The 57,211-nt window shown below is 33.4% G+C and carries 64 protein-coding genes and 6 pseudogenes (2 of these 70 running past the window's edge); 54 read left to right on the top strand and 16 right to left on the bottom strand.

Going from position 1 to position 57,211, the window contains the following annotated elements; all coding sequences use genetic code 11:
• The 5 genes from NSQ89_RS08195 to NSQ89_RS08215 form a co-directional block, all read left to right on the top strand.
• On the top strand, positions 1-148 hold the 3' end of the coding sequence (locus tag NSQ89_RS08195; RefSeq protein ID WP_095328386.1) for a hypothetical protein. The gene continues 155 nt to the left of window position 1, outside the view; only the last 148 of its 303 coding nucleotides appear in the window; its start codon lies beyond the left edge, outside the window; it ends in the stop codon at positions 146-148.
• A gap of 110 nt (positions 149-258) precedes the next feature.
• On the top strand, positions 259-726 hold the full coding sequence (locus tag NSQ89_RS08200; RefSeq protein WP_341132457.1) for a hypothetical protein: 468 nt from the start codon (positions 259-261) through the stop codon (positions 724-726).
• 114 nt (positions 727-840) lie between these two features.
• On the top strand, positions 841-1,014 hold the full coding sequence (locus tag NSQ89_RS08205) for a Fe3+ hydroxamate ABC transporter substrate-binding protein (RefSeq protein ID WP_123257571.1): 174 nt from the start codon (positions 841-843) through the stop codon (positions 1,012-1,014).
• Positions 1,015-1,107: 93 nt separating this feature from the next.
• Positions 1,108-1,578: a GNAT family N-acetyltransferase gene (locus tag NSQ89_RS08210; RefSeq protein WP_123257572.1), complete on the top strand. Its 471-nt coding sequence runs from the start codon at positions 1,108-1,110 to the stop codon at positions 1,576-1,578.
• Positions 1,579-1,681: 103 nt separating this feature from the next.
• The gene (locus NSQ89_RS08215) at positions 1,682-2,449 is read left to right on the top strand and encodes a GNAT family N-acetyltransferase (protein WP_341132458.1); all 768 of its coding nucleotides are present in this window, start codon (positions 1,682-1,684) and stop codon (positions 2,447-2,449) included.
• A 93-nt stretch (positions 2,450-2,542) separates the two neighbouring features.
• Here the strand turns inward: NSQ89_RS08215 and NSQ89_RS08220 are convergent, their stop codons facing one another.
• The 3 genes from NSQ89_RS08220 to NSQ89_RS08230 all read right to left on the bottom strand — a co-directional run bounded on the left by NSQ89_RS08220 (position 2,543) and on the right by NSQ89_RS08230 (position 4,704).
• On the bottom strand, positions 2,543-3,319 hold the full coding sequence (locus NSQ89_RS08220; RefSeq protein WP_341132459.1) for a class I SAM-dependent methyltransferase: 777 nt from the start codon (positions 3,317-3,319) through the stop codon (positions 2,543-2,545).
• A gap of 247 nt (positions 3,320-3,566) precedes the next feature.
• A complete protein-coding gene (locus NSQ89_RS08225; protein ID WP_341132460.1) occupies positions 3,567-4,346 on the bottom strand; it encodes a DUF7683 domain-containing protein in 780 nt (259 codons plus the stop codon).
• Positions 4,347-4,554: 208 nt separating this feature from the next.
• Complete coding sequence (locus NSQ89_RS08230) at positions 4,555-4,704, bottom strand: hypothetical protein (protein ID WP_163185526.1); 150 nt, start codon at positions 4,702-4,704, stop codon at positions 4,555-4,557.
• A 158-nt stretch (positions 4,705-4,862) separates the two neighbouring features.
• On the opposite strand from NSQ89_RS08230, the gene NSQ89_RS08235 reads away from it, so the two are divergent.
• From NSQ89_RS08235 to NSQ89_RS08295, 13 genes and pseudogenes are all read left to right on the top strand, one after another.
• Entirely contained in the window at positions 4,863-5,120 is a 258-nt protein-coding gene (locus tag NSQ89_RS08235; RefSeq protein WP_341132461.1) for a hypothetical protein, read from the top strand.
• 288 nt (positions 5,121-5,408) lie between these two features.
• A complete protein-coding gene (locus NSQ89_RS08240; protein ID WP_047940229.1) occupies positions 5,409-5,780 on the top strand; it encodes a GntR family transcriptional regulator in 372 nt (123 codons plus the stop codon).
• Between the two features lie 5 nt (positions 5,781-5,785).
• On the top strand, positions 5,786-6,652 hold the full coding sequence (locus NSQ89_RS08245; protein WP_341132462.1) for an ABC transporter ATP-binding protein: 867 nt from the start codon (positions 5,786-5,788) through the stop codon (positions 6,650-6,652).
• Positions 6,645-7,250, top strand: a complete 606-nt coding sequence (locus NSQ89_RS08250; RefSeq protein WP_025908694.1) for an ABC-2 transporter permease — start codon at positions 6,645-6,647, stop codon at positions 7,248-7,250. The genes NSQ89_RS08245 and NSQ89_RS08250 overlap by 8 nt, the downstream gene beginning before the upstream one ends.
• Before the next feature lie 396 nt (positions 7,251-7,646).
• A complete protein-coding gene (locus NSQ89_RS08255) occupies positions 7,647-9,401 on the top strand; it encodes a sigma-54-dependent Fis family transcriptional regulator (protein WP_341132463.1) in 1,755 nt (584 codons plus the stop codon).
• A gap of 348 nt (positions 9,402-9,749) precedes the next feature.
• On the top strand, positions 9,750-10,715 hold the full coding sequence (locus tag NSQ89_RS08260; protein WP_341132464.1) for a thiamine pyrophosphate-dependent dehydrogenase E1 component subunit alpha: 966 nt from the start codon (positions 9,750-9,752) through the stop codon (positions 10,713-10,715).
• Positions 10,716-10,738: 23 nt separating this feature from the next.
• The gene (locus NSQ89_RS08265) at positions 10,739-11,770 is read left to right on the top strand and encodes an alpha-ketoacid dehydrogenase subunit beta (RefSeq protein WP_341132465.1); all 1,032 of its coding nucleotides are present in this window, start codon (positions 10,739-10,741) and stop codon (positions 11,768-11,770) included.
• A 14-nt stretch (positions 11,771-11,784) separates the two neighbouring features.
• Entirely contained in the window at positions 11,785-13,035 is a 1,251-nt protein-coding gene (locus NSQ89_RS08270) for a dihydrolipoamide acetyltransferase family protein (protein ID WP_095320015.1), read from the top strand.
• 254 nt (positions 13,036-13,289) lie between these two features.
• Positions 13,290-14,690 (top strand): dihydrolipoyl dehydrogenase, encoded by a 1,401-nt coding sequence (gene lpdA, locus NSQ89_RS08275; RefSeq protein ID WP_341132466.1) that lies wholly within the window; start codon positions 13,290-13,292, stop codon positions 14,688-14,690.
• 273 nt (positions 14,691-14,963) lie between these two features.
• Positions 14,964-15,284 carry a HesB/IscA family protein gene (locus NSQ89_RS08280; protein ID WP_095328400.1) on the top strand — a complete coding sequence of 107 codons (321 nt, stop codon included), beginning with the start codon at positions 14,964-14,966 and terminating at the stop codon, positions 15,282-15,284.
• 128 nt (positions 15,285-15,412) lie between these two features.
• Entirely contained in the window at positions 15,413-15,841 is a 429-nt protein-coding gene (locus NSQ89_RS08285) for a hypothetical protein (protein ID WP_341132467.1), read from the top strand.
• Positions 15,842-16,090: 249 nt separating this feature from the next.
• On the top strand, positions 16,091-16,480 hold the full coding sequence (locus NSQ89_RS08290; protein ID WP_095320019.1) for a VOC family protein: 390 nt from the start codon (positions 16,091-16,093) through the stop codon (positions 16,478-16,480).
• Between the two features lie 380 nt (positions 16,481-16,860).
• Positions 16,861-17,457 (top strand): annotated as a pseudogene (locus NSQ89_RS08295) (class I SAM-dependent methyltransferase).
• Between the two features lie 23 nt (positions 17,458-17,480).
• On the opposite strand, the gene NSQ89_RS08300 reads toward NSQ89_RS08295, so the two are convergent.
• Positions 17,481-17,666: a hypothetical protein gene (locus tag NSQ89_RS08300; RefSeq protein ID WP_047940240.1), complete on the bottom strand. Its 186-nt coding sequence runs from the start codon at positions 17,664-17,666 to the stop codon at positions 17,481-17,483.
• A 582-nt stretch (positions 17,667-18,248) separates the two neighbouring features.
• Between NSQ89_RS08300 and NSQ89_RS08305 the strand changes: the two genes are divergently transcribed.
• From NSQ89_RS08305 to NSQ89_RS08320, 4 genes are all read left to right on the top strand, one after another.
• A complete protein-coding gene (locus NSQ89_RS08305; RefSeq protein ID WP_341132468.1) occupies positions 18,249-19,769 on the top strand; it encodes an NADH dehydrogenase subunit 5 in 1,521 nt (506 codons plus the stop codon).
• A gap of 15 nt (positions 19,770-19,784) precedes the next feature.
• Complete coding sequence (locus tag NSQ89_RS08310; RefSeq protein WP_341132469.1) at positions 19,785-22,409, top strand: DUF2309 domain-containing protein; 2,625 nt, start codon at positions 19,785-19,787, stop codon at positions 22,407-22,409.
• Positions 22,410-22,441: 32 nt separating this feature from the next.
• Positions 22,442-22,939 (top strand): carbonic anhydrase, encoded by a 498-nt coding sequence (locus tag NSQ89_RS08315; protein WP_336045450.1) that lies wholly within the window; start codon positions 22,442-22,444, stop codon positions 22,937-22,939.
• Between the two features lie 186 nt (positions 22,940-23,125).
• On the top strand, positions 23,126-23,491 hold the full coding sequence (locus NSQ89_RS08320) for a DUF2294 domain-containing protein (protein WP_047940244.1): 366 nt from the start codon (positions 23,126-23,128) through the stop codon (positions 23,489-23,491).
• A 129-nt stretch (positions 23,492-23,620) separates the two neighbouring features.
• Here the strand turns inward: NSQ89_RS08320 and NSQ89_RS08325 are convergent, their stop codons facing one another.
• On the bottom strand, positions 23,621-23,824 hold the full coding sequence (locus NSQ89_RS08325) for a helix-turn-helix transcriptional regulator (RefSeq protein WP_047940247.1): 204 nt from the start codon (positions 23,822-23,824) through the stop codon (positions 23,621-23,623).
• Positions 23,825-24,130, bottom strand: a complete 306-nt coding sequence (locus NSQ89_RS08330; RefSeq protein ID WP_141232309.1) for a hypothetical protein — start codon at positions 24,128-24,130, stop codon at positions 23,825-23,827. It lies immediately after the preceding gene.
• A gap of 456 nt (positions 24,131-24,586) precedes the next feature.
• Here NSQ89_RS08330 and istA point away from each other — a divergent pair, with 456 nt between their 5' ends.
• The 11 genes and pseudogenes from istA (at position 24,587) to NSQ89_RS08380 (ending at position 31,523) form a co-directional block, all read left to right on the top strand.
• Positions 24,587-25,876, top strand: a complete 1,290-nt coding sequence (gene istA, locus NSQ89_RS08335) for an IS21 family transposase (protein ID WP_061801336.1) — start codon at positions 24,587-24,589, stop codon at positions 25,874-25,876.
• Positions 25,876-26,634, top strand: coding sequence for an IS21-like element helper ATPase IstB (gene istB / locus NSQ89_RS08340; protein WP_061801337.1), 759 nt, complete (start codon positions 25,876-25,878; stop codon positions 26,632-26,634). The genes istA and istB overlap by 1 nt, the downstream gene beginning before the upstream one ends.
• Positions 26,635-26,795: 161 nt before the next feature.
• A pseudogene (locus NSQ89_RS25355) lies at positions 26,796-26,978 on the top strand (DUF6241 domain-containing protein); the annotation flags it as partial.
• A 21-nt stretch (positions 26,979-26,999) separates the two neighbouring features.
• The gene (locus tag NSQ89_RS08345; protein WP_341132470.1) at positions 27,000-28,043 is read left to right on the top strand and encodes a DUF1835 domain-containing protein; all 1,044 of its coding nucleotides are present in this window, start codon (positions 27,000-27,002) and stop codon (positions 28,041-28,043) included.
• A gap of 48 nt (positions 28,044-28,091) precedes the next feature.
• Positions 28,092-28,427, top strand: coding sequence for a hypothetical protein (locus NSQ89_RS08350; protein ID WP_251687140.1), 336 nt, complete (start codon positions 28,092-28,094; stop codon positions 28,425-28,427).
• Between the two features lie 127 nt (positions 28,428-28,554).
• Positions 28,555-28,740, top strand: coding sequence for a hypothetical protein (locus NSQ89_RS08355; protein ID WP_172866901.1), 186 nt, complete (start codon positions 28,555-28,557; stop codon positions 28,738-28,740).
• Positions 28,741-28,815: 75 nt separating this feature from the next.
• Complete coding sequence (locus tag NSQ89_RS08360; protein WP_061800469.1) at positions 28,816-29,025, top strand: hypothetical protein; 210 nt, start codon at positions 28,816-28,818, stop codon at positions 29,023-29,025.
• A 789-nt stretch (positions 29,026-29,814) separates the two neighbouring features.
• Positions 29,815-30,153 carry a DMT family transporter gene (locus NSQ89_RS08365; protein ID WP_061800467.1) on the top strand — a complete coding sequence of 113 codons (339 nt, stop codon included), beginning with the start codon at positions 29,815-29,817 and terminating at the stop codon, positions 30,151-30,153.
• Between the two features lie 7 nt (positions 30,154-30,160).
• On the top strand, positions 30,161-30,472 hold the full coding sequence (locus NSQ89_RS08370; RefSeq protein ID WP_047940253.1) for a DMT family transporter: 312 nt from the start codon (positions 30,161-30,163) through the stop codon (positions 30,470-30,472).
• A 13-nt stretch (positions 30,473-30,485) separates the two neighbouring features.
• Entirely contained in the window at positions 30,486-31,064 is a 579-nt protein-coding gene (locus tag NSQ89_RS08375) for a TetR/AcrR family transcriptional regulator (protein ID WP_341132471.1), read from the top strand.
• 21 nt (positions 31,065-31,085) lie between these two features.
• Positions 31,086-31,523, top strand: coding sequence for a hypothetical protein (locus NSQ89_RS08380; RefSeq protein WP_144581337.1), 438 nt, complete (start codon positions 31,086-31,088; stop codon positions 31,521-31,523).
• Between the two features lie 17 nt (positions 31,524-31,540).
• Here the strand turns inward: NSQ89_RS08380 and NSQ89_RS08385 are convergent, their stop codons facing one another.
• Both NSQ89_RS08385 and NSQ89_RS08390 read right to left on the bottom strand, forming a co-directional pair.
• Positions 31,541-31,783: a hypothetical protein gene (locus tag NSQ89_RS08385; protein ID WP_341132472.1), complete on the bottom strand. Its 243-nt coding sequence runs from the start codon at positions 31,781-31,783 to the stop codon at positions 31,541-31,543.
• A 244-nt stretch (positions 31,784-32,027) separates the two neighbouring features.
• Entirely contained in the window at positions 32,028-32,522 is a 495-nt protein-coding gene (locus tag NSQ89_RS08390; protein WP_341132473.1) for a GNAT family N-acetyltransferase, read from the bottom strand.
• An 881-nt stretch (positions 32,523-33,403) separates the two neighbouring features.
• On the opposite strand from NSQ89_RS08390, the gene NSQ89_RS08395 reads away from it, so the two are divergent.
• The 7 genes and pseudogenes from NSQ89_RS08395 (at position 33,404) to NSQ89_RS08425 (ending at position 39,742) form a co-directional block, all read left to right on the top strand.
• Complete coding sequence (locus NSQ89_RS08395) at positions 33,404-33,691, top strand: hypothetical protein (RefSeq protein WP_144581340.1); 288 nt, start codon at positions 33,404-33,406, stop codon at positions 33,689-33,691.
• 160 nt (positions 33,692-33,851) lie between these two features.
• Positions 33,852-34,445 (top strand): dienelactone hydrolase family protein, encoded by a 594-nt coding sequence (locus NSQ89_RS08400; protein ID WP_341132474.1) that lies wholly within the window; start codon positions 33,852-33,854, stop codon positions 34,443-34,445.
• Between the two features lie 192 nt (positions 34,446-34,637).
• Positions 34,638-35,111, top strand: coding sequence for a DinB family protein (locus tag NSQ89_RS08405; protein ID WP_251687147.1), 474 nt, complete (start codon positions 34,638-34,640; stop codon positions 35,109-35,111).
• A 499-nt stretch (positions 35,112-35,610) separates the two neighbouring features.
• The gene (locus NSQ89_RS08410) at positions 35,611-36,096 is read left to right on the top strand and encodes a tetratricopeptide repeat protein (RefSeq protein WP_341132475.1); all 486 of its coding nucleotides are present in this window, start codon (positions 35,611-35,613) and stop codon (positions 36,094-36,096) included.
• A gap of 239 nt (positions 36,097-36,335) precedes the next feature.
• A pseudogene (locus tag NSQ89_RS08415) lies at positions 36,336-37,405 on the top strand (IS3 family transposase).
• 311 nt (positions 37,406-37,716) lie between these two features.
• On the top strand, positions 37,717-38,562 hold the full coding sequence (locus tag NSQ89_RS08420) for a C39 family peptidase (protein WP_047944959.1): 846 nt from the start codon (positions 37,717-37,719) through the stop codon (positions 38,560-38,562).
• 85 nt (positions 38,563-38,647) lie between these two features.
• A complete protein-coding gene (locus NSQ89_RS08425; RefSeq protein WP_341132476.1) occupies positions 38,648-39,742 on the top strand; it encodes a hypothetical protein in 1,095 nt (364 codons plus the stop codon).
• A 169-nt stretch (positions 39,743-39,911) separates the two neighbouring features.
• Here NSQ89_RS08425 and NSQ89_RS08430 read toward each other — a convergent pair whose 3' ends face one another.
• Positions 39,912-40,766, bottom strand: a complete 855-nt coding sequence (locus NSQ89_RS08430; RefSeq protein ID WP_341132477.1) for a LysR family transcriptional regulator — start codon at positions 40,764-40,766, stop codon at positions 39,912-39,914.
• A 126-nt stretch (positions 40,767-40,892) separates the two neighbouring features.
• Here NSQ89_RS08430 and NSQ89_RS08435 point away from each other — a divergent pair, with 126 nt between their 5' ends.
• Together NSQ89_RS08435 and NSQ89_RS08440 are read left to right on the top strand one after the other, a co-directional pair.
• The gene (locus NSQ89_RS08435) at positions 40,893-41,633 is read left to right on the top strand and encodes an SDR family NAD(P)-dependent oxidoreductase (protein ID WP_047944956.1); all 741 of its coding nucleotides are present in this window, start codon (positions 40,893-40,895) and stop codon (positions 41,631-41,633) included.
• Positions 41,634-41,766: 133 nt separating this feature from the next.
• Positions 41,767-42,240 (top strand): DinB family protein, encoded by a 474-nt coding sequence (locus tag NSQ89_RS08440; RefSeq protein WP_341132478.1) that lies wholly within the window; start codon positions 41,767-41,769, stop codon positions 42,238-42,240.
• A 129-nt stretch (positions 42,241-42,369) separates the two neighbouring features.
• Here NSQ89_RS08440 and NSQ89_RS08445 read toward each other — a convergent pair whose 3' ends face one another.
• Together NSQ89_RS08445 and NSQ89_RS08450 are read right to left on the bottom strand one after the other, a co-directional pair.
• The gene (locus tag NSQ89_RS08445; protein WP_047944953.1) at positions 42,370-42,777 is read right to left on the bottom strand and encodes a hypothetical protein; all 408 of its coding nucleotides are present in this window, start codon (positions 42,775-42,777) and stop codon (positions 42,370-42,372) included.
• A gap of 112 nt (positions 42,778-42,889) precedes the next feature.
• Positions 42,890-43,741 (bottom strand): annotated as a pseudogene (locus tag NSQ89_RS08450) (sugar nucleotide-binding protein).
• Between the two features lie 97 nt (positions 43,742-43,838).
• On the opposite strand from NSQ89_RS08450, the gene NSQ89_RS08455 reads away from it, so the two are divergent.
• The 6 genes from NSQ89_RS08455 (at position 43,839) to NSQ89_RS08480 (ending at position 49,854) form a co-directional block, all read left to right on the top strand.
• A complete protein-coding gene (locus NSQ89_RS08455; RefSeq protein WP_047944949.1) occupies positions 43,839-44,681 on the top strand; it encodes a hypothetical protein in 843 nt (280 codons plus the stop codon).
• Between the two features lie 206 nt (positions 44,682-44,887).
• On the top strand, positions 44,888-45,397 hold the full coding sequence (locus NSQ89_RS08460) for a GNAT family N-acetyltransferase (RefSeq protein ID WP_047944948.1): 510 nt from the start codon (positions 44,888-44,890) through the stop codon (positions 45,395-45,397).
• A 416-nt stretch (positions 45,398-45,813) separates the two neighbouring features.
• Positions 45,814-47,028 carry a HAMP domain-containing sensor histidine kinase gene (locus NSQ89_RS08465; RefSeq protein ID WP_341132479.1) on the top strand — a complete coding sequence of 405 codons (1,215 nt, stop codon included), beginning with the start codon at positions 45,814-45,816 and terminating at the stop codon, positions 47,026-47,028.
• A gap of 266 nt (positions 47,029-47,294) precedes the next feature.
• Positions 47,295-47,750 carry an NUDIX hydrolase gene (locus tag NSQ89_RS08470; protein ID WP_336045544.1) on the top strand — a complete coding sequence of 152 codons (456 nt, stop codon included), beginning with the start codon at positions 47,295-47,297 and terminating at the stop codon, positions 47,748-47,750.
• A 358-nt stretch (positions 47,751-48,108) separates the two neighbouring features.
• Positions 48,109-48,711: a hypothetical protein gene (locus NSQ89_RS08475; protein ID WP_336045574.1), complete on the top strand. Its 603-nt coding sequence runs from the start codon at positions 48,109-48,111 to the stop codon at positions 48,709-48,711.
• Positions 48,712-48,921: 210 nt separating this feature from the next.
• Positions 48,922-49,854 carry a DUF2268 domain-containing putative Zn-dependent protease gene (locus tag NSQ89_RS08480; RefSeq protein ID WP_053215821.1) on the top strand — a complete coding sequence of 311 codons (933 nt, stop codon included), beginning with the start codon at positions 48,922-48,924 and terminating at the stop codon, positions 49,852-49,854.
• A 91-nt stretch (positions 49,855-49,945) separates the two neighbouring features.
• On the opposite strand, the gene NSQ89_RS08485 is transcribed toward NSQ89_RS08480, so the two are convergent.
• Together NSQ89_RS08485 and NSQ89_RS08490 are read right to left on the bottom strand one after the other, a co-directional pair.
• Entirely contained in the window at positions 49,946-50,242 is a 297-nt protein-coding gene (locus NSQ89_RS08485; protein ID WP_144545865.1) for a DUF3139 domain-containing protein, read from the bottom strand.
• 35 nt (positions 50,243-50,277) lie between these two features.
• Entirely contained in the window at positions 50,278-50,676 is a 399-nt protein-coding gene (locus NSQ89_RS08490; RefSeq protein WP_341132480.1) for a hypothetical protein, read from the bottom strand.
• Between the two features lie 132 nt (positions 50,677-50,808).
• On the opposite strand from NSQ89_RS08490, the pseudogene NSQ89_RS08495 reads away from it, so the two are divergent.
• The 3 genes and pseudogenes from NSQ89_RS08495 to NSQ89_RS08505 all read left to right on the top strand — a co-directional run bounded on the left by NSQ89_RS08495 (position 50,809) and on the right by NSQ89_RS08505 (position 52,254).
• Positions 50,809-51,473: pseudogene (locus tag NSQ89_RS08495) on the top strand (HAD family hydrolase).
• A 228-nt stretch (positions 51,474-51,701) separates the two neighbouring features.
• Positions 51,702-51,932, top strand: coding sequence for a hypothetical protein (locus tag NSQ89_RS08500; RefSeq protein ID WP_341132481.1), 231 nt, complete (start codon positions 51,702-51,704; stop codon positions 51,930-51,932).
• Positions 51,933-51,984: 52 nt separating this feature from the next.
• The gene (locus NSQ89_RS08505; protein WP_341132482.1) at positions 51,985-52,254 is read left to right on the top strand and encodes a hypothetical protein; all 270 of its coding nucleotides are present in this window, start codon (positions 51,985-51,987) and stop codon (positions 52,252-52,254) included.
• Positions 52,255-52,300: 46 nt separating this feature from the next.
• Here the strand turns inward: NSQ89_RS08505 and NSQ89_RS08510 are convergent, their stop codons facing one another.
• The 3 genes and pseudogenes from NSQ89_RS08510 to NSQ89_RS08515 all read right to left on the bottom strand — a co-directional run bounded on the left by NSQ89_RS08510 (position 52,301) and on the right by NSQ89_RS08515 (position 54,133).
• Positions 52,301-52,879 carry a hypothetical protein gene (locus NSQ89_RS08510; protein WP_061800431.1) on the bottom strand — a complete coding sequence of 193 codons (579 nt, stop codon included), beginning with the start codon at positions 52,877-52,879 and terminating at the stop codon, positions 52,301-52,303.
• Positions 52,880-52,916: 37 nt separating this feature from the next.
• Positions 52,917-53,303, bottom strand: coding sequence for a UPF0715 family protein (locus NSQ89_RS25360; RefSeq protein ID WP_418789665.1), 387 nt, complete (start codon positions 53,301-53,303; stop codon positions 52,917-52,919).
• A pseudogene (locus NSQ89_RS08515) lies at positions 53,294-54,133 on the bottom strand (alpha/beta fold hydrolase). The gene NSQ89_RS25360 and the pseudogene NSQ89_RS08515 overlap by 10 nt, the downstream one beginning before the upstream one ends.
• Before the next feature lie 429 nt (positions 54,134-54,562).
• Between NSQ89_RS08515 and NSQ89_RS08520 the strand changes: the two are divergent.
• The 3 genes from NSQ89_RS08520 to NSQ89_RS08530 all read left to right on the top strand — a co-directional run.
• Positions 54,563-54,853: a hypothetical protein gene (locus NSQ89_RS08520; RefSeq protein ID WP_047944934.1), complete on the top strand. Its 291-nt coding sequence runs from the start codon at positions 54,563-54,565 to the stop codon at positions 54,851-54,853.
• Between the two features lie 80 nt (positions 54,854-54,933).
• Positions 54,934-56,556 carry a putative polysaccharide biosynthesis protein gene (locus tag NSQ89_RS08525; protein ID WP_341132483.1) on the top strand — a complete coding sequence of 541 codons (1,623 nt, stop codon included), beginning with the start codon at positions 54,934-54,936 and terminating at the stop codon, positions 56,554-56,556.
• A gap of 425 nt (positions 56,557-56,981) precedes the next feature.
• Positions 56,982-57,211, top strand: the 5' portion of a protein-coding gene (locus NSQ89_RS08530; RefSeq protein WP_341132484.1) for a DUF2332 domain-containing protein. Its footprint extends 805 nt past the window's final position; 230 of the gene's 1,035 nt are visible here — the first part of the coding sequence; it begins with the start codon at positions 56,982-56,984; its stop codon lies off the right edge, out of view.

Consider the following 57,211-nt stretch of genomic DNA (forward strand, 5'->3'; position numbering starts at 1 on the left):
ATTAGTGGGGCTAATAAAGAAAGAGGTTAATGGTCTTTCACTCTTTGTTTTCCTTTTCAGTTTACTAATCTGTGTTTATTTTGTATTTGTATATCTATTAGGAGAAGCAGGAAATCCACCTGAGATTCCATGGTTGTATAAAAAGTAAAAAAATGTATAAGTTAGTTTTCTTAAAAAATATTTTTCGCAGGACCAAAATTGTTTCTTAAAAAGTTAATGAGTGTAATAAGAGGAAATTAAAGAGGAGAGATGTTTTTTATGAAATTTTTACGAGATGATAATTGGGATAATGACGGGTATTGTGAATATTTAAAATCTATCCAGCATGTCTTTGATCCATATACGGGCGAATTCCTTGTGACAAATTCATTCCATGATGGAAGGTTTAAAAAAATGGAGTTAATCAATCATTGTGAAGGAGATATAGATGAAACAATGGATGATCCAACATCAATTAGAGTGGTTATAGAGCACTGGGATGGTACTGTATATGAATTGGTTTGGGATAAAGTGAAAAGATTTTACTTTGATTATGATATTACACGAAATATTGTCGTTAATACAAAAGAAATAGTGGATAATGGAAGAAGTGGGATTGATAATTGGGGTTATGACGAAATTTTAATAACGGAAGATAAGATGTTTTCACATGAAATAGAACTGCTTTCAAAAACACGGATGTTTATCATCTGTAGACAGTTTCAAATCAAGTCATATTCGGCATAATTAATTCAAAGTACTAGACAAAGTTATAAAATTGATACATAGAAAAAACTTTAATTTAAAGAAGTCAGGAACTTTAAGCTATAGTTATTAAATATGTAGTTTTGGAGGGGAACTATGTTTAAAGTAAAACCCCAATGTTCTAATTGCGGTAAACATATTGAAAGAAATGAAGTAGTTTTTGTCAAAATGCGCTATCCAGAGCGCAAAGGGATGACCGAAATAAAGGCTTTTATCCAAAATGAAGGAAAATTAATTTGTGAAGCTTGCTTTAATACTAAGCAATTTTAAGCAAAGACAAATGGAATGGGATTGGGTGTTTTTCGTCATTACCGTTATATAATCATTAATTTTTTAATAAATTGCTAATTAGGAGACTTAAAAATGTATGAAACTAGATGGGCAACTTACAACGAACTGAATATTGTGGCAGAATGCTGGTATAAAATGGCTTGTGAAATGGGAGAAATCGACAGAATTCCAAAACCAAGTCTTCAACGGCTGGAAGAAGTGAAAAATCTATTTCGGAAAGAATTTGAATTAGGAAATTTAATGTTTCGAGTTGCTTTAGATAGTGATGAAAAAATTGTTGCTTGTGCTGGAGGGTTAATTAGAACAGAGTATGCTTTTCCACTTGCGGAAGAACAAAGTCTTTTTGGGTGGATCATAGCTGTATATACGGTGAAAAACCATCGTAAGAATGGGTTAGCTTCTCAATTAGTTGAGGAAATATGTTTATGGCTAAAACAAAAAGGGGCTAAACGAGCAAGATTATGGTCCAGTTCATCTGGCCGATCTGTTTATGAACAGCTAGGGTTTCATAATATGATGGATTTAGCAAAACCTCTTTCTTAAATGAAAGAAATGATAGGAAGGAAGATATAGATTTCAAGTATTGATTAAAGAATTCATCATTATGATGACATAGAGATAATTATTTTGCAAAAGGTGTTGTAATATGATTAAGGTACCAATAGATCAGTATTCTATAATAAAAAAAGAGATTAGGGAAGCTTCAACATTTGCCCATAGTATATTAGATTTCATGATAGAGGGTACTGTATACAGTGATTGTACGAATTATAATTCATTGCTTTTTCAAGCAGCTTCAGGCTTGTTTTTTGTGACAGGTAGTCCTTCGAACGAGCTATTTATGGAGCATTTAATTGATATTTTTGAGAAAACAGTTTTAAAGGGTAATAGATTTACGTTATTTTCCAATGAAATCGTATGGGAGCAGGCAATAGAGAAGTTTCTAAATAAGCGAGTAAGAAGAATCGAACGAATTGCTTATTCCTTTGATTTACCAACATATATTAATAGAACAACAATAGCTAGTCCGTATGATGTCTATCGAATTAATTCTTGCTTAATTGAAAATAGTTTAGAATTCAAAGAAAAATATTATGAGGAGTATTGGGATTCTAAAGAGAATTTTCTTCAAAACGGAATTGGTTTTTGTATGAAAGATAAAAATCGGATAATTGGGGAAGCAGTTTCTATTTTTAAATCTAATAACTATGCAGAAATAGATATAATAACAGACCCAGCGTACAGAGGAAAAGGGGTTGCAAGTCTTGTTTCGCAACGATTTATAGATTATTGTCTTTCTATCAATATTCATCCGCGATGGGATTGTGATGTTGATAATCGTGCATCCGCATATTTAGCTAATAAATTTTGGTTTACCAATCCTAAAAAATACGCTATTTATATAAAAGCATAGTTGTGAAAATAATATTTCTACACATAATAGAGTTTTGCCAGCCAGCTATTCAAAGAGAGCGAGGAAAACCTTCTGTTTCCTCGCTAGACTCTATTATTCTTTCACGCCAATTACTCGAATCCTTTTATAGTCAGCCATCCATTTTCCATCAATATATAAAGTATCCTTTACATTTCTTTCAACCTTTGCAATGATTTCGTTCTTAGCTTCTGTTGGAATATTATGAAACAGTTGGCTTCCAAACATGTCAATCCAATTTCTTAAGCCATTTTCCCCAATTAAGGGAGTTGGTCGATCAAAGTGTTGTGCAAAGGTAACCCGGAATCCGACTTTTTCCATTAAATTTGAATACTCCCCGACACTTGGGTAAAACCAAGGGAAATGCTCTGCGCTGAACGGGAATCCTGCTTGCTTTATTTGCTGTATCACTTCATTTGTTATTGTTTCTACATTGCCTTTTCCGCCAAATTCAGCAACAAATCTTCCACCTTGTTTTAAACATTGGTAAATACCTTTTAATGCTTGGATTGGAGGGTGTACCCAATGGAGAGTGGCATTAGAGAATACAGCATCAAACTCATTTAGATAATCCAAACTTGTAGCATCACGAACCATAAAAGTTAGACTAGGGTATTTATTTAGAGCTTGGTTTATCATATTTTCTGATTTATCAATACCTAATATTTCTACACCGTATTTGTGGATGGTATTTGATAAATCTCCTGTCCCACAGCCAAGGTCAAGAATTTTCTCTCCTTGCTTTGGAGCTAATAGCTCGACTAAATTATTTCCGAATTTTGAAACAAAGGAATGTTTATTATCATATAAACTTGCATTCCAATTATCGGTTTCACTTTGATAGCTTCCCATTCTCCCACTCTCCTTATGTATATATTTGTAAGTAGAATTATAATGGAAAAAAGGGATAAAGGGAATTATAAAATAAGTATTTAACAACGAAAGTTATGAATAGGGAAGCTAATATAGATGTACTTTTGATGATGTTTTTCCAAGTTGAAAATGGCGATGGATTTAGAATAGAATAACTGTGAGTGAATTATAAGATAAGAAACGGGCATTAAAAAGAGGAAAACGTCGAATTCCTCTTTCTTATGGCTTAATAGCCAGCCCAAAGACTATAGGCATATTTGTTTATGTTCATGGTGTGTTGCAAATGTTTTTGGAAAAAATCCAATTGGCCTTCGTTGATATCAAAAGTTCCAACAATGGGATGTTCGCTTGATAAATTAAAAATGCTTCGATACTCAGCAAGTGGAATAGCTGGAAGTTGTTCTTCTCCTACAATTATCATGGAGGGATCGTTGATTTCATACCATTGTACTTGCCTGATCGTTTCTTCCTCGGAAAAATAGTATGGTGATTGAAATGCTTCCACATAAAGTCCGTTCCTTGTCGCATAATCGATAGCAGATGGGCAATTAACGTAAGAACCTATGTACATATAGTAATCCCATCCAAAATGCACAAAGAATTTATCTTTAGCATATAACTGACATTCTAGGAAATTTCGCAATACCATTTTGCAAATAAGGCGTATTTCATTCCTCTCTATAAGCATGTCTTCTTGTAGCACTAACTGATCGAATGCAGCTTCATATAAGGAAGCGGTTAAATCTCTTTCTGAGACTTCCTGTTTTGTTAGGTTTAAAATTCTTAATGAATGAATCCCGCTTTCTTCCAAGAATTTCATAACAGCCTCAACATAAGCATTCTCGACTTGAAGATATTCATCTAAAGTGAATTTTTTACCGTTAATGATCTCTCCAATCTGGGTAGGGGAAGTCCATTCCTCCGTTAAAGTAAAGTAGCCATTTTCATCCCGAAACGCTGGATTGTATTTTGTCACACGCCACTGAAATTTTATGTGATTAGTCATACTGCACCTCCTCAACTAATTCTTATATTAACAGTAAAGCCAATGAAAAGTTATTTATTAGTTACTAATATATAGCCTTTTTTTAAAAGGAATAAACAGTAGGAAAAGGAATAACTCTCCCTTTAACAGCAAAAAGACAGACCAAGCTGTGTTATTTGGTCTGTCATTTGGATATAATTTCTCTGTTAAAAATTGAAACTTCCTTATCCTATTTCTGTTTTTTGCCGGTTTTAGCTGCTTCTCTATTTGGAACAGATTGAGGGGAATGATGTTTTTCACTTCCACCATTTGGCGGCCCATATGTATGAGCATCATCCGTAATTTTGGCACCTTCTAGAAAATTATCCTTAGTTTTCATGTATTTCACCTCCGTTTGTAGTATGTGTCTTGTCTAAAATATTATTTATTTGCTGGGAATCCACTTAGTATTAACAGAGTTTTCTTCTCCTGTTGAGTGAAACTAATTCCATTCTGAATCGTATATATAGATAACAATGGGAAGACAGGAGTGAGAGTATGATGGAGATAGTTTTATCAATAGTAGCTGTAATCATACTTGTTATTTCAGTAATTAGCGTGATTAAACAAAGAAAAAAAGCAGGTGTAACTGGATTTAAAAGTGTGTTAACACCAATTTGCTTTTTTCTTATAAGTATAAACTGCTTATTAGCTATTTGGTTTAAGTATGGGGGACTGGCTGTTTGGCTCATTAATGGTGTTTTGTTATTATTGGCAGCTTATTTCACAAAATATTTGCCGAAAACTAAAAATTGAACGGGAAGGTTCGGCAACCAAAAGCGAACAATTTCTTACAAAGAGCTTATGTTGATAATCTAATTATCGCATAAGCTCTTTTTTTCCTTTATTCACTTAGATAACAAGAAAATTCATTTTTGGAATAGCCTAAATATAGATGTTTAAAAATTCGCTAATCCTTAGTAAATAATCTTATAACATAAATAATGTAAATGGTGGTTGCACTATATAGTAACTTTGTATATAATGTATATATAGTATATATACATTATATTAAGTGTGAAAGATAAAAGAAGAGGGATAAGCATGCAAATAATTATTTCAAACAGTTCAAAGGAGCCGATTTATGAACAAATTACCAATCAAATTAAGTCGTCTATCTTAGCAGGGGAACTAAAGGAAGGAACAGCGCTGCCTTCCATACGCAACTTAGCTAAAGACTTGCAGATAAGTGTGATTACAACAAAACGAGCATATGAAGAATTGGAGAAAGCTGGTTTTATTTACTCGATTGTTGGTAAAGGGTCGTTTGTGGCTGAGCAGAATTTAGATGTAATCAGAGAGAAGAAATTAAAGGTTATTGAAGAACAGCTAAGTGCTGTTATCGCCAATAGTAAAGAAATCGGCTTGCCATATGAGGATTTACTGCAGTTATTCAATATTTTGTATGAGGAGTGAGAAGGATGGAAAATGTGGTGGAGTTAAGGAATGCCACGAAGAAATTCAAGGGTTTTTCTGTTAATAATATAAATTTAGAAGTGAAAAAAGGCATTATAACGGGTTTTATTGGCGAAAATGGAGCTGGGAAATCAACTACAATTAAGATGATGATGAATTTATTAAAACCAGATGCTGGCCAAGTGAAACTCTTTGGGTTAGATTATCAAACACATGAAAAGGCAATAAAGGAACGGATTGGCTTTGTATATGATGGTAATGTATTTTTTGAAGGGCTGAACTTAATCGATATAAAACGCATTGTGGGACCTGCATACAAACAATGGGATGATAAATTATTTTATCATTATGTAGAAAAATTTGAGTTACCACAAAAAAAGGCTATTAAGACTTTTTCAAAAGGAATGCAGATGAAAGCATCTTTAGCAATAGCTTTATCCCATCATGCCGAATTAATCATTATGGACGAACCTACAGCAGGCTTGGATCCTATCTTTAGGAGAGAACTGTTGAATCTGTTACAAGAGTTAATGGTCGATGGTAATCGAACTTTGTTTTTCTCCACTCATATTACAACTGATTTAGACCGTATTGCCGATTATATTGCCTTCATACAAAGAGGAGAATTGATTTTTAATCAATCAATACTAGATATCGCAGAGAACTATGCAGTTGTTAAGGGAGGACTAGATTTACTGGATAGAGACACAGAAAAAAGCTTTGTTCATCTAAATCGTGGTCCGACGGGGTTTGTGGCATTAACAGATAATCGAAAAGAAGTGGATCAGGTATTTGGTGATAGTGTTGTGATCGAACATGCGACATTAGAAGATATTATGTACTACACAAAAGGAGGAATGCAATATGTTTAATTTAATAAGACGTGATGCAATCCTTCAGAAAAGGCAACTCTTAGTATTTATCCCTTTTATCGTATTTTTTATTGTGATGAATATAGACTCTGTTTTCATTTTTCTCGTCGCTAGTATTTTTATCCCGTTTAATGCATATGCATATGATGAAAAAGCAGAGACAAATATATTATTAAATTCCTTACCTTATACACGAAAGGAAATCATTGCATCACGCTATATTGGAGCAGTTGTGTATATGTTAGCGTCTATTCTACTGACAAGTGCAGCCTTGTTTCTTTTTAATAAACCATTTACACTTACAGATATTGCCGTTGGAAGTGGTTTTTTCTTGCTGTTTGCTGCTTTCACCTTTCCATTGTTCTATATGCTTAAGCCTGGCTATATTACAACAGTTGTTATTATCAGTTTTCTTGTTTTATCAGCCATAGGGCCTAGAGTCGTTACCTTTCTAGCGGAACATTTAACCAGTATAACAGATTTTATTATCAATTTATCCCTTCCAACTTTATATACAGGAGCGACCATTTTTATTCTTGTTGTCTATTTAGCCTCATGGGGAGTTGCGACAGTGATTTACCAGCGAAAAGTATTTTAATATAAATATCTTTAATATCCAACAAAAGATGTAGGTACAGAATGAAAAACTGGAGAAGACAGTAAGTGAAAGAGAAGTTATCCATCAGTGGGGGAAACGAAAGTCTCCATTGATGGGAACTTTCTCTCTTTTTTTTAATATAGATTGCTCTATACATACAAGCTGATGTTCTGCAAGGTTCCAAAACTTGTGGATTAGAAGCTTGAAAGGAAATTACGTTTTAATAACAATTGGCCCAGAGATCATTCTTAAAATAAGAATATTTTTTGGTAACAAATCCTTTTTTTAATGTAAATAAGTTACAAAGAGTAAGAACGGAAACCTTTTACTAAAAAAGTACTCCTGTTATAATACAAATAAAGATTCGATGTAATAACGAGAATAAGGGGGATACTAATGACTGGTAAAGTAGATACAAAGGAAGTGTGGACACGATTTATTCAAGAAGGATCTTTAGAACCAGCAAATTTAACTCCAGAGATTGAAGAATCTTGGCATCTTTGCCGGCAAAAAGGCTTAAACCCACATGATGGCATAACTGATTGTATCTTGACCCCAGAGGAATTCGAAGAAAGATTGGCAGAAAATGAATTATTAATTACTTTAGCTAAGCAAAATGTTAAGCGTTTACAAAAATTTTTACGAGGCTGGCGTTTTGTCATTATTTTAACAGATAAAGATGGGTACATATTATATAAAGAAGGGGAAAATTCTATTAGCATTGCAGCAGAAACGATCCGATTTAAAGAAGGAGCAAAATGGGGAGAAATAGAAGTGGGAACTAATGCAATTGGTCTCGCGGCAAGATATAAAAAACCCATGATGGTTAGAGGGTATGAACATTTTTCGAAAGCATCTCAACAATGGAATTGTTCTGCCGCGCCAATTTTTAACCAGCATAAAGAAATGATAGGAGTTTTGAATGTATCTAGTCTCTATCAATCTATTAACCAGCCATATGTGTTAGCATGTGTTAAGCTTATTGCTGATTCCATTTCACTAGATTGGAAAAAAAAGATGCACGAGGATATGGAGTTTTTGCTGCGAACAACTTTCCAAAGCAGTGGACAATACATTGTTTGTACCATTGATAAATACATTTGTGCCCTTCCAAAAAATCTTCAGCAAAAATATCAAAATTGGATTGGCACATCATTAAGTCGATTCGCGCAAGAGACTGGTGCAGTATCTGCCGTACATATTCCGATTATGCACCACCATCGACTCATTGGATATCGAATACCTCTCCGTGCGGAAACAAGCTTTGTTTGGAATGGAAGTAGAGGTTTAAGCAAAAGTTACAAACAAGTGCTGGAATCTATTAAAAATGTCGCCCCCACGGATACTACGGTACATTTAGTAGGAGAAACTGGTGTTGGCAAAAAGTTTCTTGCTAGTTGTATTCATGAAAATAGCCCAAAGTCAACGGCCCCTTTTTATAAATTACACTGTTCGATGCTTACTAAGGATATTCTTCAAAGGTTTCTTTCTACAGATCTGCAGCGTTTGACTAAGAAAAGGCATCAAGTGGTCGAAGAAGCAACGATTTTTTTAGAAGAGATTGGAGAACTTTCGATTCCCTCCCAGCAAATGCTTTTAACCATCTTACAGGAAAAGGAAAGACAACATCACAAATCCTATCGTTTTATCACATCTTCCACGAAAGATATCCGTGATCTAGTAGAGCAAGGGATAATAGATCAAGATTTATTCTATTATATTTATGCCTATCCCATTTATCTTAGTCCTTTGCGTGAACGAAACGAAGATATAATTGCTCTGATTGATTACTATTGTGACAAGAACAATTGGCATCCAGAGTGGAGAATAAATTGGAAATTACTATTTTCAAAGGGACAATGGTATGGAAATGTGCGAGAATTATATAATACTTTAGATCGATGCAGAATTTTATATAAAGAGGTTGCGCCAACTGAAGAACAGTTGTATGAGCAAGTAATGATTGCGGAAAAACATATGCAAAAATCATACCATAGAAAGGATCCGAAGACTAAATTTGAAATTCAGGCAATTACAAACGCATTAAAAAAACACCATGGAAATGTGTCAGAAGCAACAAAAGAACTAAATATGTCTCGTGCGACTCTTTATAGAAAAATAAAAAAATATCAAATAAAAAATTTTTTATAAATGTTCACATTCTCAGTTTGGAAGATAGTGAGACAAAAATGAGACAAATTTATATGATTGGAGAATAAATAAGACAACCGAAATGGTGGTCTTGCACATTCTCCAATCTTTTTTTCGTTTAATAATAAATAGTTTTCTTCAAAGAAATTATTGCTTAAGAAAGTATGCGTATTTTTTAATAAAATGATGGTGAGAAAAGTGAGAAATAATGAGAAAATCTGTCTCGTTTCAATCGATAACAAAGGTTAGAAATGTTGATTTATCAACGTTTTAAGCGCTTTCAAAAATAGAAAATATGTTGTATCATCGAAGTGTGTTAATACTGGAATATAGAATGGAGGAAAGAAAATGAAGAAAGAAACTGCTTATTGGGCCTATACGAAAATGAATGAAATTAGGAAGTTTGAAGATCAAGTTCATAAGATTTTTTCAACCGGGGCAATCCCAGGTTTTGTTCACTTATATGCAGGAGAAGAAGCGATTGCTGTAGGTGTATGTGCACATTTAACGAATAAAGATTATATAACGAGTACACATAGAGGTCATGGTCATTGTCTGGCTAAAGGCTGTGACTTAAATAGTATGATGGCAGAGATTTTTGGAAAAGAAACAGGGATATGCAAAGGCAAAGGAGGTTCTATGCATATTGCTGACCTTGACGTTGGCATGTTAGGGGCTAATGGCATTGTCGGTGGAGGATTTCCGCTTGCAGCTGGTGCGGCTTTAACAGCTTATGTAGAGGGAACAGACAACGTAACTGTCTGCTTTTCTGGAGATGGTTCCAATAATCATGGAACATTTCATGAAGCAATTAACATCGCTTCAATCTTAAAGCTGCCTGTTGTTTTTGTAGTAGAAAATAACGGTTTCGGGGAAGCCACTCCATATCATTATTCTACTTCCTGTAAACAAATTATTGATCGTGCACCAGGCTATAGTATTCCAGGAGTGAGAGTAGATGGAAAAGACTTAGTAGCTGTTTATAATGCTGCTAAAGATGCAGTGGAACGAGCCAGAAATGGAGAAGGTCCAACTCTTATTGAAGCGGTTACGTATCGAAATTATGGTCACTTTGAAGGAGATGCACAAAAATATAAATCAGAAACAGATCGTGAGAAGTGGCCAGTAGATGAAGATTGTATTGAAATCTTTAAAGCATATGCTTTTGCCAATGACTTGTTAACGGAAATAGAAGTGGAACAAATTGAGAACGAAGTGGAAAAGGCAGTGGACAATGCAGTAGAATTTGCAAAAAATAGTAAACAGCCTGACCCATCCATGTTACTAGAAGATGTGTATGTCAACTACAAATAATAAAAGAATGAGGTGAAGGAAGAATGGGAAGAAAGATTACATTTTCACAAGCTATCAATGAAGCAATGGATATTGCCATGGAGAGAGATAATAAAATTATCTTAATGGGAGAAGATGTTGCAGGTGGTGCGACCGTTGACCACTTACAAGACGAAGAAGCATGGGGCGGAGTTTTTGGTGTAACCAAGGGATTAGCAAATAAATATGGTCGTAAACGAGTTATCGATATGCCGATCGCAGAAGCGGGATATATGGGAGCAGCTGTAGCAGCAGCAGTTACTGGATTACGTCCAATCTCAGAATTAATGTTTAATGACTTTATTGGAAGCTGTTTAGATGAAGTGCTTAATCAGGGAGCGAAAATGCGTTATATGTTTGGCGGAAAAGCAAGAGTGCCTTTAACCATACGTACAAACCATGGCGCAGGAGCGAGTGCGGCCGCACAGCATTCCCAGACTTTATATGGTATGTTTACCGCTATCCCAGGTTTGAAGGTAGTTGTGCCATCTAATCCGTATGATGCAAAAGGTTTATTACTTTCTGCAATTGAAGACGATGATTTAGTTGTATTTTTTGAAGATAAAACCCTGTATAGCATGAAAGGGGAAGTTCCGGAGGGATACTATACCATTCCGCTTGGTAAAGCAGAAGTGAAGAGAGTGGGAACTGATCTTACCATTGTGGCAATCGGAAAAATGGTCCATGTTGCGATGGAAGCAGCTGATAGATTAGCGAGTAAAGGAGTGGAAGTGGAAGTAATCGATCCTCGTTCATTATCTCCACTTGAAGAAGAACCAATTTTGGAGTCTGTCGAAAAAACAGGAAGGCTAATTATTGTAGATGAAGCAAATCCACGCTGTAGTGTAGCAGCCGATATCGCAGCACTTGTCGCTAATAAAGGGTTTGATTATTTAGATGCTCCAATTAAAACAATAACGGCCCCACATACTCCAGTTCCATTTGCAACTAATTTAGAGCAATTATATATACCAAACGCAGAAAAAGTTATTAATACGGCATACGAATTAATTAATGAATTAACTTTAGCTCGATAAGTGGAGGTGAAAATATGTCAACTGCTATTGTGATGCCGAAATTAGGAATGACCATGAAAGAAGGAACCATCGTGGAGTGGCTAAAACAGCCTGGAGAATCCGTCTCGGAAGGAGAAGGTGTGGCTGTTATTAGTTCAGAAAAACTAACAAGTGAAGTAGAGGCGCCAACAGATGGAGTACTTCTTACAATCATTGAAGAAGTCGATAATGAAGTAGAAGTTGGAAAGCCAATTGGAATAATAGGTAATGAAAAGGAAGCGGAAAGTGAAAGTAGTCAAGATGTTAGGGAAGGAAAAGATGCAGCATTAGAGGAGAATGCGCCGGCGCGACAAGAGGCGGAAGTAAAAGGGAAAGATACAAATAAGCGAATTCGGATATCTCCTGCTGCAAGAAAACTTGCCCAACAACTGCGAGTGGATACACAAAATGTTAAAGGAACAGGACCAAATAATCGAATCACGCGAAGAGATATTCAAGCATTTGCTGACAAGCGTGGAGAAGAAAAAGTACCAACAAAACCAAAAGTGGAACAAGAAACTAAAACTATTGTACAACCAGATGTACAAACAACAGGCGTAAAAAGCGAAAAGTTATCTGTTATGCGTCAAACAATTGCAAAACGAATGCAGCAAAGCTTGTCTACAACTGCTCAATTAACATTACATCGAAAAGCAGAAATTAATGCCCTGCTAGATTTTCAAAAGGATATTAAGAAACAAGTAACGGAAAGCGAACTAGATGTCCGATTAACTTTAACGGTGCTTATTGCCAGAGCTGTTACATTAAGCTTGCGTGATAAGTCATTTATGAATACTCATTTAATTGATGGTCAATTATATTTATTTGATGAGGTGCATTTAGGAATTGCAACATCTTTAGATGCCGGTTTAGTCGTTCCAGTAGTTAAAAATGCAGAGCGGCTTCCGCTCGGGGAATTAGCAAAAGCTATATCGTCTGTAACGGAAAAAGCAAGAAATGGACAATTACCAGGATATGAACTAACGGGATCAACTTTTACTATTTCTAATTTAGGCCAACAGGGAATTGAATATTTTACCCCAGTCCTAAATACCCCTGAAACAGGTATTCTTGGTGTAGGAACATTTATTGAGGAATTAACACTAGAAAATGAAACCGTAAAAACAGTGAAAAAATTGCCTTTAAGCTTAACCTTTGATCACCAAGTGCTTGATGGAGCACCAGCAGGAGATTTCTTGAATCGTGTTGTTTATTATCTAGAGCATCCATATTTACTAGTGTTATAGATAAAAAGAGTGTAAAAAGTAGATAGGCGTGCAAATGAAAAATGAATGCAGCTCTATTCCATGTTAGATAGCACCATTTATTGAATGTTTGAGAAATTTAAGAAGCGGGGCAGTACGACTTTTCTCTGTAATCGTGCTGCTATCTTAAAAGTCCAATTCAATATGGTAGCTTTAGGTACGAAACATGAATACTTATCGTTGGCATTAGCTCATCATTTTTCTGTGAGCTCTCCGTAGAAGGAAGGGAATCAAGAATGAAGAAATATGATGTCGTTATCCTAGGTGGGGGTACGGGAGGATATGTAGCAGCAATACGTGCCTCCCAAAAAGGAAAGACAGTTGCAGTAATAGAAAAGGATAAGCTTGGTGGAACTTGTCTTCACCGTGGATGTATTCCAAGTAAAGCATTATTGCGTACAGCAGAAGTATTTTCTACATTTAAAAATGCTGGAAGCTTCGGGGTAGACGTAAGTGGAAATATAGCGGTGAATTTTCCAAAAGCACAAAAAAGAAAAGAAATGATTGTGCGCCAATTAGAAGCTGGGATAAAAGGATTGATGCAAAAAGGAAAAATTGATGTCTATGAAGGGACCGGTTTTTTCCACTCTAATTCTATTTTGAAGATCACTGATCGAGCAGGAAAAGAAACAAGTATTGAAGCAAAAAATACTATTATCGCAACAGGTTCAAAGCCAAGATCCCTGCCAGGCTTACCCTTTGATGAGAAGCAAATTCTTTCATCAGACGGGGCGCTGTCACTAAAAGAATTACCGAAGAGTATCATCATCGTTGGTGGAGGGGTCATTGGCATGGAATGGGCCTCTTTACTAAATGATTTCGGTGTAAAAGTTACCGTTTTAGAATATAGCCCGCGAATTGTCCCGACAGAAGATGAGGACATTTCACAAGAATTACAAAAAATTTATACGAAGAAAAAAGTACAGATTGTAACCAATACTTTAGTTGATGCAAAAAGCTGTCGATTAACAGAAAAAGGGGTGCAAATCAGTGCCGAAGTAAATGGAAAAAAAGATATCTTTTCTGCAGAAAAACTGCTTGTCTCCGTTGGAAGAAGTCCTGTAGTGGAGGGAATTGGTTTAGAAAATACTGCAGTTAAACTGGAAAAAGGCGCAATCGTTGTAGATAAAAATTGTCGTACACATGATCATAAAATATTTGCGATTGGAGATTGTATCCCAACACTTCAATTAGCCCATGTTGCCATGCATGAGGGTATTCTTGCAGTAGATACAATTGTTGGGGAAGAAACATATTTGATTTCATATGAACAAATACCTCGATGTATTTATACCGCACCTGAAATTGCAAGTGTAGGGATATCCGAAGCAGCAGCTAAAGCAAGAGGATATGAAGTCAAAGTTGGATATTTTCCGTTCCAAGCAATTGGAAAAGCACTTGTTCATGGAGAAAAAGAAGGGTTCACAAAGATAATTGCCGATAAGAATACAGATGATATTCTTGGGATAACGATTATTGGTCCACATGCTACTGATTTAATTGGCGAGGCTGCATTAGCTCAAATGCTCGAAGCAACGCCTTGGGAAATTGCCCATACCGTTCATGCCCATCCAACTTTATCAGAAGTATTAGGAGAAGCTGCTTTGGCAGTAGATGGCCTATCTCTTCATATGTAATGACAATTGGCTGATCTGTACGATTGGTGTAGATAATGATAATTCGCAAGTATCCATTTAACCTGTGCAGAATAGTGTCTGCCCATGTATCATTTACGGATTGTAAAAAGGATAAAGAAGTATTTTTAATACGATTGTTCTCCATTCATTTCTAGCTGCGGAAAGCAGAATTTTTGCAAGAAACCTTGTCATCCGTTAAGCTGAAAGTAAGTTTATTTCCATTCTTATATAGGAATAGTATATATAGGAAAGTAACAAAAGGCAGGAGATGGCATGATGAAGGTCACAATCACCGATGCAGCTGTTGAGAAATTCCGCAGCTATGAAGTTCCTGAGGGTGCAGTTTATCGATTAAGTACCATTTTTAGTGGCGGCTGCAGCTATGTTTACAATTTTGACTTAGCAGTTGATTTTCCACAAGAAGAGGATAAGGCATTTGAGGATAATGGTTTAACGATTTATTTAGATCCATTAACGATTAAGCATATTAATGAAGACTTAAAGTTTGACTATGTACAGGGGAAAGGCTTTCGTTTAATTGGACCAAGTGAAATTTATTCTTTCCATTTGGAAGTAAAGCAAAAAGCGAAATAAGGCTGAACAAAAGTATCAGATACTCATAATGAGGTCTGATCTTTTTTGTTTAGTGGAAAAATAAATGGATGAAACTATACCTCTTTATTTTCGTATAAGGATATAAAGTGAGGGGTTAGTGAATGATTATGTATTTCTTGATGCTATCGTTAGGAATCATCTTTCTATTGATTTCAGTTATTTATATCGTACAAATGTACAAGGATAGAAATTATTCTTTAATAATAATGGGGAAGACGTTAGTGGTTTTATCAGTTGGTGTCTTTCTTTTATTGATAACTTTTCCAAGTTTAAAATACATATTGTTAAAAGAATACGTTGAAGTAATTGGGGAATGTACTATTGAAATAGATGGCACACGCCGTTATGCCGAAGCTAGATTCGAAATGCAAGATACAGGCGAAGTGTATAGCTTTGACAATATTCCAGACCTTGATGCATATGGCAAGAATGTGCCGTATTACTGTACTTTGACTGTAACGAAAGACAAGAAGTGGGAGATTGGCTATAAAATATATAATGTGAATACAAAGAAGCTGATAATATCTGATGAATAACAACGTGATGTTTACAGTGGATTTTTAAAATGGGTTTAATGAATAGGAGCATAGAATTATGTAGTTAAATAATTTAGTAATTTCTATTCTAACTTTTATTCTTTCCGGTATATACTTATTTAGAGGAATCGTGTCGCAGTCCTTTTTTAGTTGATATATAATTATGAATGAAATCAATTATCGAACAAAGCATTAGATAAGAATGAACCATCATTTCGTTTTATAAATAACAAAAAGGAAGTGAACTGCTTGATTAAATACAAATCCCTTCATCATGTAAGTCTTACCGTAACCGATTTAGTAAAAGCCAAACATTTTTATGGGGAAATATTGTGTCTAGAAGAACTTCCCCGTCCAAATTTTGATTTTCCTGGTGCATGGTACAAAATACAGGATCAGCAACTTCATTTAATTGTTTATCCAACATCGCAGACGATTCGCAAAGATAAATCGCTAAACAGTCGGGAAGGGCATTTTGCTCTCCGAGTTGAAAATTATTATGATACCCGTAGTTGGTTAAAGAAACATAATGTGGAATTCTTAGAAAAACCTTATGGAATAAGCGGATTTGCTCAAATATTCTGTGCTGATCCAGATGGTAATTTAATTGAGCTGAATGTGGATCAGAAAGATTTATAGGACAAAAACTGCCAAGAAAATAAATAATAGGAAACATAGAAATAGGGTGAATTTATCCCTATTTCTTTTATTAAAAAGCAATCATCATTATAATACATGTTAAAACAAATAAATATGCTAAACCATCAAATAAATAAGTCACTATGCTTACAAACTTTGGAAAATTCTCAAGGTTATATAGTTTGTAATTCCTCTATATTCGCCTGCTGCTTATGGTAAATGTGCCAATTTTTAAGGATAAAATTTCTTCATCGTCAATCTCTTTAACGAGTAGAAGTAAAGAAGATTGAGCATTCTTATCGTACGAGTTAAATTAAATAATAGACATTAGATATTAGATAGTTGATATAATAGCTAATCTCAAATTAGGAGAGTGGAAAATGGAAGCGAATGTTTTTGAACAGCTGGCCAAAAGATATGATACAGAAGATCGAAGAAACCTAGCTAATGTGATTGTGAAGGAAGTAAGAAGAGAATTAGCAAACAGTACACCTCAATCTTTAATGGACTATGGGAGCGGCACTGGTCTCGTTAGTCTAGAGTTAACGGATTTGGTAGCTTCGATTTTGTTAGTGGATTCATCCGAACAGATGCTGGAGGCTGCCCAAGCAAAAATAGCTAATAGAGGAATTACGAATGCAGATATACTATATTCTGATTTTACGCAAGACACCCCGAATTTTAAGGCAGATGTTATTTAAATGTCTTTAGTTCTTCTTCATATCCCAAATACAAAGAAGATATTACAAGCGTTATTCCAAATATTAAATCAGGATGGCAAATTAATTATCATCGACTTTGATAAAAATGATAAAATAAACCATCCTAAAGTACATAACGGTTTTACAGAAGAAGAATTAAATGAAATATTGTCGGAAGTTGGTTTTCATTCAATGAAAAGGAAAACATTTTATCAAGGTAATCATATTTTTATGAATCAAGATGCTTCTTTGTTTATTTCCAGCAGTATAAAGTGAATTTCAAAATATGTAGGCATAGGCTAAATGGTTTCTCTCTTTTCCTGCACTGCTTCATGATACTCATCTGGCAGGTCGCTAAGATAGAGAACGTTGCTTAAAAGTTTAATATCACTATGTATTTGCTTTTTAAGTTGGGTATTTTCACATTTATAATAATCATCCATTAAACGTTTGATTTCGTGACAAATAAGTTCGATTCGGAGCATGATACCGATCCTTTCGGGAAATTATAGACTATACTAATTATGTATCAAATTACTAATGAATGAAAGTGTTAAGTATTATTTAGCTGGTAGAAGATAATAAATGGCCATTTGAATGAGAATTCTTTTTTAACATGATTGGAAAAATTTTTTCCCATCTGCTATAAACTAATTTGATTTTTCTTTGGAGATTAGGCTTTCTTATTGACAAATATAAAAATTTAGCATATCTTATAGTTAGTTTCGTACTTAGTTATAAGTTAATTTTCGCTTAAAAATTAAGACTTTAGCATTCTTTTAATAATGATATTGACTGAATGAAAAAGTAACTTAATAAAATAAGCAAAAGTGATTTGATAAATAAGTAACCTAAATTATTGTATGAATGTCTTTTATAAATTAAATGAAAATATAAAACCATATAGAGGTAGCTCTTCAAACAATTCGATGTAATTAGTTGAAGGGAAGCCGACAATTTTTTACTTTCTCATGATTGCAGATCATGGTGAATTTAAAAGATTGTCGGCTTTTTTATTGGCAAAATTAAAGGTTTTTTGAAGTAAGTTAGTTAAAGGAGTTTTTAAAATGTTTCTTTTGCATAGTATGCCATCATTACTGTTAGTGTTTTTTATGATGATTATTGTTTCGATGCTGAGTGGACTATTATTTTTGCATCCAAAAGTGCTATTAAGCTATGTAAGGGTTCATATCTGGATAGTGTCTTTTCCGCCTTTGATCGCATTAATCGCACTTATGAATCCGAATGGAATAGAAAATGCAGGTCCTTTTCATATGGATTCCTTGGCTTGGCTGATGACTTTTTTTGTCCTTGCCATCGGTTTAATTGTTCAACGTTTTTCAATCCGCTATTTAATGGGAGATCGATCTTATCGCAAATATTTTACCCTTTTCACTTTTACCACAACTGCCGCTTCCATTGCTTGGCTAAGTGGAGATCTTCGACTGCTGGTTCTATTCTGGGGAGCAACGCTTGCAGGATTAACCTTGCTTATAAGATTAAATAATGGCTGGAAAGTGGCTGCTGAGGCTTCTAAAGTATCTGGTTATCATTTTTTAATCGGTTGGGTGTCCTTGTTATTGGCAGCAATCTGGCTGTCTCACAGTACTGGTTCTTGGCAATTATCAACCGCTCTATCGATTGAAAATTCAGTTGGAATTTCAGCATGGGAAAGAACTGGAATTAATTTATTGATTGTCCTAGCGGTTATCATTCCAGCAGCTCAATGGCCATTCCAAAGATGGTTAGTAGAGTCTGTTGTGGCACCAACACCTGTTTCAGCGATAATGCATGCAGGAATTGTCAATGCAGGCGGAATCATGCTTACTCGTTTTTCCCCATTATTTAATGGTGATTTAGCTCCAACTCTTCTATTACTATTATTTGCCGGGATATCTGTCTTGGTTGGTACTGGAATTAGTTTAGTACAAGTTGACTATAAACGTCAGTTAGTTGGTTCGACGATTGGGCAAATGGGCTTCATGCTCATTCAGTGTGCCTTAGGCGCATATGTTGCTGCCATTATCCATCTTATTTTACATGGTTTATTCAAAGCGACACTATTTTTACAGTCGGGTTCAGCAGTGCGACGTAAGGAAGAGTCTAATTACAGAAAAAAACAGCCTGCTTTTTTATGGACGATAGCAGGGTGGATTTTAAGCATTACTGTAGGGCTAGTTTTTTGGCTCCAAGCACCAAGAGAAGGCTATCAAATAATTAGTTCGTTAATTTTAGTTTGGTCTGTTTCTATTTCTTGGCGACAGCTTGTTGCTTTTGGAGAAGGGCGCATCGGCCGGATTGTTGGTTTAATTTTTGTAGGGGGAACCGCTGCTATTTATTCTTTTATCCATCATTTTTTCTATGACATATTACAGACTGCTGTTTTCAAAGGTTCTCAGCCGCCATTAGCTGTTGTCATTATCGTTGGTTGTCTTTTATTAGTTGGCGCTGCGATAGGGGCGATCGCTTCTAGAAATCGTTCGTCCATCTTTTGTACTGTCCTATATCTTTGGTTAGTGCGATTAGGAGAAGCAAAGCCAAAAGCAGTAGAAAGTCATCCGAGCTATCTAAAACAACAATTACCATAAAGGAGGTAATGAGCGTTGAGTATTCCATCTGTATTAACAAAAGCTAGTTCAAATAAAAAAAATATGCCAGATGATTTTGTAGAAGGTGATATTAAGAGTTATGTTGAAGCTGCCAGCAAAGTAATTGCACCGCTGTGGCCAATTTCTACGTTTGCAGCCCGTCATCCGTGGATGGGTCTTGAAAAAAAAACTTTTGATCAAGTGGCAGATTGGTTAAAACAGACTCGTGATGTTGATATTTATCCTAGTGCCTCTATGATCCTTTCAGCGAAAAAAAAGGGAGAAATTAAGGAAGCATTTGTTAAGCAGAAGCTAAAGCAATGGCTTGCATCCAATTCCTTTAATATCCCACAAGATGTGGCAGAGCGTTTTTGCCATGCGGCATTAAATTTGGAACCCATTCCATCCAGCCTGCTCTCATCTCATGAATTAAAGAAAAAAGCAGAAGAATATAGGGAGCAACATTCAGATTCATTCCATTATTCTTCTGTGCAGCCAATCAGTTCTCATCTAGAAAGTAAAGATAAGGAAAGTTTAATCAATATACTCGATTACCATGTTATTAAGTGGTGTAAATTATATCTTGATGAGTCGCAGGCTGCCTGGACAATGCCCCATCGAGAGGAAGGTTTTTATCGTTCTTGGCGCCGGCTGATTAGTTATGATCCTGCCCTTACAAAAAAACAACGTGAAAGTTTAAAAAAGTGGCCAAAAGAGGCAGAAATAGCCTTGAATAAAGGCTTAAATGCTCTTTCTATTCCTGAACCAGAAAAACAGAAATATCTTGAAGCACATTTACTATCTTTGCCTGGATGGGCAGGAATGATGCTCTGGCGTTCTAAACAATCGAGTGAGGAAAATAGCCTGCTAACCGAATATTTAGCAGTAAGAATTTCCTTAGAATGGGTGCTTATCAATCCACAGCTTCCTTTTATTCCGAAAAGCTACGAAAATAATCAGTCCATAGATGGTCTTTTAGCAGCGTTGATTCATTGGGGCAGTCTTTCATTAGAGGAATGGTCTCAGTTGTCTAGTGCACAACAACAAGAATACTTGTTATTTGCAGCAAAATTTGATGAGAAGCTTTGCAGAAAACTCTGGCTGGAAGCTTGGGAGCAAACACATGCTGAACAATTAAGTCAAAAAATTAGTGCGAAACAATTTAGTACAAACGATAAAGCAACAACATTAGCACAATTTGTATTCTGTATAGATGTTCGCTCCGAGCCATTTCGTCGTCAGCTTGAAAAAGAGGGACCATTTGAAACAATAGGAATGGCTGGTTTCTTTGGAGTACCGATAGCCACGAATAAATTAGGAAGCGAACACAGTCACCCATCCTTGCCAATTATGCAAAAGCCATTGCATAAAATCATGGAGAGTACAGATGAGAATGAACTTAAAGCCTTTCAACACCGTCAGCAGACCGTTCATTCCTTTAGCGATACTTTCAAATCGATGAAACAGAATTTACTTGCAAACTTACTATTACCAGAATTAAGTGGTCCTTGGCTAAGTCTCCAAATGGCAGCACGCAGTTTTGTCCCAAAAAGTGCCGATCGCTTCATTCATAATCTACGCAAAAATTGGGTGCGTAAACCAAATACAAAACTGGTTCTTAATCATGTTCATCAAACAGAGAACGGGATTCCAATTGGGTTTACCGAGGAAGAGAAAGTTAATTATGCCCGACAAGCATTAAAAATGATGGGGATAACAGAGAATTTCAGCCCATTAGTTGTAATATGTGGACATGGAAGCCACAGTACAAATAACCCTTATGCATCTTCTCTTGATTGTGGTGCCTGTGGCGGGGCTTCAGGTGGATTCAACGCGAGAGTCTTAGCAACTTTATGTAACCTGCCTGAAGTAAGAAAAGCATTGTCTTTAGAAGGAATAGACATTCCTAAAGAAACGGTTTTCGCAGCTGCTGAGCATAATACAACCGTTGATGAATTAGACTGGATTTACATTCCAGAACTTTCTAAATCAGCACAAGAAGCTTTTCATCGGATTAAAGCCATTTTGCCAAGAGTAAGCAAACAGGCAAATACAGAGCGTTTAGCTAAAATACCGCATTTCCCATCCCAACGCAAAAATTCTCAGTCTGAGGCCCATCAACTAGCAGAGGATTGGAGTGTGATTCGTCCTGAATGGGGCTTAGCTGGTAATGCAGCTTTTATAATTGGTCAACGTGATTTAACAAATGGCTGTGACTTGGAAGGCAGAGTCTTTCTTCATAATTATAAATGGCAGAAGGATGAAAGCGGAGAAATCTTAGATAATATTATTTCAGGTCCAGGAACGGTCACACAATGGATAAATCTAGAATATTACGCATCAACGGTAGCTCCTCATTATTATGGAAGTGGCAATAAGGCAACACAAACCGTAACAGCAGGTCTTGGTGTTATGCAGGGGAATGCGAGTGACTTGTTAACGGGCTTACCGTGGCAGTCTGTTATGCAATCAGATCAAGCTGCATATCATTCACCGCTTCGCTTACTGATTATAATTCAGGCACCAAAAAATTATGTAGAGCGATTATTGCAAAATAATGCTGCATTTCAAGAAAAAGTTCAAAATGGCTGGGTCCGTTTAGCAAGTATTAGCCCAGAAGGCCATTGGGAGACTTGGTAGAGAACGGTTTCCATAACAAAGGAGGGTACGAGATGATTTTAGATAAAACAAAAAAAGTGTTATTTTTGATGGATGTTGGAGATGGATTGGAATCTATTATAAAAGAGGAAACCAATATACAGCCAGAAAACATGCTGACTATAAAATGCTTTGGTCCTGTTATCTCCAATCCTTTTGGAGATATAATGAGGTCAATTATTATTGCTGTCTTTCAGGAAAATGTAGAAGAAATTTTTGTTGTCGGAACAAGCAATGAGGTCAATCGTTTTATTTCTCTAGAAGGACAATTTAAGTCAAGAATCCAGACATTGGATTATCTTTTTCAAAATAGCATGCCTGAATTTACTGGTGAAACGATTAATGAATGGCTAAATGGAAAACAAAATACTGGTGACAATATCAAAAATTGTGTTAAGATGATTTGTCATCATCCATTAGTGCCGCCAACAGTAAAAGTGAGAGGTCTACTGATTAATCATCAAGATGGAAAGTCTTCTGTTGTGGAAATAAATACAAATAAAACTGCTTAAAAAGGTTAAAATATGCTAATGCTGATGGTGCTGCAAATCAGATTAGTATATATTCTTTTATATGAAAGAGGTTTAAACCGATTTGTATTTAGCTTAATGATATAGGATATACGAGTGTTGAATCATCTTGAAAGACAAAAATAGAAAAATAAGTTTTTATCTGTTTAATAGGGGATGCATAATAAAATGAAATTAACAAAAGGTGCTTGTGAAGCAGAAATAAGTAAAGCAATAACACAATGGGAAAAGGATTTTCTTGGTCGGGGATCCTTATCTGTTAAAACTGATATATTACGCGATATGATCATAGTGAATTTGCAGGGCATTCTAACACCAGCGGAATATACGGTGTGTGAAACAAAAGAAGGACTATTAACCATTAAGAAAACACGCTCCGAATTAGTGGAATCAGGTGTTGAAGAACTAAAAAAATGTATATTAACCATTACTGGAGAGGAAGTAAAAAGCTTTCATACAGACTTAAGCTCACGTACAGGTGAACGAGTGATGGTATTTAAATTATATAATAATGTAGAAAATCTCTTTGCGTAAAAGGTTATTATCAATTTTTTATAAAAGAAAATAAAGACACTTAATCAGACTGCGCATAACTTCTATTTATCTTCTTTCATATAAAGAATAAAAACCCAATTTGGGTTTTTATTCTTTATAACTGCCTCATTATTTGCTAACAGTGTCGTATATAAAAAGTTCGTCTACCGTGGTAGCCAATGCAGAGGCTAAGCTAAATGCTAATTGTAAAGTAGGATCATATTTATCATTTTCAATTGCATTTATCGTTTGTCTTGTCACATTACATAGTTTTGCTAATTCTTCTTGAGATAATTTTGACGATTTTCTTAATTCTCTAATACGATTTTTCATTTATCCACCATATTTCCTCTTAGATAATAGTAATGAAATTAAATATATAACTGAAATTGTAACAAGTAAACTAAATGGTTTCATCCCCTCATAATGGCTGTTCGTCCAAGTTGTTACATAGATAGACTCAATAATCTCTAACAATAAAATACCGATTACAACTACAAAAGTGTATGATTGTGCTCTCATTTTAATGTAAATTGCTCTTTCGTCTCCTAATTTTGGTAATGACACCAGATTCGTCACAATTAATAGAGTACAGATTGCAAAAATAATAAGTGATAAAGCAACTATCCAATTCATCATTCAATCTCCTTTTTTTAAAAAAGTAAAAAGTATTTTACATTTTTATTTTATCATTTGTTCTGTAAATGTCAAATTGTTTTTACATTTTTATTTGTGACAAATAGGAATAATCATGTAATGAAACAATAGAAATTTAAAGCCAAGTCCATATAAGGTTAAGTGGGGGAATGACCGTACCTTTACTTTTACTGTAACGTACATGCCCCCCTAGGCTTGCAGCTAAAGTAAATAAATAGATCCTAATACTGTATTTTTAATAATTCTCCATTGATTTTAATAATCTGCATAAAGCAAGTATAATCCCTTTTCCTCATTTCCTTAGTGAATATAATAGATGTTTGATTAAGCTCTAACTTGCCATATTTAGAAATGCTATTTTAAATATGTACAATAATGCTTGGATAAATATGTACAAATTTGCTTTCATTTTACATACTAGTCTTGAGGTGACTAGTCATGTATATATCATTAAATGTCGATGTTAATTTTGAGATTAATAGTCTTTCAGACTTACCAAAATTCAAACAAATAATGGAGCATATGAAAATGAAAATTAATAAGAGTAAATTGGCTGAAGAACTTGGAGTAGATCGACGAACAGTTGAGAAATATCTAAATGGTTTTGTCCCCAAGAGGACAAGAAAAAAGTCCTCAAAAATTGATGAATATTATGAAGTGATCGCTGCTCTTTTATCTGAGGATTCTAAACAGGTGTTTTATTATCGGCGGGTGCTTTGGCAGTACTTAAAGGATAATCACGGTTTAGACTGTGGTGCTTCGACCTTTCGAGCCTATATCGCTCGAATACCTGAATTTAATGCTTACTTTGTGGAGGACAAACGTATTGCTTCTCCGAAGGGGACGGTTCGCTATGAAACTCCGCCAGGTAAACAAGCTCAATTAGATTGGAAGGAAAATATTCAATATGAAACAAAAGATGGCGAGCAGGTCGAGATCAATGTAGCTGCGCTTATTCTATCTACTTCAAGATTGCGAGTATTCCACTTGAGTATTTCCAAGTCACAAAGTACGCTGTTTTCCTTTCTAACAGAAGCTTTTGAAACGTTTGGCGGTGTTCCTGAGGAACTCCTTACGGATAATATGAAAACAGTGATGGATGAAGCAAGAACGGAACATTATCCGGGTAAAGTGAATGCAAAGTTTGAGCAATTCGCAAAAGACTTTGGCTTTAAAGTGAAAGCCTGTATCGCTGGCAGACCAAGGACAAAGGGAAAAGTCGAAACGACAATGAAATTGTTAGACGAAATTCATGCCTATCAAGGACAATTCTCTTTAGAGGAACTGCATCAATTTATACAAGAGTTAGCCAACAGAGTGAATCACCAGATTCACCAAGGGACAGGAAGAATACCAATGATTGAATATAAAAAAGAAAGGAACCACTTACTCCAGCTACCAACTGATAAAGTAAGAGATTCCTATCGCATTAAGCACACACAAGTAAAAGTCAATGCATCCAACATGATCTCCTACAAATCAAACCAGTATTCCGTACCACCAGAATATCAAGGAAAGAAAGTAGGTTTACAAGTGTATGATAACAACTTATGGATTTATTATAACATGAAACTTATTGCACAGCATCCAATCAGCAAAGCGAAGCTAAATTATCAGGAAGCACATTATAAAGCAGGTTTGGCTGTTTCAGCCCCTTACTATAACTATCCGGAAATCGATGATTTGGCAAAGAAAAATCTAGCAACGATTGGAGAAGTGTATAAATAATGAATCTATCCACTAATTATCAACAATTATTAAGAAACCTAGAGTATCTAAAGCTGAAGCAAATGACTCTACATTTAAATGAAGTAATTGATTTCGGAGTCCAGAACCAGCTGTCATTTATTGATACGTTAATCAAGTTAACCAACTATGAAATTGATGTGCGAGAACAAAATATGACGCAGTCGATGGTAAAGGTGGCTGCATTTCCACATATGAAAGAAATAAAAGATTTTGATTTCACTTTCCAAACCTCAGTCAATCAGCAACAGATTCAAGATTTTCTAACCTTTCGCTTTATTGAAGAGAACGAGAATATTGTTTTCTTAGGACCAAGTGGTGTTGGCAAAACACACTTGGCCACCGCCATAGGGATTGCGGCAGCAAAGAAAAGAACAAGTACCTATTTCATTAAATGCCATGATTTAATTCAGAATTTAAGACGAGCACGATTGGAGAACCGCTTAGAAACTCGTCTAAAACATTATACAAAATATAAACTATTAATCATTGATGAGATTGGTTATTTGCCAATTGATCAAGAAGATGCGAAATTATTTTTCCAACTGATTGACATGCGATATGAAAAGCGCAGTACGATCTTAACAACGAACGTAAACTTTAAGGCATGGGATGAAGTATTTCAGGAGCCTAAGCTGGCAAATGCCATCTTAGATCGCATCTTACACCATGCGAAGGTTGTGACAATGGTGGGAAATTCCTATCGTTTAAAGGATCATTTAGTGCAAGAAAACGAGTGATTTTGTACATCCTTAAACGAGCGAAAATGTACATATTTGTGTTGACATTTATACCATATTTTTTGTTTATAAATAATTCAATAGTTGGAATATTATGTTATTATTGGTATAGAAAGATAATAATAAAGTATATTACTAGTAGAAATTAAAAAGTATACGCGTCCGATAAGTGGGGCGCAGTGCAAATGACTAATGATAGAGTGGACAGGCTTTATGATATTGTAAAAAACAGTAGTTTCTCCAATAGAGATATCCTTTTAGGGATTTTGGAGAGGCTAATATTAATATCTTATCTGTTGATGAAAAAGGGAAGAGAAGTAACTGAAAATACAAAACTATTTTAACTAGTCAAAAGGGGAAAAATTATGATTCATAAATTAAAAGAATACGTTGAGAATACAAGTGAAGAAGAAGTAAGGTCATTGTTATTTCTTATTCTGCTCCAAATAAGTGTGGAAGAACAGCCAGATGAGGAACTTGCGAAAAGTTTAAGAAGAACTTATCAAAATTATTTACAGGCTAAAACAATTCAACCAAAGATTGAAAATAAAAGGGATTATAAGGTTGTACATATTGCTTTTGGTGAGTCTGCTGCTGGCAGTTTAAGAATGGCACTTAAAGAAATGGGAGTGCAGGATGAGGAAAAAGTTATCTGTTTTTCAGATGATTTTTCCTTTGGACCTTTATGGAAGATAGAGGAGGAAATGGGGCTCGCACTTAGGCACAAATGGTTAATAAACCATATTAATTATGATGAGAAGTACTTATTAAGCTATAAGAGAAGATTCTATAAAACAATTTTAGAAGTAAAGAATATTAAAGAACATGCCCATATCTTCATTTGGGCAGGTGAAAATGCTGATGAACAAACGGCACAACGCTTTGTTATTTCTTTATTACAAAATAAAACGAATGATATTTTCTTAATTAATCCTCTGGAATCTTATGAAGAGATAGCTTTCAAATCGGATGCAAAGGACTATGCAATACATACTGGCTTGTTTTCATCTGAGGAGTTACAAGCCATTTATCAAAAAAATAACCGGAAACAGCCACTTACAATGAGGACACGATTTAAGTACATAAATGAGTGGAAGCAAATATCCCAACAGAATAAAAATTTAAGAATCTGGGCGGATAAGAAAATTAATAGTGTTGCAGAAGACTATTACGATAATTATATAATAAAAACAGCTAAATTATTACATAAAGAACAGAATAGCGCAGATTTTATAAAATCTGCGCGGCTAATAGGAGAGATTATTGGAAATCTCAATCAAAGAATCGGAGATATTTACTTCGAATATCGATTAATCCGATTAGTATTAAAAGGGATATTTGAACTAGAAGGGGTTCCTAAAGCCATGCGATATTACAGTGTAAAGCTGCAAGAAAGTTATCTGTATTAAAATCTTTCATTGTTTACTATATATAGTAAACGTTAAGGAGAATCTTTAATGATAGAAAATGAAAAACAAACAGACATTTTTAAATTAGCAATAAAGAAGCTCTGCAAACTAAATAATATTTCTCCCCGAAAACCGAGATTTGAAATCATAGACAACTTTGTTGTGATAAATATTAAAAACCATTTAAAAGATGGCGTAGATTCCGACTGTTTTTTCATATTGAACTTGATATACCAAATAATAGGACCATTGGGAATAAAGTTTCATCAACAATTAATGCTCTTTCCAAACTCGAGGAGAGTAGCTAGCATAGCTGTTTCTTTTAAAAAGAAGGATTATGATGCATTAAATAGGAATTTGAAGGAAGGCAGCATTCCTAATTAATAAATATTTATACTTATATAACTTAGCGAAACTAAATGGCCCCATAAACGTATGTATAAATATAGTAAAAATCATGTTTAAATGGATTTCAAACAAAGAAACTAAGTTAACTAATAGGGGGGATGAAATGAATAAAGTTACGATCTTGATAATCATTGGCATATTCCTATTTATGACTGGAATTTACGTATCTGCTTTTCTATCCGCAAATTGGGTGATGATTGGTACAGCGTTCACTGTTGGAGGTGGCATTATTACGGGCGGAAGCTCATATTTTCTAATAAATACAAAAAATAGCCAACCACCAAAATGACTAAAAGATAGTAAAAATAGAGCTCGAAAAAGGTGAACATTCAAGAAGAAAATGCCTTTGACAAAGGGGACAAATATGCCTACTAACAAAGGGAATAAACATCCCAAATTGGAAAACTATTTAATATATGGAATGATTTTTGGATTATTAGCTGGTTCCTTATTAGGTACATTTGCTATGATTGCAGGGCATGTATTTATAGCAATAGGCAGCTACGGAGCAGGAGTATCTTTGGGAATGTTGATAGGAACCTTGTTATATACCATTAAAAAACGAAGTAGCTAAATATAATTATATTTACTGGAAGAGAAAGCAATTATCCACATAGAGATAAAGAAATCAAGTTTACTATCAACAATTATGATTTTTTTTGTAATTAAACGGAGGTACTTTAGTGGAAGTTGTTTAATAGGTAACCGGATAGAAATGATTAAAAAAGGAACCAATAAGTATTTCGTCAAAGAACTGGAAACAGGTTATATAGTTATTGGTGATTAGGCCGATATATTGTTCCTTTGTAAAGAACATAAGTATGAGTTGAATAGTGATTTTAAAGATAAGTTTCTTGCCGAAATGAGTAGAGTATCAGAAGCAGTATATAATTATGAGCTTTTAGGAAATGGCGATCCTCACATGCACTGGCACATTTTCCCAAGCAGCGAACAAAAACCTAATCCAACTCACCCAGTATGGTGTGGACACCTAGAGAGCAAATGTATGCTGAGAATTTGAAAGTAAATGATGAAGAACTATCTGCATTGAAAAAAATTATTAGTAAGTGAATTGGATAAGATAATGCATAATACTAAGTGAAAAACCCCGAAAGAGAAATTAGCACACATAATTTCTCTTTTTTGTTTGGATTAACAAATAGATCTTCCCACATGAAACTATGAAAGAAATATAATCTAACACCCATCTTCCTTTTATGTTAATCAATTTGACAGTTTAGCAAATTACAACTGAATCCTTACTGGAGAAAACTTTCTCAGGTTTTGTCTTGACGTAGAGACTATTGTGTGACAAAATTAACTACCGAACGGTTGGTAGTAATGTATAAGGGAGGAAATTAATTTGAATAAATATTGGATGATGGTTTTTAGTGCTGGAATCGTGGAGGTTGCGTGGGTTTCTGGCTTAAAACATGCATCAAGTTTTTGGGAATGGAGTGGAACCATAATAGCAATTGTCATTAGTTTTTATCTAATGATATATACGACAAGATATTTGCCAATTGGAACAGTTTACGCTGTATTTACAGGATTGGGAACTGCAGGGACAGTGATTGCAGAAATAGTTTTATTTAATGAACCGATTAATATAGCAAAAATAATTTTGATGCTTGTATTATTAATTGGGGTAATTGGCTTGAAAATGGTAACAGATGAAGCAGCAAATCAAGAGGAGGCTTGAATAATAAATGGCATGGTTAGCTTTAATTGCAGCAGGTTGTTGTGAGATAATTGGCGTTATTAATATTAAACGGTTAACGATGAAAAAATGGGATGCACTTCTTTATTTAGTCATTGGATTTATGTGTAGCTTTGCGTTGTTATCCTATGCGATGAAAACTATATCAATGGGAACGGCATATGGCGTATGGACTGGAATTGGTACAGTTGGTTCTGCTCTATTAGGGATGTTTGTATATGGAGAACCAAAGGATGGCAAAAGAATTTTATTTATTTCTATGATACTTGTTGCAGCTGTTGGTTTAAAACTAATCTCGTAAAGGAGAGAGTCCGATGAAAAAAGAAGAAATAAAAAAAGCGGCAATTAAGTTCTTTTTGCAAAATGGGTTTGAAGGAGCTTCTCTTTCAGAAATTGCAGAGGAAGCTGGGATAAAGAAAGCCTCTATTTATTCTCATTTTAAAGGGAAAGATGAATTATTTCTTGAAGTATTAAGGGAAGCAAAAGCAGAAGAGATAACACGCAAAGCGTATTTTTTTGAAAAAAAAAACAGTCATAATCCTGAAACTTTTCTTTACGAATATTTACTATACACAAAAGAATTGTTCCAAGAAAATGAAATGTTGAAGTTTTGGCTAAGAATGGGATTTTTCCCACCCTTACATTTATATGATGTCATCCAAAAAGAGGTTTTGGAAGCAGAGCAATTTCAAGAAGAACTAATTGCTCAAAAAAGCAGCAAATGGATCGAACATAGCCAAATTTATGTAAAAGATACTAACACATTTAACCTAGCATTTACAGGAATCATCATGGCAATTATGGTAGAAATAGTTTATTTTAATTCGGAAAAAAGAGTAGATGATAAGCTAGAAGCTTTATGGGATGTTTTTTGGAAGGGTGTTTCCAGTTAAATAAGAAAGGAGGGGAAATTATTGCAAAAAAACATTATCATGCATTTCCCATTAAATACAGAACAAAATAGTTCCTTAGAACCAAATAGTTATTGGCGCCAAATAATGAAGTACTTTTTACAAAAAGCAGATAGTATTGAAATTCATTGTTGGAATGAAGAAACAACCACAATAGAAGAAATTAAATCCCAATTTTATCTTGATACGGACATAATTCAAGAGGATAAATTAACGATCTTCCACGGGAAGAACACAGCTGCTTTCACTCAATATATTTCAAATAAAGCTGGAGCGTTAAAATGGTTTACGGTAAATTTAATGAATGGTAAAACGATGGTATTACATTCCAGTCATTGGGGAACAGAGATTTTTGTTCCCAATGTTACGGAACAGGAAATATCCTTTATCAAAAGTGTAAGTCCAAAAGATGCTTTAATTGAAAGCTATCTATTGGAGTAAAAAATGGAATGGAGGTTTTAAGCCTCACCAAATCCTACTGCAAATGCTACTAATGTAAAAAAAACACCTGCTGCCCCATTTAGAAGCACTCCAAGGATAATATTGCTCCATTTTTTTGAAAAAATAACCAAGACAATGCCCGTTAGAGATAAAATAGGGGAAACCAAGAAGAAAAACCCTGCATTTTTGGTGCTGAGAAATAAGGATAATATAATACAAATACCTACCATAAGCAGGGACAACCATCCATTTGTAGTCATTTAAAATCACCAGTCACTTATCGCAGTAATGTATTTTACAATATATTCAAACAAAAACGAGGGTTATTACCAATAAATTTAAATGTTGCATAATTTTTAGAAAGTTATTATAAATTAGCCCTTTTATGCTCAGGTAAGCGTATTTTTCATAACTATTTTGGTAGTTTTAGCATTGATTTTAACTTTTTTGTACCATCTAAAGCAAAAACAAAAGAACAAGTTAATAGACCTTCCTCTACTCTTATTAAGAACAATGATTTTTTAAATCTTTTGTCATTACAGTGAAAATCATTGGATGCCCGTAGAAATCCCCATTATTTTCCTTGGTAATCTTAAATCCTTCTTTTTCATAAAATGATATATTAGGATTTCCTTTATAAACCGTTAACGAGAGAGTCCAAGGATCAGAGAATTTATTAACTCCTATGTTCAATAATTGTCTGCCGATTCCTTGCCCTTGGAAATTTGGATGGATATAGAGGGACTCTAAGTATATATCCTTCTTGTATAAATCTCCTGAAAAAAATGCATATCCTGTAATTTCATCCTTACTTTCTGCAACAAGCATTAAAGAAGAGTTAAGTCGTTTATCCATTTCACCATCTGAATAAGCATCATTTAAAACTTTCGCTTGTATTTCTTCTGGAATGATTTCACTATATGTATTTTTCCAAGTGACAGCAGCAATTTCCCGGATGGAATCTATATCTAATCTATTCATATCTCTAACAGTAATCATACTTACCTCATCTCCATTTAATGGTGTTTACCAATAAATAGTAACATAGATCATTCTCTTAAACTATGTAGAAACTAAAGGTGAGGATATTTATATAGTAATAACGAGGTGTGGAAGAAATAAGTTCAGGATATATGTAGTTTGGCTGATTCCCACTTAACTTTAGCTGATAAAATTAAAGTTTGGCTGATAAGCCCCTAGCTTTGGCTGATAAAATCAAAGTTTGGCTGATTCCTAGGCAACTTTGGCTGAAAAGCTCCTAATTTTTGCTGATAAAATTAAAGTTTGGCTGATTCCCACTTAACTTTGGCTGAAAAAAATGAAGTTTGGTTGATAAGCCCCTAGTTTTGGCTGATAAAATCGAAGTTTGGCTGATTCCCACTTAACTTTGGCTGAAAAAAATGAAGTTTGGCTGATAAGCTCCTAGTTTTGGCTGATAAATTCACAATTTGGCTAATTCACTCCTTGCAATTGTTTATATCTGCAAGAAGAATGATGTTTTATCAATAGATGACAGAGCACTTAGATAAATTTAAATCAAAAATGGAACCAATGAATGTTAATTAGAAAAACACATCAAAACTTTTGAACAAATTTAAGAAAGACCACTTGACGTGACTTATGTGAGGGATAGAGATAGTTAACTGTTGAGTTTGAATATCTTACTGGCATATATTCTAATTATATTTATAACATAAGAGAAAACTCAGACTTTCAATCATTTTTTCATTAAAAAGCACTGGCAGAAGAACTTACCGCAGAGTTAGATTAAATAGAAGCAAACATAGTGTCTTTGGAAATAATGGCAGTATGTTATACTAAATATAACCTATGTAAAAAATTTACTTTTAGTCATTAAGAGAAATATTTGGAGGAGGAAAATGAGAAAATTCTTTTCGATTTTGTCTGTAATTTCCACATTATTAGGATTTCTTCTGTTTATTTCGTTGTTACAAAATGATGAAAAGCTTCTTACCGCTTTATCTTTTGGAACTAAGGGATATCCCTTTATTGTTTTACTAAATCTATACAATATTATAGGTTTCTTGTTTGCTATTTTCGCAGAAAGGAATAAGTATAGAATTTTATTATTTCTTTTTAGTATTTCAATGATATTAACTAGTCTATTTGTAACATTTGTTGCTCTGTATGGTTTCCGAGAACCTTAATAACCCCAATTTATCAGGCTAAACAAGTTATATAGTAATAGTGAGAATAGCTGCGTATTAAGAGATAAGTGTTTGTTTATTGAGGGAGGATAGTTGAATAAGAAATGATTTAATCTCTATTGGTTATATAATTGAAGATTACCTTTGAGGAGAAATAAAAATGCTTCAAATACTGAGAAAATCAGATAATTTAATTATTGTCATACATGAAATCTATGGCATTAATCAACATATAAAGAATTTTTGTGATATATTATCAAAACAGGATTTTGATGTAATCTGCCCAAACTTATTAGAACGAGAACAATCATTTGATTATTCTGAGGAGATAATTGCCTATCACAATTTTATGGAGACTGTAGGATTCTCCGATGCTGCAGATAAAATAAAGAATTTATTAGCAGGTGTTAAAAATAAATATCAAAAAATATATATTATTGGATTTAGTGTAGGGGCAACGATTGCTTGGTTGTGCAGCGAGGAAGATTGTCTTGATGGGGTTGTGGGATACTATGGTTCGAGAATAAGGAATTTCACGAAAATAGTACCACTATGTCCTATAATTTTATTCTTTCCTCAAGTGGAGCAATCATTTAGTGTGGATGAGTTAATTTTAAATTTAGATAAAAAGAATATAGAAGTACATAAATATTTTGGACATCACGGATTTAGCGACCCATACTCTATAAAATTTAATGAGAAATCATCCCAACAAGCTTTCAATGAAATGCTAAACTTTTTAAAGAAACATTGATTTATTAAACAAGGTTGATATTCATCTAAAGGGGCAAGTTCATGAAGGATTTTTATCGGTTATTCAATAATCGAGCCTTATTTTTAAATAGCATTCTTTTATGAAATGTTACCAAAAGAAGATTTTGGGACTTTGAAATATTTATTCGAGGTTCTCGCAAATAAATGCGAATAAATATATTGGGTGGTACAATTGCTAAAACAGAAATTAGAAATTTTAGAGCATCAACAGAAATTTATAGGATTTATACAAAAATTAGAAAATTTTAATGAAAATCTGCTTAGAAAACCAATTGGAGAAGGAAAATGGTCTGTCATAGAAATCATAGGCCACTTTTATGCTTGGGATGAATTTGTTTTACAATACAGAATTCCATATTTATTATCAGCTAAAGATTTGCCAAAAGGTTCTAAAGCTGATGATTTAAACTCTCAATCTGCATTAATTGCTAGAACCGAAGATATAGAGAGTACCTTTAAAAAATGCATACATATTCGATACGAGTTAATTAATCAGTTAAGCAACATATCTGATGATAATTGGTTAATGGAATTACAGATTAATCAATCTAAACTAACACTTTATGAGTACTTAAAAGGATTAATGGAACACGATCTACATCATTTTAAACAAATAAAATCTGCTCTTAAACTATATGATTATTAGTGCAAAAGTTTCTATGCAAGCTAAAATTATCTGTTGTATTTAACTTGAAATTTTGTTTAGTTAAATATAAATAACATTCCATCAGGAAAAATTTCTATTTTCCCAATTTTAGTAGATTTTCTATATCATAAACGAATGTAATGATATTTTTTCCTTTTCCATGTCTAAACACATCCGTAGTACATTCTCCTAACCCACATAAATTAAATCAATATTTCTTCTCATTAATCCTTCCTATAGGTGGGAAGTGGACCTTTTTGAGACCTAGTACTTTTAATACTAGAATTACCATCAAGCAATATCCATTTTTCTCTTTCAATAAAGGCCATTTCAAGTACTCCTTAGAATGATTTTTCTTGTTGAATACTCCATTTCAGTTTATTTTTCTTCATAGAACAAATGGTGTAGCGAAGGAAGGAATTTAATGATTCAAATAGAATTACTAATAGAACTGCGTTAGGATAAAAGACGTAGAGGAAAAGAATTGGAGATGTATGTGATGAATATCAAACTTAATAAAGCTTTAAATCTACGGAAGAATGGTAATTTTAAAGAATCTAACGAAGTGCTTAGTGAATTGGTAAGGGATTTCCCAGAGGATGCTATATATAATTATCAATATGCCTGGAGCTTTGATATATTGGGAGAAGAAGAAAAGGCGGTGCCATATTACGAAAATGCTATAAAAATAGGATTACCTTCTAAGGATATGGAAGGTGCTATATTGGGATTAGGGAGTACATATAGAGCTTTAGGAGAATATGAAAATTCAAAAGACGTATTCCTAAAAGGAATGGAATTATTCCCAGATAATCATGCAATTCAAGTATTTTATTCCATGACCTTATACAATTTAAAAGAACATAGTAAAGCGATGGAGCTGATACTAAAGTGTTTAATTAATACGACAAATGACACTGAATTACTAAGTTATAAAAGAGCTATAAATTTCTATTCAGATAAATTAGATGAAACTTGGAAGTAATTTATATATTCAACTAAGTTTTGCGTCCCTTCCTCAAATAAGGAGAGGACTGCTCTATGTCACAAAAGGGACAGCTTAGCTAATAAAAAACTTTATTATAAATGAATAATGGATGGATAGGATACACTTAGTTGGACAGATATTTTAAGGTCAAGTAGAATACCAATAAGACAATAAGGGGAGAATCTACCATGACCAAAAGAGCACGTAGAACATTTACTGCAGAATTCAAATAACAAATGGTGTAACTATATCTGAACGGAAAACCAAGAAAGGATATCATTCGGGAATATGAGTTAACCCCATCTTCCTTAGATAAGTGGATTAATCAGCATCAAACTACCGGTTCCTTTCAAGAAAAGGATAATATAACACCCGAACAAAAGGAACTTCAGGAACTTCGGAAAAGAAACAAGCAACTTGAAATGGAGAATGCCATTTTAAAGCAGGCAGGGCTGATACTAGGACGAAAGTAAATGTAATTAAGAATAACCAACACAAATACTCGATATCAGCAATGTGTAAAGTCCTACAGCTTTCAAGAAACACCTATTATTATGAAGCCAAAGAAAGAGCGTCAGAGGATGATATAACCTCAAAAATCATCGAAATCTTTTGCTTAAGCCGGCAGAACTACGGCACACGTAAGATAAAAGTGGAATGAAAAAAACAAGGATTTATCGTTTCTAGACGCCGAATCGGTCGCATTATGCGGGAACAAGGGCTTGTTCCTCTTATACTGTGGCTCAATTCAAACCACATTCAAAGAAGTGCAATGAATCCCAGCAACAAAATGAATAAAATCGTGCTTTTCATCAAGAAGAAGAAATGACAGTGGTCGTTAGTGATTGACATACGTAAGGGTCGATAAAAAGTAGCAATACGTATGTGTATTTGTTGATCTCTTTAATCGAGAAATCATTGGACAAAGTACCGGTCCAAACAAAGATGCAGCACTCGTATATCGCGCCTTTTCTTCCATTAAGAAGGATTTAAGAAAGATTCGATATTTCCACACGGATCAAGGAAATGAATTTAAAAATAAGCTAATAGATGAAGCTTTAGAGACTTTCGATATAAAGCAATCATTAAGCATGAAAGGCTGTCCTTATGATAATGCAGTGGCAGAAGAAACATTTAAAATTATCAAAACAGAGTTTATTAAGGAAAGGCATTTTACTAGTTTAGAAGAATTATCAAGGGAATTATACGACTATGTGAATTGGTTTAATTACATTGAATTCATGGAACGTTAGGTTATTTAAGCCCTATTGAATATAAACAGAAACACCTAAAAAAAGTTGTCTAGTTTTGTGTTGACATACCACTGTATACACTTTCAATTGAAGAAATTATTTATATGATGAAAGAATCAGAGTAAACGGAAAGTAAAATAATGTTTAGAGAAATATAGTTAGTTAAAAACTTCGAGATTAAAAGATTCGAAGTTTTTTGTGTGGTTCAGCAAATATACGAGTATTATAAAATTTCCTTCAATAAATTTCTGTAGGGTACAAAATACTTGCTATTTCTATAGAAAGGAAAAAACTCTTCTCTGAATTCTATATTATGGTATTATTAGGATATATTTAACAATGAAATTTATGAGGAGAAGATAATATGAATAAAAAATTAATAAAATTAGTTTTAGTAACAATTATAAGTACTGCTTTGATAATACCAATTTCTGTATTTGCTGAAACTGAAACCAAAGCGAATGATGATATTAGTACGGGTGCCGCATTAAATGATCCAAATTATATTCAAAATGAAGAGTATTATAACTCTCTGGAAGAGAAAAGAGATAAACAAACTGAAAGAGAAGAACAGGCCTTTCAAAAGAAACAAGCTATGTCGAAGGTAGCTGCTAAAACCAATGAGCATTACACGATTTCTGTTAAATATAATAAGCAGCAGTATAGTAACTTTTGCGGAGTAGCTGCTGGTAGACAATCTCTAAGTTTTCATAAATTGAAAAGTGGTAGTTCTGATAAACTTCCGAGTCAAAAGCATTTCGGAAACACAATAGGTACTCTCCCCAACGGTGGTGGTACAAAATCTACTTTTTTAGCTGATGGTCTTAATAAATATAAATATGTGTATAAATTTAGTGGAAACCCCTATATTGTTGGGAATATCGCTAAATATTCAAAGCCGGCAGTAAAATTAGAAACTCGGGTAAAGACAACATTACGGAATAAGAAAACTGCACCAATTCTATTAACGAGAACTGATTTTATAGAACAATATAGAGGGACAAAATATAGGCACTATGTTACAGTAAGCGGGTATGATAAAAATGCAGATGAATTTCGTTTAGTTGATCCAAATCATCACACTGAATTTACAAAAGGGGGAACATATTGGTCAAAATTAAAGACAACAGTTTCAAAAAAAGGGGTAGCTCGAGCAGTATATGAAGCTGACAAAGAGACAAAGGGTTCTAACCCCGTTATGGTTTGGTAATACTACATTAAAGGTTGTGAGAATCTTACAACCTTTCATATTATATTTTAATCAAAAATTTGTATATTGAAGAAGGAGGGGCGTAATGACGAGAAAAAATACATTTATATTAATAACTATACTAGTACTTATATTTATCGTATTTTATGGTAATCATTTACTTCAAACAAAAAAGTCATCAGCAACAAATTCTAAATCATCGGAAAAGACTCAGATTTATGATAAAGATTTTGATGTGAATGTGAATTTACCCTATAAAGAAATATCATCCTATGCTGCTTACAAAGACAATGTTTATATGAGTGCAGCTGATAACAGCCCTTCAGGAATGGCTAATAAAATCATCCAATACAACAGAAAAACTAATAAAGTTGAAACACTATTCACAACAAAATTCGATAGTTCTTCTATTCAAGGGCTAAAAGCTAATGATAAATGGGTTACATGGGTAGACAGTGATGATTTTGGGGATCAGAAAAACATATATATCATGAATACAAAAACAAGGGAAATTGAGCCGATCACAAAGGAAAACGATAAGTCGATCAAAAATGAATTTCCTGTGTTAGCTGATAATTATCTAGCATGGATATATTTTGATCAAAATAAAAATCAATCTTATGTTATGATAAGAGATTTAAAGACACATCGTAATAAAACTGTTTTTAATCTAAAAACACATACTCTTGATAATGCATTTTTATCCATTCAAGATGGAAAAATCCTTTTCACAGATATAAGGGAAGGAAAAAGCTACTGTTATTTATATAATATTTCAACGCACAAGTTAGAAGAATTCCAAAGTCCTCATAAGAAGATTGGCTGGGGAGAATTATTAAATGATCACCAAATTGTTTACTTAGCTTTCTTTACTGAGTCTTTTGCAGACAATAAATTGGTTCTTTTCGATACACAAACGAAAAAGGCAAACGAATTCTCAAGTAAGTATATGGAAGTTAATGGACTACGAGTGGATGGTAGCAATCATGTTTTTGTTGGTACTGGTGTTAGTAACCATTTCCAAAAATATCAAATTGATAATGGGAATATAAAAAAAATTGGGGAAATTGAAGATAATGATATTTTTGATATGACGGCTAATAATGGAGTTTATTTAATGAAAATAGAGACGAAAAATAAAGATGAGAAACTAATTATAACATCTAAGTTACCGGAATAAATTGTATTTCTGCTAGATTTACCTGTTTCTAGCAGTTTTATAATCTGAGCGAGGATACAAACTGGAGTTGTAATATATTATCCGGCCAGAATATACACTTTAGAAGTTAAAAGTAGCAGCATCTAAGAATTAGTTCGATAAATCAATAAACCACCTAAAATAATCTATTTTATTTTAGTTCATTATTTTCTCGCAAAAAGCGAATGAATTTTTTTAAACCTGGTGAGTGATGCTTTTTCTTTTTGATTAAAAAGTCTATTTTTATCTTTTTAGGTAATTCTGTGAATATGATTTCCTCGGTACCTTTTCGAGTTTTTGCAATGTCTGCAGGTATTATGCTGATACCCAATCCATCATGAACTGCTTGAATAATAGATTCAAGAGAATCAAACTCAATGATGTTAGAACTATGAAAATTGCTTTCTTTGGACCACTCTAATAAGTGTTTTCTATATATGCAATTTTTATCACTATTAACTATCAACGTCTGATTTGAATTAATAAGAATTGGGTTAGGTATAGGGGAAATTAGTATAATTTTCTCTAAGTAACTATAAACAATCTCGCAATCAGATGTATTTTTACTGCTATTTACAAATATACCATCCACTTCACCATAGAAAAGCATTTCTTCTAACATCAAATTATTACTTGTTCTTACTTTCACATCTAGATTATTAGATTCTTTTAAAAATGCAGAAAGTAAGGAAGGAATCTTAACGGCAGAAATTGTTTGAGAAGCTCCTATTTTTAATGGTTCTCTCCACTTATTAGGATTAATAGCTGTCTTAGCTTCGTCTATTAATTGTAGTATTTCATTTGTATAATCTAATAGTTTTTTCCCTTCTTCAGTCAATGTTACTCCCCGATTATTTCGCATAAATAATCGCACGCCTAGTTCATTTTCTAAATTTTTTATTCGTTGACTAACGTTTGGTTGTACATATCCTAATTTTTCGGCTGCTTTAGATACTGATTGCAATTCAGCAACGTGTTTGAAAATCTTTAATTCATGACTTTCCAATAGTTTCGCCCTTCTCTCTGTTATCATTTAAAATGATACCTAATTCATTATTCTGTATTATACTCCTCATTTTAATTAAAGCATAATGTAATAGTACAAATAAAAATAAGTAAGGATGATACGGAAATGGAATTAATGAATAAAGTAGTAATCATTACTGGGGCTGGAACTGGAGTAGGAAGAGCTGCAGCTATAAAACTAGCTGCTGAAGGTGCAAAAGTAGTGATAAATTACAATCAATCTGAAAAGGAAGCTCATAAAGTTGTTAATGAAATAAAACAAAATGGCGGGATAGCTATTGCTTATAAAGCAAATGTAGCAAACGAAAAGGAAGTAAAGGAATTAGTATCCCAAACTGTTCAAACTTTTGGATCTATAGATGGATTAGTAAATAATGCGAGTATCACAGCCCAAATAGCTATGGATGACTTAGATGCAGTAACAGATGATATATGGGATTCTCTTTTCAATGTTAATGTGAAGGGCATGTTCTATTGCATAAAAGCGGTTGTTCCTTATATGAAAAAACAACATTTTGGAGCAATTGTAAATATGGGGAGTGTAGCAGGAATGACTGGGATAGGTTCGTCTATCCCATATGCAGCAACAAAATCTGCTATACATACGATGACAAAGTCATTGGCTATCGCATTGGCACCTTCAATAAGAGTTAATAGCATTTCTCCTGGAGCTGTTGAAACAAGGTGGTGGGCTGGTAATGAAGAGAAGATGTATCAACTTACAGGTGAATTACCACTTCAAAGGATTTCCACACCAGATGATATAGCTGAAGCGATAGTTTTTCAACTAACTCAAAAATCTATAACCGGGCAAGTATTTACTATAGATAATGGTCAAACTCTCTAAATTAGTGGATTAGTAATAGCTATTTGTCTTCTGCAGTTAAGGAGGAAAAAAATATATAATAATGTAATAATACAGGAGTTTTCAGAAGGTCGTCGAAATAGAATATTTATAATAAGAAGGAGTGTGATTGGTTATGTCTCTTGCTAAAGACGTTTTGGAAGATCAATTGTTAGCAAATGCGAACGATCCTAGCTGGTATGTACCGTTTTCTGAATCAGTTGTAAATTTCACAGAGGAAGAAGCTTTTTGGAAACCTAATGATGAAAGTAATAGTATTGTAGAAATTGTCCAACATCTTCTTTACTGGAATGAAACTTGGCAAAAGAGATACAAAGAATCTCATGTAAATGCTGTTGCTTCCATAAATGATAATAATGAAAGCTTTATTATTTCAGAAAATAAAACGTTTGCTGACTTAAAAAAGTCCCTCTTAGCTGTTCTGCTTCAATGGCAAGACCTACTGACGCAAGAAAAGGTAGATAATGATGTAATTGGTTTCCCGGAGAAGGCAAAGTGGTGGCAAGTTCTAGGAAATTTGTCTACTCATAACGCCTACCACATTGGACAAATTGTTTACATTCGGAAGCTGCAAAAAAGTTGGAGATAATATGCTATTAGCAAGGAAATCGCTTATTTAAACATCCATTGACTTAAATGAATAATTGCTATTTTTTCATTTATAGGCTTTGTTGAAATACAATGGTGCGTTTTGAACTAAAGAGTCTAATTGTTGTTTTCACCTTTTATAAAGTGAAAAATTAAGTATTAATATATAAAAAGGATAAATCATCAATCCTCCTATTGCTAAAAGACCAGTAACTGGGTTAGGCTCATCTTCACCATGAGTCATTGGAAATAAAACAGCAAATAGATAAACCAAAAGTACAAGATATGGCAGCCAAAGAAGGATAGTCCAAAAACTTGCCTTTCGCCCATCCAACCACTTTTTCGTTAAAAGAATGATTAGTATTGTACCGACCACAAATTCAACAATAATGGCTGTACCAGTTAACATATTTATCGTTCCAAATTCCCAATTTGTCAGTCTGTTAATCCTATAAACATTTAACATTAGTTCGATCGGAACAAAAAATATAAGAGCATATAGCATACTAATAACATGTAACTTTAAGAAAAATTTCATTTTATAAAACCTCCATTATTTTCTAGAAATTGTTGGACTTTATTCTATAAAAAATAAATAACAGTTTATCTAATAATTTTTAAAAAGATTATTTTTTAATTTGTCTTCCTTTCTATTCTATACCGCTTTGCTCCTCAACATTGCGAAAGTATGTTTTCAGTAAGCTAGCGGCTTTTTGGGTATTTAAAGAAGTATCAAAAGCATGAAAAGCTTTTTCGTACTTGTTAATGGAAAAGGGCAGAAGATTGGTAGTTGCAAATCCAAGTTGCGATAATCTTTTGACATAAAAAGAATAATAGCTTTCTTTCTGTATTGGACCAACGTGTAAAACGCCTGTTAAATTCATATTGATGATTTCGATTATTGCTTTTGATAAATCATCAATATGAACAAACGTTTTGAACGTATTGGCAGGGGTATTCGCATATCCATACTTTTTAATTTCATGAATGAGACGTTTTGTTCTAGCTTCAATATTTTGATTAGTATCTTTGCCATAAATAGGACCTGTACGAATAATTATATGGTTTGTATGATTTGTAAGGAGTAAATTTTCCCCGATGTGTTTAGCATTTATATATGTAGATAACGGTGCTTCGCTGAGTAGGAATCCTGGTAGATCTGTTTCAGAATAGTTACCTTTGCCGTCGACAAAAACAGCATCTGTTGACAAATATATTAATTTTGTTTTTGGGGGAATGGCAGTTAATATATTGTTGAGGCCATTCTCAATAAGCTACATTTCATTTTCTCCATCCATCAAAGACCAAATAACAACATCAGGATTAATATGGTTCATTAGTTGTGTTACTTGAGGTTTGTTATTTATATCCAGTTGTAAAATATGTGAATGGGCATTTGGAAAACGGGAAGTTCCGTAAACAGAAAAATCAGAGATGGATGAGGCAAGTGCAAATAAGGAAGATCCTAAAAATCCAGTTGACCCTAATATGATAATTTTCATAAGCAATACTCCTAGTCCGAGTTTAGAAAAATCTGTTAATATAATAGTATCATAATTTAATTGGAAGAATCATGAAATTCTTTTAAAGGAGAGATTATTGATAGAAATTAAAAATATTGGGCATTTTTGTCGGACAGATTCAAGAGGCCATATCATAAATGATTCGAGTATAAATGCCATAAAACCTGAATTTAAATATATTATAGATGCGGTAATAGAAACATATCAATCTTATTTAGGAGAACATTTACATAGTGTGTATATTAGGGGTTCTATTCCTCGCGGATTAGGAATAGATAATGTATCAGATTTGGATACGATAGCTATTACCAATAAAAATATTGATGCCATTGACTTAAATTGGGTGGATAAGGCAGAACAAGCTTTAAATGAAAACTTTAAAGCAGTTGATGGCGTTGAACTTAGTTTCTATTTTATTGAAAATATTTTAGAGACTACTAACTTTTCAATAATCCCGTTTATGATAAAAACTCATAGCATTTGTGTTTACGGAAAAGATATAAGTGTTTTTTTACCTAACTATAAAGCAGACAAAACACTTGCCAATGAACATCTTGTGAATTTAAGAAGTCAAATTCAACAAGCAAAAGAAGAACTTACTGGGAACGAAGATGTTGAAGATGTATTGGATTGCTGCAGATGGATAATGAAAATCATTGTTAGGGCAGGACTAGCACTGGTTCTAGTGGAAGAAAACAAATACACAAGGGATCTGTACCCGGCATATAAACTATTTTCTGAACATTTTCCAAGCAAAGAATCCGAAATGAAACAAGCACTGGAGTATGCTGTTAATCCAATAAGTAATTCAGAAGTTATTATAAATTTTTTAAATGAATTGGGAGAATGGATGATAAGTATCACGGAAAAATGGCTGCAAGTTTATAATCCTAATATGGAAAGAAATATGAAAATATAAAGTAATAGAGGAAAATCATTTAGTTACAGGTTGATACTATAGAACTTTCTGTGTCTGCCATTAAGAAAGCAGACTGTAGAATTGTCCAAGGACCTATTAATCGTGAATGTGAAGTTGTTGAGGCAGATCCAGATGGATAGAAAATACAATTTCCCGACCTTTGTGTTAATGGGTGTTACATAATATAAATAACAGGGGATGAGATTGTGATTGAAGTTAGAAAAGCGGAACCGAAAGATGTAGAAGGAATTGCGAAGGTTTGCAGGGATGGCTACTGGGCAACATATGAAGATCTCTGTTCAAAAGAATATATTACTAGAATTATTTCAACGTTTTATAATCGGGAAAGAATTCACAGGGAAGTTACGGAAACAAGTAGAGAATGGGGAGGCTATTTTGTTGCCATTGATAATGATGAAGTAGTTGGTGCCATCGGTGGTGGCATGATAAATGATACCGCTGGCGAAGTGTTTGTTTTTTACATCAGTCCGGATAGACGGAATGAAGGCATTGGTACAAAATTATTAGATGTTCTCACAAAACAGCAGAAGGAAGAGTTCGCAGCAAGTGAGCAATGGGTGTCAGTAGCGAAAGGTAATCAAAAAGGAATCCCATTCTATGAAGCGAAAGGATTTATTTTTAAGAAAGAACAAGATACATACGGCAATGTAGAAGGAGAGAGTTACACTTCCTTGCGATATTGTCGAGTAATTTAAAAGCAGAAAGTAATTAACTATAAATGTACACATTTTTCCATATGTATTTAAGTAGACCATCTAATTTGATTTCTTAGGTGGTCTTTTGAATTCTTTTAAATGGAAACAATGATCGAATAATGCTAATAAATGAACCATAGGGATTTTTAAATAAATGATAATCACGGCAATAATATAGAATTAACAAAAAGGAATAGTCAGATTAGACTACAAAAAGTTGGAACAATAAGGTAAAATAGAATTTTACATAGTAGTGAGTATAAAAAGCTTACCCTTCGTATGACAAGAAATTGAACGTCTTAGTGAATAAAGATTACAAATTGTGTACTATAAAAACATCAGTTATGATTATGATGTACCATTTTTCAGAAGCATTTAAATAACCTGCAATTTAATATAATGTGAGGACTGTTTTAATGATAGACAATGAATTTTTACCTAGTATAAAGCTTTATCGTATGATTATTGGCTTATTCATCATATTAATGAGCGCAGGGACAGTGATAGTTTACATAGAGGATGATCGAATTATTTCGTTGTCTTTAATCTTGCAATGTTTATTCGTTGTAAGTATTTCTATTCTACTAGTCATTTTTCCCAAAAAAGATACATTAAATTTTAGAGCAACGATTATTTTTTTGATGTCTGCTTACTTTTTCTTTATGTATTTACGGTTTCCTGACAGATTTGCTTTGATATTGCTGATTTGTTTTATCCCAGTTATTCCTGTCTTATTTTTACATATTAGATTATTTTATATTACATTGTTAGGGAACATTACTATTATGTTATGCGTAATTATTTATTTGATGATGAATAATACCCCTGGCATACATAGTTATAGCTATTTGGATTTTATAGGAGTTATCACTAATTTCTTGGGGACACAGCTTTTGCTGCTATTTCTTTTCCTGCTTTTTCAAAAAAGAATGAAGGATCAAGAGCTATATTATGTTCAAGTTAAGCAAGCTGAAAAGCTGCGGACAACTGGACAGCTTGCGGCAGCTGTTGCACATGAAATTCGCAATCCTATTACGGTAGTAAAAGGATTTATCCAGCTTCATGAAAAGGATAAGGAAATACCTGAACATATAAAAAAACAATATAAGCTGATGTTAGATGAGCTAGAAGCAGCTGAGACAGTTATTTCAGATTTTTTATCATTAGCTAAACCAAGCGAAACGAAGACAGAGATTATTTCCGTTAAACTAGCTCTTCATACAGTGATGGACTTACTGAATTCATATGCAATGAATGATACGATACATATTGAATTAGAAAGTGAAACAGACTATAAGATTCAATGTAATATCATGGAATTTAAACAACTATTCGTAAATTTATTGAAAAATGCGATTGAAGCCTCCCAGCCTGGTGATACCATCCATGTAAAATTAATAGGAGAATTAGACGAATTAAAAATTGTAATTATCGATAACGGTACAGGGATGAACGAAGAACAATTAGAGCAGATAGGAACGCCTTTCTATTCCTTAAAAGCGAAAGGAACTGGGCTTGGTTTAATGATTTGCTATAATATTATCGAAAAGTATGATGGAACCATTCGTTTTAAGAGTGAGGAAGGAAAAGGAACAGAAGTTACCGTTACTTTTCCTATTGCACAGAAATAATACTCGCTTATATTATACATTTTTAGTACATCACTAAGTATTCTACCAGGAAGCCATTAATCATTGTTGAAACACAATGATTAATGGCTTTTGTTTTTATGAAATAAATAACTAGGCTCAAAAAGAAAGCTATCTAAATAATTTGAAGCCTAAAACTTCTTGGGAAACTATTATTATCCTTTTCCTATTTATATAGACTCGTAGTTCGTATTTTTAGAAAAATCTGTTAAAATTATTTAAAAGAAAAAGGTTGAGAGGATAGGAAAATGGCAAAAACATCAGGTTGCTTTACGATAGTAATAAATGACAAGGGACAAGTCTTATTGACGAAACGGAAGGATGTTCCAATTTGGGATTTACCTGGAGGTAGATGGGAAAAGGACGAAACATTAGAAGACTGTGCCATTCGAGAAACAGAAGAAGAAACTGGATACATTATTCAAATTAAACGGAAAATCGGGGAATATTTCCAACCGCAATTCAATGATATGCAGTATTTATTCTTGGGGGAAGTGAAAGGAGGAAATCTAATAGAAGAAGGACCAGAAACAGAAAAAGTTGCATGGGTAAATATACATCATTTACCATTAAATATGGTTCCTAATAGAAGAAAACAAATTAAAAACTATTTACAGAATAAGAATCACGTTGTAAAACAATCAATAACTGTGTCTCCTATTATAAGAACCCTTTTAAAAGGGTATTTGAAATTATTTAGATAATTATTAACACCAATTAAAATAAAGCAGCTGCTTCTAGGTTTTATTCCACATGCTAGATTAATGGAGATTGTAAATTGTGGCCATTGACTTATTATAAAGAATCCTGCTGAACTTAATAGAATTGCTGCAGAATTTTAGGTGATTCTATAGTTCTCTCTTATAATTTCTAGGACAAATTATTCTTATTCTATTCTCCCATCTTTGGGTTATATAATTCGGTTGCTTTTTGCTAACAAAAAAATAAAAAAAAATGAAAGACTAATAAAATTGACACTATAAGTGATTTGTTATTCAATTTAAAATATTTCCTATAATGTGTTATATTGGAAATAAAAACGTGAGTATAGGAGAGTACAAAATGACACTTGAATCGTATGGTAACTATTATGATAAACGTGTGGAGTCAATTGATGAAAAAATATGTGAATTAATAAGTCAAAGAAAAATAATATCAAGTGATCCTGGAGATCCAACTTCGCAGCATATTGCTATTTGGTCTAAAAAATATAATTTGAATGGGGATTTTTTAAATGATGTTTTTAGCCACTTACCAAGAGAGGATATGTATAAACCAATAGAAGTACCTAAAGGATTTCTGAAAAATAAACCAGTTTTAAAATCGTATGAAGATAATAATGTTTTCTATTCAGTACCATTCATTCGTCAATATAAAAATGCCAGTGTAGTTCACTTGAATATTGATAAGGATGTCTCCGAAGAGAAGCCTGGAGATATGCACCATTTTATATTTATAGAACTTTCCATCGATGGCACTCATATTGATTACGACTGTCGAAACGATCATGGTGGAGCTTCCGGTGGGCACATATCATTTGAATTCGTTGTAACGCCACCCTTACCTGATAATATGTCAAACATTAAATTAATATTCAAGGAATACAATGAGCCTCTCAAAAGAAAGCCAACTGGTCTTGAATTCGTTTTTTCTTTGGACAAATAGTTTTACTCCTATATAAGTATCTAACTGCTTAGTAGTATATTCTATCAAAATAAGTAGAGGAGGGTTTAAAAAATTATCTTCTATTTCTCTTCTCGGTAGTCCTTTCTATTTTCTTCTCCTTTTCTATGAAGAATTATTAGAATGTTCGGGAACTTTTACGTGCTTAGAACGTATAAATTATGAAAAATCTATGGGAGGCAAGGTGTAACTTTGCGGGGAATTAAATATTATTTGATGTTTACTATTTTCTTATTATCGTCATGTCAACAAAATGAGATAGTAGAACAAGAAAAAAAGGTAAAAGAAGGACTTACATACTCATTTCAACATCCTGAAACTGGTCAATCGTACCATATAATTCACGTATATAAACTATATGAGAACTTCGAAAAAAGAATAAAAGAGGATGTAAATATGTCAGAAAGTCAGGTGTTTGAAGAGGAAGTAATTAATCCTATTTATGAGGCATGTTATCAGGATGCAGAGTATTTCACAGAGACTGTTAAAGCACCAGAAAATAGAGAAGAAGTTAATAATATCATTCAAACAATGGATGTGAAGGCTATAAATTCAGCCATTGAGGAAAGTTTAATAAAATCTTCTAATTATATACCATCAAATCAAAAAACGAATATATGTATTTATCCTACAGAGGCAACTAAGAGTACAACTTTAATGTTTACAGAGGGAGCAGGAAAAATCAGTGTATTATACAATGAACTTTTTAATGAGGAAACTCTTAAAGCAGGAATTGCTCACGAATATCATCATAGTGTGTGGACGGAAATGTACTTTAATAATTCTCACTCTCATACCGTATTGGATAACTTAATTCTTGAAGGGAAAGCAGTAATATTTGAAAAGCTTGTATATCCAGATATTTCTCTAACTACTATTAATTACAATTTTAATAAGGATGATTGGAATCAAATTGAACCAGATTTATTCCAAGAAGATCCCTACAGGGCAGCAGAAATAATATCGGGCGGGAATGGATTGCCTTATAATTATGGTTACAATGTGGGTTATCAAATGATGAGATCCTATTTAGATTTACATCCAGATTTAACACCCCAAGAATGGACAGCTCTTGGCGCAAGAGAAATTTATGAAGAAGGAAAATACAACGAACATTATCAATAATGGAAGTTACATATCGAACTAATCCCTTTTACTCTAATACAAAACATTCTCCAGCAAAACAGTGTAAGAGATGGGAAAATTTGAATTTTAACTAATTATATTTGTTAAAATCAAGGTGTTTATATAAATGTTCCTCCTCTTCATTAGGATTGGGGGAAGCTTGTCTAATTTCCTTATCAATACGTATATATTCATATTTTTGGTTCGGTTCATCTCTAAAAGTCACAAACGTGGTAAAGTGATAGCTTGCTTTTGTCATGGAAGTATCAATTTCAAGTATTTCCTCTTCTTGATATTTTTGATAGTTGATATATCCTAATAGAGCAAAAGGGCATAGTATCATTAACCAAGTCACGGTTGTAAAGAAAATAAGCGCTTTTTTCTTCAAGTGTTTGCTCCTCCTTTTAAAGGATTTATCGATAACTAATAAACATTGTTTATGATACGATTTTTTTCTTCTCTAAATCGTCTTATTAATTCATCCATAAGCAAGAACATAATAGATATACTTAAGGAGTAAATAGTGAAAATCCAAAGAAAAAAGAAAGGTAGAAAACCAAAGAAAACATATAATATAAAGCTAAATGCAAGCCTGCCTTGAGGAAGTTTGCTTGTTATTTTCTCTATTAAGATAGAGATCGGAAGTCCATATAGAAGTAAACCTAAGCTGAAAAAAAGAGTATAGCTTATAAGATCTTCTTTTAAATCAACATCTTGAATAACCGGTTGAGTAAAAAATGAGTCTAGTGGAAGAAAAACAGTGAATACAAAAGTGGATAAAAATAAAGTCAGAATAGCTGATACTACTTTTCTTTTAAGCATGTTGTCTTCCTCCAATCTCTTCACTTTCTTTATTTTAACAAATAATGTAATTGAAAAGGAGAATCGTTTAAAAAAATGAATTTAGTACAGAGAAAAAATTTTAACATTAGGGAGGGGGATCGACAATTAACCATGATTAAAGCGATTATATTTGATTTAGATGGTACCTTATTAAATAGAGATGCATCAATAGAAATGTTTGTGGATTGTCAATATGATAGATTAAATATAGAGCTTGGCCATATTCCCAAAGATACATATATAAAGAGATTTATTGAATTGGATCAACGCGGCTATGTTTGGAAGGATAAGGTATATCAACAATTAGCAGCTGAATTTGAGGTTAAGGAGATAACATGGGAAGAGCTCTTACAAGATTATCTTAGCCAATTTAAAAATCACTGCATGCCTTTTCCCAATCTTAAGAAGATGTTGGAGGGATTAAAGAGCCAGAATCTTCTTTTAGGAATGATAACCAATGGCTTTGGACAATTTCAAATGGATAATTTGCTTTGCAGATAGAAAAATATTTTGATGTCATTTTGGTTTCCGAATGGGAAGGGATAAAAAAGCCGGATCCTAGGATATTTAATAAAGCTTTAAACATACTGAATGTGCAGGCAAACGAAGCTATATTTGTAGGAGACCATCCAGAAAATGATGTGCTTGCTGCGAAAAAAGTAGGGATGAAAGGGATTTGGAAGAAGGATTTGCATTGGAGAAATGCCGAAGCAGATTTAATTGTAGATGATTTAGGAGAATTGCCTTTCATTATAGAAAAGTTAATGAAAGAATAGAACCACGCTAAATGGAATGATATTTTAAGTCGAGAAGCGTATAAGTTATAAAAGGGATGAAGCGAGACAAGGAAGAGAAATTAAAAAAACAGAAAATGGTCCAAGAACTATATAGAGAAAGAGTAAAAGTTCCGCGTTTTTTGGGGGTTTAGTGCTAAAAATAAAGCAATATATACTAGGTGTTCTAAAAAATATTTTAAGAGAAAGACATAAAAAGCGAGGGGCTATATGAACCATATTGGAATAGATTTTGATGATACACTTGTTGATATGAGAAAATCGATTGTAAAACTTTTAAATAAAATACATAACAAAAATTTGGATTACGAAGAAATGGTAGAGTACGGAGTTTCGGATTTATATGGATATTCCTTTGAAGCATTTGTAGATTTTTTTACAAACAATCAAAAGGAACTGCATTCAGCTAAACCATATCCATTTTTAATTGATGTACAGTGAACTAAGCAAAACTTCAAAACTATCAATCATGACGGGCAGGTCAAAAGCTTGGATGAATTCAGCGGAACTTTGGGTTGTTAAAAATAAGTTGCCCATAGATGATATAGTATGCGCTTCAGAATATATAAATGGTAAGCCTGAATGTGCTTTAATTCATAATGTCACTCTATTTATTGAAGACAACCCTGCCCATGCATTTTCTATTGCAAATAGTGGAATAGATGTATTGCTACTTGATAAGCCATACAATCAAATGTGTAAGCACGAACGAATAACGAGAGTGAAGGACTGGGAAGAAGTAGGTAGTTTGTTATTAAGTTAAGGCTTCTATAAATGAAAAATAACTTTGAATCCATTATAGAAGCTAATTAATCTACACAAATCTTAATTCGAGCAACGGCCTCTTTATAATGAAGTATACAATCATTTATTGATAATACAGCGAAATAGGAAAAAGCGGTTAAATCTTCTATTATAGAATTATCATAAATAAAGTTAATATGTAATGGTTTTTTGGGGATGATTTTTTCTTCTAATAGTTTAGTTGAAACATCATGATAGATATGCTCTATTGTTTCGCCCATAGCCCTTTCAATGGAAAATCCACCTGCTAGACTTGTCCACCAAGTGAAAAAGGAATCATATATTTGATTAAAAGCAGTTAGATTATCGACAGTAACATCACACAATTCATGATAAAATAAGTGTTTTTCATTATAGAAAATATCCTGGTCAATATCTCTATTCTCAGAAATACTTTTCGTTATCTTAGTCCATAAGCCGCGATACTGTAATAAAAAATCCTTTCGAAACTCACAAGTTGTTAGGAGATAGGGGAATTTCCAATTATCCTTATTTTTATTTTGGTTGAGAAAGATATTTTGAACATAAACCAAAAAATTTAATGAATAAGAAGCTTCTGCTATTATTTGTAATGAGTTTTTCATCGGTTTCCTCCTTATTTCTTACACCAGATTTCAATATTTATTCCGCTTTTTTCTGAAGTAACAGAGAATCAACTATCCAAAAAAGAGATGCACACAAAATAAATAGAAAATAAAAGATGGAAGAATGGAAAGGATCTTTCATATCAAAAAACATGGCAACAATCCATATGACAACCCCAGAAAAAATATTATAGATCGCTAGGTAGAGAATACTAAATTTCTTTGGTCTTTGATTTAGGAAAATTTGCAGCGGCGACGCGATAACCAAATAAAAGCAAAAGAAAATAAAACTAAATATTAGTATTCCCAACAAACTAAAATAAGAAGAACTAATAAGGTAAATCGTACTAACGCAAATAGCGGAGATCAGAGAAGTAAGCAACGAGCGAGCGATCATATCAATATCTATCTTCTTTAATTGCATGAAATTCCCCCCATAAATGCATCTATTTCATCCTTAAATCGTGAAGCTTCTTCTAGAAACGGATAATGATTGCTTTGATTAAATATCAATAATTTCGAATGAGGAATGCACTTATTCATTTCAAGCGAATAGGAAAGAGGGCACTGAACATCGAATTTTCCACAAATGATTAATGTTGGAGTTGAAATCAGCTTAAGCTTCCTAGTAACATCAAAAAGTTGCACTTCCCGGCTAAAATAGTTCAGTCTAATCGAGGATATTTTCTTTTGAATAGGAAGGGAAAAATACTCTCCATAGTTTTCAGGAGTATATAAGGATAACTTTGTTCGTTCTTTCGTAATTCTCATCTTTTCTGTAATTGATAAATCAGATTGTTTTATCTTTTCCATCAAATCTTGCATTTTCTTAAAGGATGGATGTTTATCATTGTATATACAATCAGGATTCTCTTGCAGCAGCTCCTACTAAAACAAGTTTTCTCAAACTGTTAGAGCAATATATCCCATAAATAACTCCTAGAATACCCCAGTGGAATGTCCTGCCAAGTTCCATTTTTTAAATCCTAATGCTTCCCGTATTGCTTCTAAGTCGAAGATAGACTCTAGTAACCCTAGTTCATACGGTTGAGTAGCCTTATCGGAGCTACCTGCTTCTCTGAGATTAACAAGAAATACTTCATGCGTATCGACAAAGGATTCTGCAAAATAATCTCCTGTCTCATTAAATTCTGTATAGTGATGGGTTATACAAAGAGGTTCACCTTGCCCTTTAATAAAAATTTCGAATTTTCCCCTAGAGGTATTTAATAGTTTTCTAGCCCATTTATTCATATATACTCCCTTCAAATGCAATAAGTTAATCTCTTGTTATGTATGAGGATATAGAAGATGTACTTATTAATCTGCTAATTTTATAAACTCAGCATCATGCCGGATATTTGTTGAAAGCACTACATAGTTGTTACCATATTTTAGCATCTGGGAGAGAAGTAATAAACAGTTTTCGTAAGACAATCGAAAAATTATATCCTGCAGGTAATATGATAGGATAAAAAAAACGAAGCATTTATTAAGCTCAATCTTCTAGACATTTTTTACTTCATAGTTATTGCAGCACCAAGAGGAATTCTTCTAAGGGCGATTAATTCCATCACTTTTTAAACGCTCTATATCTTATTTAATTTGCATCATATTTTATTACCATATATTGGTCTTTTTTCAATAAGTACTTTATAATCTATTAATAAAGGAGGGGAAAACTTGTCACAAAAAAATAAGAAAGAATTTATATCCCTTATTTTAACATTATTCTTATTCTTAGCCTCAATTGCAGTTTTTCTTTTTGTAAGGGGGTCTAATTTAACTCTGTGGATACCAATATCCTTATATTTATTAATTGACTTAGGTCTACTTGTTTCACTTATTATAGGTATACAATCTAATAATAAAAGCATAAAAATTTTTAGTATTCTATCTAATATTATTTTGATGATTCCAATAACCATTTGGACATATTTTTTGTTGTTGGCAAATGGAATTTCAGAAAAATAAGAATTATAGTGGGGTTAATGCCACTTAAATTTAATTTTAATGGTTTATTTATTTGAAAAGATAATTAAAGGATGGATTTAATGGAAACATCAAAACTTCTAAGAGGAACATTTCTTTTAACGCTAGGAACAATTATCTCAAAAGTTCTTGGCATGCTCTATGTTATTCCTTTTTATCATATAGTAGGGGAAAAAGGAAATGCTTTATACTCAATGGCTTATATCCCTTATTCTATTTTTATAAGTATAGCCACTGCTGGCTTGCCATTAGCAGTGGCAAAGTTTGTTTCTAAATATAATTCTCTAGAGGAGTATGCAGTAGGGAGAAAATTATTTAAATCTGGGCTTATTATGATGAGTTGTACTGGAATTGTCGCATTTGTTATTTTATATTTCTTTGCGCCCATTTTAGCAGCAGCTAGCATTCCAGATAACGCCGATGTAAGTGTTCAAGATGGGACAACTGTTATTCGTGCGGTTAGCTTTGGATTACTGATTGTTCCTTTAATGAGTTTGATTAGAGGTTTTTTTCAAGGGCATCAATCAATGGGACCTTCGGCAGTTTCTCAAGTAGTTGAGCAGATTGTGCAAGTTATTTTTATGCTTTCTGGTGCCTATATTATATTAAATCTCTTAAAAGGAAGTTTAGTTACTGCTGTCAGTGTAGCAACCTTTGCGGCATTTATAGGGGCAGTTGGAAGTTTAGTAGTCTTATTATGGTATTGGTATAAAAGAAAACCCCATCTTGATAAGCTTCTTTTAGAAGATAAAGGAGTCATTGAAGTTTCGCTTAAGGAAACATATAAAGAGATTATCGTATATGCAATCCCTTTTATTTTTGTAGGTCTTGCAAATCCATTATTCCAGTTTATTGATGAACTTACTTTCAAAGGTGCAATGGAATCTATTGGCTTAAAAGATCAAGTAGTAACTGCATTTGGTGTTTTGACTTTAAATACTCATAAACTTGTCATTATTCCAGTCTCTTTAGCAACTGCTTTTTCATTAACGTTAGTGCCTGCCATTACGAAAGCATATACCGAAAAAGATCATGTAAGTTTAGTTCAACAAGTGAATCAAACAATTCAAATTGTTCTATTCTTTACATTACCTGCTGTTGTAGGTCTTTCGCTGCTTGCCGAACCGGTCTATACCTTATTTTATCATCATAAAGAACTTGGTACGGACATATTAAGAATATATGCTCCGGTAGCTATTCTCTTTTCCCTTTTCTCTATTACAGCAGCGGTCCTTCAAGGAATAAATAAGCAAAAATATACTATTATAAGTTTGTTGGTAGGTTTGATTGTGAAATTATGTCTGAACATACCACTTATCAAAATTTTTGCAACAAGTGGGGCAGTAATAGCAACAAGTATAGGATATTTAGTGGCAATTATTATTAATTTTTATGCGGTAAAAAAGTTTGCTGGCTATTCTTTAAGGTTAGTAATCAGAAGAGTGCTGCAAATCGGATTCTTTACACTCGTTATGTTTATTGGAACACTAATTACCTATATGCTATTAACTTTATTTTTATCAACTCAAGCTAAGTTAGACGCATGTATTATAGTGATTGTTTGTATGGTTGTGGGAATAAGTATTTATTTTTGTCTAAGTGTTAAGTCTAATTTAATTATTCATCTCTTTGGGGAACGAGCAATACGAGTAATAAAGAAGTTGAATATCAATAAATCTTTTTAATTGGTGGCGATAAGCAGTCTACTATGCTTTATTTCTATTTAATATGAGAATTCTAGATATTTGGAGTTGAAATTATAATGGGGAGTTATGTTGAATAAATTAATAGGCTCTCAATTAAATAGAGAAGTATATAATATCAGTCAAAATATGAAGGGAAACAGCTGAATAACGAATTTATCAGCCAAAATAAGAGGGAAATCAGCCAAACTAGGAAATTATCAGCCAAAGTAAGAGGGAAATCAGCCAAACTAGGAAATTATCAGCCAAAGTAAGAGGGAAATCAGCCAAACGCCGAAATTATCAGCCAAAGCAAGGTGGAAATCAGCCAAACTACATATAATAAGTAGAGAAAATTTTTAAGCATTTAAGCACATACAGCATTATACAGGGGAGAGTACAATTCATATGAGGGGATGATTAGGAGAATGCAAACTAATGAAATGCTGACTCAAACATTTTTAACCTTTGCAGAAAAGGAATGTAAGGGATCAAGCTTCATTTACGAACTTTTGTCAAAACAAATTGCAATGGATAAAACGCTTCTTAATATTGCTGAATGTGCTAGAGAGGGGCAGCCTGTCCCAAATCTATTATTTGGTGCAGTTCACTACCTACTGTTAAAGGGGACCAATCACTCGCTAAAAGATTATTACCC

This window comes from Niallia sp. FSL R7-0648 (genome assembly GCF_038007005.1).
In the GTDB taxonomy this organism is placed as follows: domain Bacteria; phylum Bacillota; class Bacilli; order Bacillales; family Cytobacillaceae; genus Niallia; species Niallia circulans.

Excerpts from the sequence above, each read along its gene's own strand:
- NSQ89_RS08200 (WP_341132457.1), top strand. The coding sequence starts at position 259 with ATGAAATTTTTACGAGATGATAATTGGGATAATGACGGGTATTGTGAA.
- NSQ89_RS08205 (WP_123257571.1), top strand. The coding sequence starts at position 841 with ATGTTTAAAGTAAAACCCCAATGTTCTAATTGCGGTAAACATATTGAA.
- NSQ89_RS08210 (WP_123257572.1), top strand. The coding sequence starts at position 1,108 with ATGTATGAAACTAGATGGGCAACTTACAACGAACTGAATATTGTGGCA.
- NSQ89_RS08215 (WP_341132458.1), top strand. The coding sequence starts at position 1,682 with ATGATTAAGGTACCAATAGATCAGTATTCTATAATAAAAAAAGAGATT.
- NSQ89_RS08220 (WP_341132459.1), bottom strand. The coding sequence starts at position 3,319 with ATGGGAAGCTATCAAAGTGAAACCGATAATTGGAATGCAAGTTTATAT.
- NSQ89_RS08225 (WP_341132460.1), bottom strand. The coding sequence starts at position 4,346 with ATGACTAATCACATAAAATTTCAGTGGCGTGTGACAAAATACAATCCA.
- NSQ89_RS08230 (WP_163185526.1), bottom strand. The coding sequence starts at position 4,704 with ATGAAAACTAAGGATAATTTTCTAGAAGGTGCCAAAATTACGGATGAT.
- NSQ89_RS08235 (WP_341132461.1), top strand. The coding sequence starts at position 4,863 with ATGATGGAGATAGTTTTATCAATAGTAGCTGTAATCATACTTGTTATT.
- NSQ89_RS08240 (WP_047940229.1), top strand. The coding sequence starts at position 5,409 with ATGCAAATAATTATTTCAAACAGTTCAAAGGAGCCGATTTATGAACAA.
- NSQ89_RS08245 (WP_341132462.1), top strand. The coding sequence starts at position 5,786 with ATGGAAAATGTGGTGGAGTTAAGGAATGCCACGAAGAAATTCAAGGGT.
- NSQ89_RS08250 (WP_025908694.1), top strand. The coding sequence starts at position 6,645 with ATGTTTAATTTAATAAGACGTGATGCAATCCTTCAGAAAAGGCAACTC.
- NSQ89_RS08255 (WP_341132463.1), top strand. The coding sequence starts at position 7,647 with ATGACTGGTAAAGTAGATACAAAGGAAGTGTGGACACGATTTATTCAA.
- NSQ89_RS08260 (WP_341132464.1), top strand. The coding sequence starts at position 9,750 with ATGAAGAAAGAAACTGCTTATTGGGCCTATACGAAAATGAATGAAATT.
- NSQ89_RS08265 (WP_341132465.1), top strand. The coding sequence starts at position 10,739 with ATGGGAAGAAAGATTACATTTTCACAAGCTATCAATGAAGCAATGGAT.
- NSQ89_RS08270 (WP_095320015.1), top strand. The coding sequence starts at position 11,785 with ATGTCAACTGCTATTGTGATGCCGAAATTAGGAATGACCATGAAAGAA.
- lpdA (WP_341132466.1), top strand. The coding sequence starts at position 13,290 with ATGAAGAAATATGATGTCGTTATCCTAGGTGGGGGTACGGGAGGATAT.
- NSQ89_RS08280 (WP_095328400.1), top strand. The coding sequence starts at position 14,964 with ATGATGAAGGTCACAATCACCGATGCAGCTGTTGAGAAATTCCGCAGC.
- NSQ89_RS08285 (WP_341132467.1), top strand. The coding sequence starts at position 15,413 with ATGTATTTCTTGATGCTATCGTTAGGAATCATCTTTCTATTGATTTCA.
- NSQ89_RS08300 (WP_047940240.1), bottom strand. The coding sequence starts at position 17,666 with ATGCTCCGAATCGAACTTATTTGTCACGAAATCAAACGTTTAATGGAT.
- NSQ89_RS08305 (WP_341132468.1), top strand. The coding sequence starts at position 18,249 with ATGTTTCTTTTGCATAGTATGCCATCATTACTGTTAGTGTTTTTTATG.
- NSQ89_RS08315 (WP_336045450.1), top strand. The coding sequence starts at position 22,442 with ATGATTTTAGATAAAACAAAAAAAGTGTTATTTTTGATGGATGTTGGA.
- NSQ89_RS08320 (WP_047940244.1), top strand. The coding sequence starts at position 23,126 with ATGAAATTAACAAAAGGTGCTTGTGAAGCAGAAATAAGTAAAGCAATA.
- NSQ89_RS08325 (WP_047940247.1), bottom strand. The coding sequence starts at position 23,824 with ATGAAAAATCGTATTAGAGAATTAAGAAAATCGTCAAAATTATCTCAA.
- NSQ89_RS08330 (WP_141232309.1), bottom strand. The coding sequence starts at position 24,130 with ATGATGAATTGGATAGTTGCTTTATCACTTATTATTTTTGCAATCTGT.
- istA (WP_061801336.1), top strand. The coding sequence starts at position 24,587 with ATGTATATATCATTAAATGTCGATGTTAATTTTGAGATTAATAGTCTT.
- istB (WP_061801337.1), top strand. The coding sequence starts at position 25,876 with ATGAATCTATCCACTAATTATCAACAATTATTAAGAAACCTAGAGTAT.
- NSQ89_RS08345 (WP_341132470.1), top strand. The coding sequence starts at position 27,000 with ATGATTCATAAATTAAAAGAATACGTTGAGAATACAAGTGAAGAAGAA.
- NSQ89_RS08350 (WP_251687140.1), top strand. The coding sequence starts at position 28,092 with ATGATAGAAAATGAAAAACAAACAGACATTTTTAAATTAGCAATAAAG.
- NSQ89_RS08355 (WP_172866901.1), top strand. The coding sequence starts at position 28,555 with ATGAATAAAGTTACGATCTTGATAATCATTGGCATATTCCTATTTATG.
- NSQ89_RS08360 (WP_061800469.1), top strand. The coding sequence starts at position 28,816 with ATGCCTACTAACAAAGGGAATAAACATCCCAAATTGGAAAACTATTTA.
- NSQ89_RS08370 (WP_047940253.1), top strand. The coding sequence starts at position 30,161 with ATGGCATGGTTAGCTTTAATTGCAGCAGGTTGTTGTGAGATAATTGGC.
- NSQ89_RS08375 (WP_341132471.1), top strand. The coding sequence starts at position 30,486 with ATGAAAAAAGAAGAAATAAAAAAAGCGGCAATTAAGTTCTTTTTGCAA.
- NSQ89_RS08385 (WP_341132472.1), bottom strand. The coding sequence starts at position 31,783 with ATGACTACAAATGGATGGTTGTCCCTGCTTATGGTAGGTATTTGTATT.
- NSQ89_RS08390 (WP_341132473.1), bottom strand. The coding sequence starts at position 32,522 with ATGATTACTGTTAGAGATATGAATAGATTAGATATAGATTCCATCCGG.
- NSQ89_RS08395 (WP_144581340.1), top strand. The coding sequence starts at position 33,404 with ATGAGAAAATTCTTTTCGATTTTGTCTGTAATTTCCACATTATTAGGA.
- NSQ89_RS08400 (WP_341132474.1), top strand. The coding sequence starts at position 33,852 with ATGCTTCAAATACTGAGAAAATCAGATAATTTAATTATTGTCATACAT.
- NSQ89_RS08410 (WP_341132475.1), top strand. The coding sequence starts at position 35,611 with ATGAATATCAAACTTAATAAAGCTTTAAATCTACGGAAGAATGGTAAT.
- NSQ89_RS08420 (WP_047944959.1), top strand. The coding sequence starts at position 37,717 with ATGAATAAAAAATTAATAAAATTAGTTTTAGTAACAATTATAAGTACT.
- NSQ89_RS08425 (WP_341132476.1), top strand. The coding sequence starts at position 38,648 with ATGACGAGAAAAAATACATTTATATTAATAACTATACTAGTACTTATA.
- NSQ89_RS08435 (WP_047944956.1), top strand. The coding sequence starts at position 40,893 with ATGGAATTAATGAATAAAGTAGTAATCATTACTGGGGCTGGAACTGGA.
- NSQ89_RS08440 (WP_341132478.1), top strand. The coding sequence starts at position 41,767 with ATGTCTCTTGCTAAAGACGTTTTGGAAGATCAATTGTTAGCAAATGCG.
- NSQ89_RS08445 (WP_047944953.1), bottom strand. The coding sequence starts at position 42,777 with ATGAAATTTTTCTTAAAGTTACATGTTATTAGTATGCTATATGCTCTT.
- NSQ89_RS08465 (WP_341132479.1), top strand. The coding sequence starts at position 45,814 with ATGATAGACAATGAATTTTTACCTAGTATAAAGCTTTATCGTATGATT.
- NSQ89_RS08470 (WP_336045544.1), top strand. The coding sequence starts at position 47,295 with ATGGCAAAAACATCAGGTTGCTTTACGATAGTAATAAATGACAAGGGA.
- NSQ89_RS08475 (WP_336045574.1), top strand. The coding sequence starts at position 48,109 with ATGACACTTGAATCGTATGGTAACTATTATGATAAACGTGTGGAGTCA.
- NSQ89_RS08490 (WP_341132480.1), bottom strand. The coding sequence starts at position 50,676 with ATGCTTAAAAGAAAAGTAGTATCAGCTATTCTGACTTTATTTTTATCC.
- NSQ89_RS08500 (WP_341132481.1), top strand. The coding sequence starts at position 51,702 with ATGAACCATATTGGAATAGATTTTGATGATACACTTGTTGATATGAGA.
- NSQ89_RS08505 (WP_341132482.1), top strand. The coding sequence starts at position 51,985 with ATGAATTCAGCGGAACTTTGGGTTGTTAAAAATAAGTTGCCCATAGAT.
- NSQ89_RS08510 (WP_061800431.1), bottom strand. The coding sequence starts at position 52,879 with ATGAAAAACTCATTACAAATAATAGCAGAAGCTTCTTATTCATTAAAT.
- NSQ89_RS25360 (WP_418789665.1), bottom strand. The coding sequence starts at position 53,303 with ATGCAATTAAAGAAGATAGATATTGATATGATCGCTCGCTCGTTGCTT.
- NSQ89_RS08525 (WP_341132483.1), top strand. The coding sequence starts at position 54,934 with ATGGAAACATCAAAACTTCTAAGAGGAACATTTCTTTTAACGCTAGGA.